The sequence below is a fragment of the Pseudomonas sp. 34 E 7 genome, from assembly GCF_900005715.1.
GTDB lineage: Bacteria > Pseudomonadota > Gammaproteobacteria > Pseudomonadales > Pseudomonadaceae > Aquipseudomonas > Aquipseudomonas orientalis_A.
On the sequence record NZ_CVTX01000121.1, the window covers coordinates 1 to 57,671 of the forward strand.

General features: G+C 56.8%; 48 protein-coding genes and 1 tRNA gene (1 of these 49 running past the window's edge). 23 read left to right on the forward strand and 26 right to left on the reverse strand.

The genetic code is table 11. The features are described 5' to 3' along the window. Window positions 1-93: 93 nt before the first annotated feature. Window positions 94-504: a hydroxyisourate hydrolase gene (gene uraH, locus BFP96_RS09975; RefSeq protein ID WP_065895893.1), complete on the forward strand. Its 411-nt coding sequence runs from the start codon at window positions 94-96 to the stop codon at window positions 502-504. Here the strand turns inward: uraH and BFP96_RS09980 are convergent. Next, on the reverse strand, window positions 499-1,185 hold the full coding sequence (locus BFP96_RS09980) for a Crp/Fnr family transcriptional regulator (RefSeq protein WP_065893834.1): 687 nt from the start codon (window positions 1,183-1,185) through the stop codon (window positions 499-501). The two genes, uraH and BFP96_RS09980, sit on opposite strands and share 6 nt — an antisense overlap. Before the next feature lie 83 nt (window positions 1,186-1,268). Here BFP96_RS09980 and BFP96_RS09985 point away from each other — a divergent pair, with 83 nt between their 5' ends. Next, window positions 1,269-1,796, forward strand: a complete 528-nt coding sequence (locus tag BFP96_RS09985) for an Mpo1 family 2-hydroxy fatty acid dioxygenase (RefSeq protein ID WP_065936122.1) — start codon at window positions 1,269-1,271, stop codon at window positions 1,794-1,796. A 148-nt stretch (window positions 1,797-1,944) separates the two neighbouring features. Here the strand turns inward: BFP96_RS09985 and BFP96_RS09990 are convergent, their stop codons facing one another. The 6 genes from BFP96_RS09990 to dibA form a co-directional block, all read right to left on the reverse strand. Continuing rightward, complete coding sequence (locus tag BFP96_RS09990; protein WP_057725349.1) at window positions 1,945-2,925, reverse strand: sulfate/molybdate ABC transporter ATP-binding protein; 981 nt, start codon at window positions 2,923-2,925, stop codon at window positions 1,945-1,947. Window positions 2,926-2,928: 3 nt separating this feature from the next. Beyond that, complete coding sequence (gene cysW / locus BFP96_RS09995; protein ID WP_065883110.1) at window positions 2,929-3,801, reverse strand: sulfate ABC transporter permease subunit CysW; 873 nt, start codon at window positions 3,799-3,801, stop codon at window positions 2,929-2,931. A gap of 13 nt (window positions 3,802-3,814) precedes the next feature. Continuing rightward, a complete protein-coding gene (gene cysT, locus BFP96_RS10000) occupies window positions 3,815-4,633 on the reverse strand; it encodes a sulfate ABC transporter permease subunit CysT (protein WP_065883112.1) in 819 nt (272 codons plus the stop codon). A gap of 141 nt (window positions 4,634-4,774) precedes the next feature. Next, window positions 4,775-5,785, reverse strand: coding sequence for a sulfate ABC transporter substrate-binding protein (locus BFP96_RS10005; RefSeq protein WP_065893836.1), 1,011 nt, complete (start codon window positions 5,783-5,785; stop codon window positions 4,775-4,777). 65 nt (window positions 5,786-5,850) lie between these two features. Beyond that, window positions 5,851-6,033 carry a sulfur starvation response protein OscA gene (oscA, locus tag BFP96_RS10010; protein WP_003170956.1) on the reverse strand — a complete coding sequence of 61 codons (183 nt, stop codon included), beginning with the start codon at window positions 6,031-6,033 and terminating at the stop codon, window positions 5,851-5,853. A gap of 300 nt (window positions 6,034-6,333) precedes the next feature. Further along, window positions 6,334-8,247 (reverse strand): phosphodiesterase DibA, encoded by a 1,914-nt coding sequence (dibA, locus tag BFP96_RS10015; RefSeq protein WP_065895896.1) that lies wholly within the window; start codon window positions 8,245-8,247, stop codon window positions 6,334-6,336. 165 nt (window positions 8,248-8,412) lie between these two features. Here dibA and desA point away from each other — a divergent pair, with 165 nt between their 5' ends. The 5 genes from desA to BFP96_RS10040 all read left to right on the forward strand — a co-directional run bounded on the left by desA (window position 8,413) and on the right by BFP96_RS10040 (window position 15,221). Next, window positions 8,413-9,597 carry a delta-9 fatty acid desaturase DesA gene (gene desA, locus BFP96_RS10020; protein ID WP_057725344.1) on the forward strand — a complete coding sequence of 395 codons (1,185 nt, stop codon included), beginning with the start codon at window positions 8,413-8,415 and terminating at the stop codon, window positions 9,595-9,597. 188 nt (window positions 9,598-9,785) lie between these two features. Next, the gene (locus BFP96_RS10025) at window positions 9,786-10,787 is read left to right on the forward strand and encodes a sensor domain-containing diguanylate cyclase (RefSeq protein WP_065936123.1); all 1,002 of its coding nucleotides are present in this window, start codon (window positions 9,786-9,788) and stop codon (window positions 10,785-10,787) included. 277 nt (window positions 10,788-11,064) lie between these two features. Further along, window positions 11,065-13,008, forward strand: coding sequence for a flavin monoamine oxidase family protein (locus BFP96_RS10030; RefSeq protein ID WP_065936124.1), 1,944 nt, complete (start codon window positions 11,065-11,067; stop codon window positions 13,006-13,008). A gap of 115 nt (window positions 13,009-13,123) precedes the next feature. Next, window positions 13,124-14,011, forward strand: a complete 888-nt coding sequence (locus tag BFP96_RS10035) for a nitrilase family protein (protein ID WP_065883122.1) — start codon at window positions 13,124-13,126, stop codon at window positions 14,009-14,011. Window positions 14,012-14,024: 13 nt separating this feature from the next. Then, window positions 14,025-15,221: a hypothetical protein gene (locus tag BFP96_RS10040; RefSeq protein WP_065936125.1), complete on the forward strand. Its 1,197-nt coding sequence runs from the start codon at window positions 14,025-14,027 to the stop codon at window positions 15,219-15,221. A 4-nt stretch (window positions 15,222-15,225) separates the two neighbouring features. Here the strand turns inward: BFP96_RS10040 and BFP96_RS10045 are convergent, their stop codons facing one another. From BFP96_RS10045 to gabD, 4 genes are all read right to left on the reverse strand, one after another. After that, window positions 15,226-15,414, reverse strand: a complete 189-nt coding sequence (locus tag BFP96_RS10045) for a hypothetical protein (RefSeq protein WP_065893841.1) — start codon at window positions 15,412-15,414, stop codon at window positions 15,226-15,228. A gap of 16 nt (window positions 15,415-15,430) precedes the next feature. Continuing rightward, entirely contained in the window at window positions 15,431-16,765 is a 1,335-nt protein-coding gene (locus tag BFP96_RS10050; protein ID WP_065936126.1) for an amidase, read from the reverse strand. Window positions 16,766-17,122: 357 nt separating this feature from the next. Next, window positions 17,123-18,400 (reverse strand): 4-aminobutyrate--2-oxoglutarate transaminase, encoded by a 1,278-nt coding sequence (gene gabT / locus BFP96_RS10055; RefSeq protein ID WP_065883128.1) that lies wholly within the window; start codon window positions 18,398-18,400, stop codon window positions 17,123-17,125. A gap of 181 nt (window positions 18,401-18,581) precedes the next feature. Continuing rightward, entirely contained in the window at window positions 18,582-20,024 is a 1,443-nt protein-coding gene (gene gabD, locus BFP96_RS10060; protein ID WP_065893843.1) for an NADP-dependent succinate-semialdehyde dehydrogenase, read from the reverse strand. Between the two features lie 370 nt (window positions 20,025-20,394). On the opposite strand from gabD, the gene BFP96_RS10065 reads away from it, so the two are divergent. From BFP96_RS10065 to BFP96_RS10100, 10 genes are all read left to right on the forward strand, one after another. Next, window positions 20,395-20,471 (forward strand) — tRNA-Arg (locus BFP96_RS10065). Window positions 20,472-20,638: 167 nt separating this feature from the next. Further along, entirely contained in the window at window positions 20,639-21,874 is a 1,236-nt protein-coding gene (locus tag BFP96_RS10070; RefSeq protein ID WP_065936127.1) for a tyrosine-type recombinase/integrase, read from the forward strand. A 490-nt stretch (window positions 21,875-22,364) separates the two neighbouring features. Continuing rightward, entirely contained in the window at window positions 22,365-22,613 is a 249-nt protein-coding gene (locus BFP96_RS29030) for a helix-turn-helix domain-containing protein (RefSeq protein ID WP_083216612.1), read from the forward strand. A gap of 119 nt (window positions 22,614-22,732) precedes the next feature. Next, window positions 22,733-22,966 carry a helix-turn-helix transcriptional regulator gene (locus tag BFP96_RS10075; RefSeq protein WP_065936128.1) on the forward strand — a complete coding sequence of 78 codons (234 nt, stop codon included), beginning with the start codon at window positions 22,733-22,735 and terminating at the stop codon, window positions 22,964-22,966. After that, entirely contained in the window at window positions 22,963-23,268 is a 306-nt protein-coding gene (locus tag BFP96_RS10080; protein ID WP_065936129.1) for a hypothetical protein, read from the forward strand. Before BFP96_RS10075 ends, BFP96_RS10080 begins: the two co-directional genes overlap by 4 nt. A 47-nt stretch (window positions 23,269-23,315) precedes the next feature. Next, window positions 23,316-23,801: a hypothetical protein gene (locus tag BFP96_RS30235; protein ID WP_139113376.1), complete on the forward strand. Its 486-nt coding sequence runs from the start codon at window positions 23,316-23,318 to the stop codon at window positions 23,799-23,801. Then, a complete protein-coding gene (locus tag BFP96_RS10085) occupies window positions 23,798-24,082 on the forward strand; it encodes a hypothetical protein (RefSeq protein WP_058426345.1) in 285 nt (94 codons plus the stop codon). Before BFP96_RS30235 ends, BFP96_RS10085 begins: the two co-directional genes overlap by 4 nt. After that, window positions 24,079-24,351: a DUF3077 domain-containing protein gene (locus BFP96_RS10090; protein WP_017478646.1), complete on the forward strand. Its 273-nt coding sequence runs from the start codon at window positions 24,079-24,081 to the stop codon at window positions 24,349-24,351. Before BFP96_RS10085 ends, BFP96_RS10090 begins: the two co-directional genes overlap by 4 nt. Then, window positions 24,348-27,236 (forward strand): DUF927 domain-containing protein, encoded by a 2,889-nt coding sequence (locus BFP96_RS10095; protein ID WP_065936130.1) that lies wholly within the window; start codon window positions 24,348-24,350, stop codon window positions 27,234-27,236. The genes BFP96_RS10090 and BFP96_RS10095 overlap by 4 nt, the downstream gene beginning before the upstream one ends. Window positions 27,237-27,334: 98 nt before the next feature. Continuing rightward, window positions 27,335-28,177, forward strand: coding sequence for a chromosome segregation protein SMC (locus tag BFP96_RS10100; RefSeq protein ID WP_065936131.1), 843 nt, complete (start codon window positions 27,335-27,337; stop codon window positions 28,175-28,177). 346 nt (window positions 28,178-28,523) lie between these two features. Here BFP96_RS10100 and BFP96_RS10105 read toward each other — a convergent pair whose 3' ends face one another. Genes BFP96_RS10105 through BFP96_RS10115 form a run of 3 tightly spaced genes read right to left on the reverse strand, consistent with a single transcriptional unit; the run spans window position 28,524 to window position 33,517 of the window. Next, window positions 28,524-29,723, reverse strand: a complete 1,200-nt coding sequence (locus BFP96_RS10105; protein ID WP_065936132.1) for a 5'-methylthioadenosine/S-adenosylhomocysteine nucleosidase family protein — start codon at window positions 29,721-29,723, stop codon at window positions 28,524-28,526. Then, the gene (locus BFP96_RS10110) at window positions 29,713-30,201 is read right to left on the reverse strand and encodes a response regulator (RefSeq protein ID WP_083216614.1); all 489 of its coding nucleotides are present in this window, start codon (window positions 30,199-30,201) and stop codon (window positions 29,713-29,715) included. Before BFP96_RS10110 ends, BFP96_RS10105 begins: the two co-directional genes overlap by 11 nt. Further along, window positions 30,182-33,517 (reverse strand): hypothetical protein, encoded by a 3,336-nt coding sequence (locus BFP96_RS10115; protein ID WP_139113377.1) that lies wholly within the window; start codon window positions 33,515-33,517, stop codon window positions 30,182-30,184. The genes BFP96_RS10110 and BFP96_RS10115 overlap by 20 nt, the downstream gene beginning before the upstream one ends. A 1,228-nt stretch (window positions 33,518-34,745) precedes the next feature. Between BFP96_RS10115 and BFP96_RS29035 the strand changes: the two genes are divergently transcribed. The 4 genes from BFP96_RS29035 (at window position 34,746) to BFP96_RS10130 (ending at window position 37,924) form a co-directional block, all read left to right on the forward strand. Continuing rightward, a complete protein-coding gene (locus BFP96_RS29035) occupies window positions 34,746-34,916 on the forward strand; it encodes a KTSC domain-containing protein (RefSeq protein WP_256548924.1) in 171 nt (56 codons plus the stop codon). Between the two features lie 94 nt (window positions 34,917-35,010). Continuing rightward, a complete protein-coding gene (locus BFP96_RS10120) occupies window positions 35,011-35,853 on the forward strand; it encodes a DUF4062 domain-containing protein (protein WP_065936135.1) in 843 nt (280 codons plus the stop codon). A 16-nt stretch (window positions 35,854-35,869) separates the two neighbouring features. Further along, a complete protein-coding gene (locus BFP96_RS10125; protein ID WP_065936136.1) occupies window positions 35,870-36,091 on the forward strand; it encodes a hypothetical protein in 222 nt (73 codons plus the stop codon). A gap of 546 nt (window positions 36,092-36,637) precedes the next feature. After that, window positions 36,638-37,924: a colicin-like pore-forming protein gene (locus BFP96_RS10130; RefSeq protein WP_065936137.1), complete on the forward strand. Its 1,287-nt coding sequence runs from the start codon at window positions 36,638-36,640 to the stop codon at window positions 37,922-37,924. Between the two features lie 18 nt (window positions 37,925-37,942). On the opposite strand, the gene BFP96_RS10135 is transcribed toward BFP96_RS10130, so the two are convergent. The 9 genes from BFP96_RS10135 to BFP96_RS10175 all read right to left on the reverse strand — a co-directional run bounded on the left by BFP96_RS10135 (window position 37,943) and on the right by BFP96_RS10175 (window position 47,424). Beyond that, complete coding sequence (locus BFP96_RS10135) at window positions 37,943-38,281, reverse strand: colicin E1 family microcin immunity protein (protein WP_122463537.1); 339 nt, start codon at window positions 38,279-38,281, stop codon at window positions 37,943-37,945. Window positions 38,282-38,437: 156 nt separating this feature from the next. Then, window positions 38,438-38,989, reverse strand: a complete 552-nt coding sequence (locus BFP96_RS10140; RefSeq protein WP_065936139.1) for a hypothetical protein — start codon at window positions 38,987-38,989, stop codon at window positions 38,438-38,440. Continuing rightward, window positions 38,986-39,558 (reverse strand): RNA polymerase sigma factor, encoded by a 573-nt coding sequence (locus tag BFP96_RS10145; protein WP_065893850.1) that lies wholly within the window; start codon window positions 39,556-39,558, stop codon window positions 38,986-38,988. The genes BFP96_RS10140 and BFP96_RS10145 overlap by 4 nt, the downstream gene beginning before the upstream one ends. Window positions 39,559-39,697: 139 nt before the next feature. Then, the gene (locus tag BFP96_RS10150; protein WP_065936140.1) at window positions 39,698-41,335 is read right to left on the reverse strand and encodes a vWA domain-containing protein; all 1,638 of its coding nucleotides are present in this window, start codon (window positions 41,333-41,335) and stop codon (window positions 39,698-39,700) included. 212 nt (window positions 41,336-41,547) lie between these two features. Next, on the reverse strand, window positions 41,548-42,198 hold the full coding sequence (locus BFP96_RS10155; RefSeq protein WP_057725334.1) for a DUF799 domain-containing protein: 651 nt from the start codon (window positions 42,196-42,198) through the stop codon (window positions 41,548-41,550). Further along, window positions 42,195-42,557: a DUF4810 domain-containing protein gene (locus BFP96_RS10160; protein ID WP_057010471.1), complete on the reverse strand. Its 363-nt coding sequence runs from the start codon at window positions 42,555-42,557 to the stop codon at window positions 42,195-42,197. The genes BFP96_RS10155 and BFP96_RS10160 overlap by 4 nt, the downstream gene beginning before the upstream one ends. 29 nt (window positions 42,558-42,586) lie before the next feature. Further along, complete coding sequence (locus BFP96_RS10165; protein WP_065883139.1) at window positions 42,587-43,267, reverse strand: CsgG/HfaB family protein; 681 nt, start codon at window positions 43,265-43,267, stop codon at window positions 42,587-42,589. A 459-nt stretch (window positions 43,268-43,726) separates the two neighbouring features. Continuing rightward, complete coding sequence (locus tag BFP96_RS10170; RefSeq protein ID WP_065936141.1) at window positions 43,727-46,315, reverse strand: autotransporter family protein; 2,589 nt, start codon at window positions 46,313-46,315, stop codon at window positions 43,727-43,729. Window positions 46,316-46,731: 416 nt separating this feature from the next. Beyond that, complete coding sequence (locus BFP96_RS10175; RefSeq protein WP_065936142.1) at window positions 46,732-47,424, reverse strand: hypothetical protein; 693 nt, start codon at window positions 47,422-47,424, stop codon at window positions 46,732-46,734. Window positions 47,425-47,680: 256 nt separating this feature from the next. Between BFP96_RS10175 and BFP96_RS10180 the strand changes: the two genes are divergently transcribed. Next, the gene (locus tag BFP96_RS10180; RefSeq protein WP_057725484.1) at window positions 47,681-47,938 is read left to right on the forward strand and encodes a hypothetical protein; all 258 of its coding nucleotides are present in this window, start codon (window positions 47,681-47,683) and stop codon (window positions 47,936-47,938) included. A 38-nt stretch (window positions 47,939-47,976) separates the two neighbouring features. On the opposite strand, the gene BFP96_RS30240 is transcribed toward BFP96_RS10180, so the two are convergent. Together BFP96_RS30240 and BFP96_RS10185 are read right to left on the reverse strand one after the other, a co-directional pair. Further along, the gene (locus BFP96_RS30240) at window positions 47,977-48,222 is read right to left on the reverse strand and encodes a hypothetical protein (protein ID WP_139113378.1); all 246 of its coding nucleotides are present in this window, start codon (window positions 48,220-48,222) and stop codon (window positions 47,977-47,979) included. A gap of 252 nt (window positions 48,223-48,474) precedes the next feature. After that, window positions 48,475-49,146 (reverse strand): hypothetical protein, encoded by a 672-nt coding sequence (locus tag BFP96_RS10185; protein WP_256548906.1) that lies wholly within the window; start codon window positions 49,144-49,146, stop codon window positions 48,475-48,477. A 751-nt stretch (window positions 49,147-49,897) separates the two neighbouring features. On the opposite strand from BFP96_RS10185, the gene BFP96_RS30245 reads away from it, so the two are divergent. After that, window positions 49,898-50,257, forward strand: coding sequence for a hypothetical protein (locus BFP96_RS30245; protein ID WP_139113379.1), 360 nt, complete (start codon window positions 49,898-49,900; stop codon window positions 50,255-50,257). Here the strand turns inward: BFP96_RS30245 and BFP96_RS10200 are convergent. Further along, window positions 50,235-57,671, reverse strand: the 3' portion of a protein-coding gene (locus tag BFP96_RS10200) for a two-partner secretion domain-containing protein (protein WP_170875998.1). Its footprint extends 543 nt past the window's final position; only the last 7,437 of its 7,980 coding nucleotides appear in the window; the start codon falls outside the window, past its right edge; its stop codon occupies window positions 50,235-50,237. The two genes, BFP96_RS30245 and BFP96_RS10200, sit on opposite strands and share 23 nt — an antisense overlap.

Sequence of the window (57,671 nt, forward strand, 5' to 3'; positions counted from 1 at the left end):
CGCGCAGGACGAGGCCTGCGCCGTACAGGCCGCCGAGCAACTGGGCCTGAAAATCACCCCTTGATACCACCTCTGTCAAAAAAGGACTTCACGATGAAAACCCTCAGCATGACCCTCGCCGCCCTCAGCCTGAGCGGCCTGTGCACCCTGGCCATGGCCGCCGGCAACCCGCTGAGCGTGCATGTGCTCAACCTGGAAAACGGCCTACCGAGCGCCGGAGTCAACGTCACCTTGGAACAGCATGTGGGCGACCAATGGCAATCGCTGTCCCAGGGCGTGACCAACGAACAGGGACGCATCGCCGAACTGTTTCCCGCTGATCGCAGCATGAAGCCGGGCGAGTACCGCGTGGTGTTCAAGACCGGCGACTATTACAAGAAAGCCAACCGCGAAACCTTCTTCCCCGAAGTGCCGGTGATTTTCCAGGTCAAGCAGGCCGATCAGCACTACCACATCCCGCTGCTGCTCAGCCCTTATGGCTTCTCCACCTATCGCGGTTCATAGGCCGGCAGCCAGCCGCAGGCCATTGAGGTCGAGAATCTCGATGGCCCCGTAGCTCAGGCCGAGCACGCCCTGTTGCTCCAGTGCCCTGAGCAGGCTGTTGGTGGTCTGGCGCGACAGGCCGAGCATCGCCGCCAGGTCCTCCTGGGGCAGTTGCAACACCCGGCGCGCCTGCGTTCGCTCACCGTAGCCCTGAGCAATCATCAGCAGCCGATGGGCCAGCCGCGCCGACGCGGGCATCAGGCTCATCTGTTCGATATTGATCAACGACAGGCGCAGTTTGTGGCTCATCAACAGGGCCACATCGCGCCAATACGCCGGATGCCGCTCGAGCATGCCGAGCATCGCCGCCTGCGGCACCTGCGCCAGCGTGCAAAGGCCCGTGGCGAGTGCATCGTGGGTGCGCGGCAGGTTGTCGAACAGGCAGATCTCGCCGAACCAGTGAGGCGTCTCCACCAGGCTCAGCACCGCTTCCTTGCCCTGGGCATTCACCGCGCTGATGCGCACCGCCCCTTCCAGCACCGCATACAGGCCACACGGCGGATCGCCGCGCTTGAACAGAAACTGCCCCGCCGTCAGCGTGCGCACCCGCGCCGCCGCCAGCAGGCTATGCTGCAAGTCTGCAGGCAGATGGCCAAACCAGTGGCCGCCGGCCAGGTGCGCGTGCCATTTGCCTGTGTCCATGGGAACTCCGAAGATTGTCGCCCAGTTGACAGTTAGGCGCCGACTGACAGGGCATGATCAAACATCCTACAGGAGGAACAACAATGAAAAGCCTCGTCGACCACCTCAGTCAATACGCCGCCTACCACCGCGACCCACGCAATATCGCCAGCCATTTCATCGGCATTCCCTTGATCGTGGTAGCGGTCGCCGTGCTGCTGTCACGCCCCGAATGGACGGTGGGCGCGCTGTGGATTTCCCCGGCGGTGCTGCTGGCGCTGTTTTCGGCGTGGTTTTACCTGCGCCTGGAACTGGCCCTGGGAATCTTGATGACGCTGCTGATGGGCTTGTCGGTTTGGGCCGGCCACGTGCTGGCGGCGCAGAGCACGACGGTGTGGTTGAGCAGCGGTATCGGGATGTTTGTGGTGGGCTGGGTGATTCAGTTTGTCGGGCATTACTACGAAGGCCGGAAGCCGGCGTTCGTGGATGATGTATCCGGGCTGATCGTGGGGCCGCTGTTTGTGGTGGCGGAGTTGGCGTTTGCGCTGGGGTTGCGCCAGGCGCTGAAGCAGCAGATTGAGCAACGCTCAGGCCCGGTGGCACGCCGCGATCTCAAACCCAGCGGGATCTAAATGTGGGAGGGGGCTTGCCCCCGATCTGATCGTTCCCACGCTCTGCGTGGGAATGCAGCCCAGGACGCTCCGCGTCCAAAGCGTGACGCAGAGCGTCACCAGAGGCATTCCCACGCAGAGCGTGGGAACGATCGGTTCCGGGGTGTGCTCAGGCTTTTTGCCAGACCTTGGGTTTGAAGAACAGGGTCTCGCCACGGGTCAGGCCGGTCAGGCTGTCGTGGTCCTTCACCACTTCGGCTTCGATCAGCTCGGGCTGGCCTTCGACCTTCAGGGTCACGCGAGTAGTCGCGCCCAGCGGCCGGATGTCCCGTACCTCAGCTGCATGGTGATCTTCAAGCTCATGCCGTGACAGCGACACCTCGTGCGGGCGGAACAGCAGGTGTTTGTCCTCGCCCAGATGCAAGCGGTTGGAGTCGCCCAGGAAGTGGTACACAAAGTCGCTGGCCGGGTTTTCGTAGACGTCGCCCGGTGAGCCGATCTGCTCGATCACGCCCTTGTTCATCACCACGATACGGTCGGCGACTTCCATGGCCTCTTCCTGGTCGTGGGTCACGAACACCGAGGTCAGGTTGATATCTTCATGCAGGCGCGCCAGCCAGCGGCGCAGCTCTTTGCGCACCTTGGCATCGAGGGCGCCGAAGGGTTCGTCCAGCAGCAGCACCTTGGGCTCCACCGCCAGGGCGCGGGCCAGGGCGATACGCTGGCGCTGGCCGCCGGAGAGTTGTTCCGGGTAACGGTCAGACAGCCAGTCGAGCTGCACCATGTTCAGCAACTCGTGAACCTTGCTCGCGATCTGGCTTTCGGTCGGGCGCTGGTTTTTCGGCTTCATGCGCAGGCCGAAAGCAACGTTGTCGAACACGGTCATGTGGCGGAACAGCGCGTAGTGCTGGAACACAAAGCCCACATTGCGATCACGCACATCGTGACCGGAGACGTCCTCGCCGTGGAACACGATGCTGCCGGCGTCCGGGGTTTCCAGGCCTGCAATGATGCGCAGCAAGGTGGTCTTGCCGCAGCCGGAGGGGCCCAGCAACGCCACCAGCTCGCCACTCTGGATATCCAGGTTGATGCTGTCCAGGGCCTTGAAAGCGTTGAAGTTCTTGCTGACATTACGGACTTCGATCGACATGACTTATTCCTCACCGGCGCTGTTGCGCAGGCGGTTGATTCGGTTCTCGCTCCACTGCTTGAGCAGCAGGATGAAGAGCGCCAGGATCAGCAACAGGCTGGCCACCGCGAAGGCGGCGACGTGGTTGTATTCGTTGTAGAGAATCTCGACATGCAGCGGCAGCGTGTTGGTCACGCCGCGGATATGGCCGGACACCACCGACACCGCGCCGAACTCCCCCATGGCCCGCGCGGTGCAGAGCACCACGCCGTAGATCAGGCCCCACTTGATGTTCGGGACGGTGACATGCCAGAACATCTGCCAGCCATTGGCACCGAGCAGGCGCGCGGCTTCTTCTTCCTGGGTGCCCTGCTCCTGCATCAGCGGGATCAGCTCACGGGCCACGAACGGCACGGTGACGAAGATGGTCGCCAGCACGATGCCGGGCAAGGCGAACACAATCTGGATGTCGTGGTCCTGCAACCAGGGGCCGAAGAAGCCCTGGGCGCCGAACATCAGCACGTAGACCAGGCCAGCGATCACCGGGGACACCGAGAACGGCAGGTCGATCAGCGTCACCAGGATGCTTTTGCCACGGAATGAATATTTGCTCACGCACCACGCGGCGCTGACGCCAAACACCAGGTTGAGCGGCACGGAGATCACCACGGCGATCACCGTGAGTTTCAACGCCGACAGCGCATCCGGTTCAAGGATCGCGGTGAAGAACGCGCCAAGGCCGTTCTTCAGGCCCTGGGACACCACGATCAGCAGCGGCAGCAGCAGGAACAGGGCAAACACCAGCCAGCCAAGGCCGATCAGGACGCGTCGCGAGGTCGCGCTGCCACGCCGGGCGGCGTTGGCCGAGGACGCGGCGGATATAGACGATTGGGACATGTTCCGCGCCTCCTTATGGACGTTCGATGCGCCGCTGCAACAAGTTGATCAGCAGCAGCAGGACAAAGGAAACCACCAGCATCAGCACCCCGATAGAGGTGGCGCCACGGTAGTCGTACTGGTCGAGTTTGACCATGATCAGCAACGGCAGGATTTCGGTTTTCATCGGCATGTTACCGGCGATGAAAATCACCGAGCCGTACTCACCGACGCCCCGGGCGAACGCCAGCGCGAAACCGGTCAGCCAGGCCGGCAACAGGGCCGGTACGAGGATATGGCGGAACACTTGCAATGGCTTGGCGCCCAGGCAGGCGGCGGCTTCTTCGACTTCCCGGGGGATATCGGCCAGTACCGGCTGCACCGTGCGCACCACGAACGGCAAGGTCACGAAGGTCAGGGCCAGGGTGATACCCAGCGGCGTATAAGCGATCTTGAAGCCCAGGTCGGCGGCGAACTGGCCCACCAGGCCGTTGGGCGCATACAGCGCGGTCAGCGCGATACCGGCCACGGCGGTGGGCAAGGCGAACGGCAGGTCGATCATCGCATCGATGACCTTGCGGCCGGGGAAGGTGTAGCGCACCAGCACCCAGGCCAGCAGCGTGCCGATCACGCCGTTGATCAGCGCGGCGTACAAGGCGGTGCTGAAGCTCAATTTCAACGCCGCCAACACGCGGGGCGCGGAGATGATGGCCCAGAACTGATCCCAGGTGAGTTGAGCGGCGTGTACAAACATCGCCGCCAGGGGGATGAGTACGATCAGGCTGAGGTACACCACGGTGTAGCCCAGCGTCAGCCCGAAGCCGGGTATGACGGGGGAAATACGACGCGACATAAGAGTCCTTGGTTAAAGGGTAGAAACCACTGTAGGAGCGAGCTTGCTCGCGAAAGAATCAAGGGCACCGCGCTCATTCAGAATGTACGCGTTATCGTTGACGACCTTCGCGAGCAAGCTCGCTCCTACAGGTACTTTGGTTTATTGCGCCGTGTAGATCTGGTCGAACACGCCACCGTCGTTAAAGAACTTCGGTTGGGCAGTTTTCCAGCCGCCGAAGTCTTTGTCGATGGTAACCAGGTCCAGTTCAGGGAACTGTTGAGCGTATTTGGCGGCGACTTTCGCATCGCGTGGGCGGTAGAAGTTTTTCGCCGCAATCTCCTGGCCCGCCGGGCTGTACAGGTGCTTGAGGTATTCGGTGGCGATCTCGGTATTGCCCTTTTTCTCGGCGTTCTTGTCGACCACGGCCACCGGCGGCTCGGCGAGGATCGACAGGGACGGTACGACGATGTCGAACTTGTCGGCACCGCCGTCTTCCTTGAGCGCCAGGAACGCCTCGTTTTCCCAGGCCAGCAGCACGTCGCCCTGACCGTTGTTGACGAAGGTGATGGTCGAACCGCGTGCGCCGGTGTCGAGGATCGGCACGTGCTTGAACAGCTCTTTAACGTATTCCTGGGCCTTGGCTTCGCTGCCGCCGGTCTTCAGGCCATAAGCCCAGGCGGCGAGGAAGTTCCAGCGGGCACCGCCGGAGGTTTTCGGGTTAGGCGTGATCACCGACACGTCTTTCTTGATCAGGTCGCCCCAGTCCTTGATGCCTTTGGGGTTGCCCTTGCGCACCAGGAACACGATGGTCGAGGTGTACGGGGTGCTGGCGTCCGGCAGGCGGGTTTGCCAGTTTTCCGGCAGGGTCTTGCCCAGCTTGGCGATTTCGTCGATGTCGCCGGCCAGGGCCAGGGTCACCACGTCGGCGCGCAGGCCGTCGATCACCGCGCGGCCTTGCTTGCCCGAACCACCGTGGGATTGCTGGATCTTGACGTTGTCGCCCGGGTGGGACTGTTTCCAGAAGCTGGTGAACTCAGCGTTGTAGTCCTGGTACAGCTCACGGGTGGGGTCGTACGAGACGTTGAGCAACTCGTAGTCCTTGGCAACGGCGGAACCGGCAAACACGGCACTGGCCAGCGCGGCCAGGGCATAACGGCGAATCGACGACATAGAAGCTCCTGAAAATTCTTGAGTGTTGGCTTTTTTTATAATTGCGGGTCTATCGCCGTTGCTGCTCAGCTCGGTTTGTTACCCGGGTTCTGCAGGCGGAATTTTTCCTTGCGTTCGATCTGTACCACTTGAGCGTTATGTACGGTGATTTCCACCGCGCCAAACCGCAGATCGCGCAGGGCGCTCTGGATCTCACGCAAAATGGCTGCTTCGTCCTGGCCGTCGACGCTACGTAGAGATGCGCTCATGGTCTCGCTCCTGAAATGATTAGTGCCTGGCAGTGGCGGCACTGCTTGCGGCGTGAGAGCGATAGTAGATAAGCGGGGATATTCTTAAAAATACTATTTAAGAATGTTTATATAACCAGAAAGAATTTTCTGTTGGGGCGTGGGGTTGCGCGTGGGTTTTGAATCACAGCACTGAAATAAAGCCTTGTGGAGTTCCAATGTGGGAGGGGGCTTGCCCCCGATAGCGGTGTGTCAGGTTAGTCAGTCTTGGCTGACACACTGCCATCGGGGGCAAGCCCCCTCCCACATTTGGACTGCATTTCAATCCCGGATGGCGGGTGCTCGTGCCCAATTGATCTCATCAGCCGGCACCGGCTTTCCAAACCAGTACCCCTGCCCCATGTCGCATTCCTGGTCCAGCAGGAAGCGGGCCTGCTCCACCTGCTCGATCCCTTCGGCATGCACCTGCATGCCCATGCTCTTGGCCAGAGCGATGACCACGCGCACGATGGCGGCGTCGTCTTCATCCCACGGCAGGCCTGCGACAAAGCCCTGATCGATCTTGAGTTTCTGCACCGGCAGGCGCTTGAGGCGCAGCAGCGAGGAATAGCCGGTGCCGAAGTCGTCGATGGCCAGGCGCAATCCCAGCTCGCGCAGGCGGTGCAGCTGTTCAAGGGCCACTTCCGGGTCGTCCATCACCGCGCTTTCGGTGACTTCCAGCTCAAGGAAGGCCGGGTCCAGGCCTGTATCGTGAAGCACCTGGCCCACGTGTTCGTAGAGTTCGCGCCGGGCAAACAGCCGGCTGGACACGTTGATCGCGATAAACCCCAACGGCGCGCCGTCCGCCAGCCACTGGCACATCTGGCGGCAGGCCTGGTTCATCACCCAGGCATCGATGTCGGCGATCAACCCGGTGCGCTCGGCGATAGGGATGAACTCGCCCGGCGGCACCAGGCCGCGTTCCGGGTGCTGCCAACGCACCAGCGCTTCGACGCCAATCAGGCGGCCGTCCTGCAGGCCGTGCACCGGCTGGTAGTAGACGCGCAGTTCCTGCTGGTCGAGGGCGCGACGCAGTTCGCTGGCGATTTCCACCCGGTTCTGCGCGTGAGCGGTCAGTTCCTCGGTGTACAGGGCGTAGCCTTCACGGCCCGCATGCTTGGCCTTGAACAGCGCCGAATCAGCGTTGCGCAGCAATTGCTCGGCGCTCAGCGCATCGCTGGGGAACAGGCTGATGCCGATGCTGGCGCTGATAAACAGCTGGTTGCCGTCGAACACAAACGGCTCCTTCATGGCGTCGAGCATGCGCTGCGCCAGGGCCGCCGCCTGCATCACCTGCGGGCAACTCTCCGCCAATACGGCGAACTCGTCGCCGCCCAGGCGCGCCAGGGTCACCCCAGGCCTGAACAGCCCCTTCAGACGCTCGGCCACCAGCTTGAGCAGTTGATCGCCCACATTGTGGCCCAGGCTGTCATTGATGATCTTGAAATGGTCCAGGTCCAGCAGCAGCAATGCACAGCCGCGTTTGTGCACTTGCGCCGAGGCCAGGGCCTGCTCGGCGCGGTCGGTGAACAGCAGGCGGTTGGGCAGATCGGTCAGCGGGTCGTGATGGGCCAGGTGCGCCAGTTCGTGTTCGGAGTCCTTGATGGCGCTGATGTCCGAGAACACCGCGACATAGTGGCTGATGCGCCCTTGCTCATCGCGGATGACGCGGATGGTTTGCCACTGTGGGTAAATTTCTCCGCTTTGGCGTCGGTTCCAGATTTCGCCGCTCCATTCACCGCTGCGCTCGAGGGTCTGGAACATCTGCCGATAAAAATTCGACGAATGGCGCCCGGACTTGAACAGGCTGGGGGGCTTGCCCATGACGTCTTCGCGCCGGTAGCCGGTGATCTCCATGAACGCCCGATTGACGTGCACGATCAGGCCTCGGGCATCGGTGACCAGCACCCCTTCACGGGTGCAATCAAACACCGCAGCGGCCTGTTGCAGGCGCTCATGGTTTTCTTTCAGGGGTTGTTGCAGCTGGTGGACACGGGCGAAACGCACGCCCATCAGGTAGATAGCCAGCGCGCTCAGGCCCACCCAGACATAGCCGCGCAGTTGCAGCCAATGCGCCAACGCCCGGGGTTCATCGATAAAGTTGATCAATAAGTGGTGGCTGAGCCTGAGCCATACAATGGAAATCAGCAGGTATACCAGCCCCGCACGTAGGGCTCCTCGGTATGTAAACAGCATATGGTCAGTAATCCTTACCAAAAAACAGAATCGCCCTACGAAGGCTGAGGATTATAGAATAAGAAACATCCAGTCACTCCTATCTGAAAGAGCGGCTGGTTTTCTCTGTAGGCTTAGTGATAATGCGTGAGCTGTTCTTTACTTTATCTGAGGGCCATACAGCCTATGTGGTACAACGGTTTTCTTGACCTGTCAGCCTGGCAACTGGTGGCAGTCACGCTGTTGATGACCCACGTGACCATTATTGGGGTCACGGTCTATCTGCACCGTTATTCAGCCCATCGCTCGCTCGAGCTCAATGCCGGCCTGAAACACTTCTTCCGCTTCTGGCTGTGGCTGACCACGGCGCAGAACACCCGCGAGTGGACCGCTATCCACCGCAAGCACCACGCCAAATGCGAAACCGTCGATGACCCCCACAGCCCGGTGATCAAGGGCCTGTCCACCGTGCTGCGCAAAGGTGCCGAGCTGTACCGCGCCGAGGCGGAAAACCCCGAGACCCTGCGCATCTACGGCAAGAACTGCCCGGACGACTGGATCGAACGCAACCTGTACACGCGTTTCCCGCTGCTGGGCGTGGCGCTCATGGGCGTGATCGACCTGCTGCTGTTCGGTACCATCGGCATCACCATCTGGGCGATCCAGATGATGTGGATTCCGTTCTGGGCCGCCGGAGTGATCAACGGCCTGGGCCATGCCGTGGGCTATCGCAACTTCGAATGCCGCGATGCGGCCACCAACCTGGTGCCATGGGGCATCATCGTGGGCGGTGAAGAGCTGCACAACAACCATCACACCTACCCCAACTCGGCCAAGTTGTCGGTCAAGAAATGGGAGTTCGACCTGGGCTGGGCCTGGATCAAGGTGTTCAGCTTCCTGCGCCTGGCCAAGGTGCAGCGCGTCGCACCGATCGCCCACCGCGTCGAAGGCAAGGGCCACCTGGACATGGACACCGCCATGGCGATCCTCAACAACCGCTTCCAGATCATGGCCCAATACCGCAAATTGGTCATTGGCCCGCTGGTCAAGCAGGAGCTGGAGAAAGTCGATCACTCGGTCCGCCACCAGTTCCACCGCGCCAAGCGCCTGTTGTCGCGGGAAACCAGCCTGCTGAGCGATCGCCACCATGTGCGCATCCAAAGCATGCTGGAGCACAGCCAGGCACTGAGCGTGATCTACGAGAAGCGTCTGGCGCTGCAGCAGATCTGGCTCAAGACCAGCACCAACGGCCACGACATGCTCGCGGCGATCAAGGAATGGGTACATGAAGCCGAAGCCAGCGGTATCCAATCCCTGCGCGATTTTGCCCACCAATTGAAGACCTATTCACTGCGCCCTGCAGGGGTCTGACGCGACGGCGGGAGGGCTCGCCCTCCCGCACATTGGCTTTCTGACGCCATTTTCCGGGCGCCGCCAATCGAGCCCGATCACGGAACTTCACCGCAATTCCCCTCTCTCAAAGAACACTTCGCCATCATGGTGACCGCTTGTAGTGACCGCTGTTCCATCCTGCGGCGCGCCCAGAGAGAGTTGTTCCGATGGTTCACGAAAAGCCCTGCACGCCTGATGTGTCCTCTGCCCAGCCACCGCGCCCGGCGGCCGCGTCGACGCTGTTGGCGCTGATGCATGCCCAGGGTGAGGTCGAGCGCCTGAGTGCGCGTGAGCAGCTGCTCAGCTCGCTGCTGGTGAGCGTGAACGCCGTGCTGTGGGCCATCGATTGGGAAACCCGTCGCGTGCTGTACGTCAGCCCCGCCTACGAACGGATATTCGGCCGCAGCGCCGGTTTGCTGCTGGCCGACCATCGGGAATGGCGCAACAGCATCCACCCCGAAGACCTCGACTATGCCGAACACAGCCTGGCCCGTGTATTGGAGCAGGGCGCCGTGGAAGACCGCGAATACCGCATCGTCACGCTCGACGGGCAGATCCGCTGGCTCAGTGACAAGTGCTACATCAACCAGCAGGCCGAGCCGGGCAAGCCGATGATCGTCGTGGGCATCGCCGAGGACATCACCGAAAAAAAGCACTTGGAGCTGGAACTGCATCGCCTGGCCACCACCGATGTGCTGACCCAGAGCAGCAACCGCCGGCACTTCTTCGAACTCGCCAATCAGGCCTTTGACAGCGCCTGTGCGCAGGGCACGCCGCTGGCATTCCTGCTGCTGGACATCGACGATTTCAAAGACATCAACGACACCTACGGCCATCTGGAAGGCGACCAAGTGCTGCGGCGCATCGCTGAAAGCGGGCGTGGCGTGTTGCGCCGTGGCGACCTGTTCGGGCGCATCGGTGGCGAAGAATTCGCCGCCGTACTGCCCGGCTGCGCCCCGGAGATGGCTTTGCAGGTGGCCGAGCGACTGGGCAAGGAAATCCAGGCGCTGAGTTTCAGTGTCGAAGGTCACGCGTTTACCGTGACGGTCAGCCAGGGATTGACCAGCCTGCGCGAAGATGACTCAACCCTGGACAAACTGTTCGGCCGCGCCGATGCGGCGATGTATGAGGCCAAGCGTCAGGGCAAGAACCGCGTGATTGCGGGTTAGGTCGGGGCCAATACGGGGCTTGCCCGCAGCTTTTTTCAAGGTCTCTATTCCACACTGCGCAGCTTGCGCCAAAACGCATTTTGCGCTTGGGCTACAACAATCACTCATAGCATTTTCTCTGTAGGACGACCGTCGAAAGATGGCAGCCCCGCGCTCCAGCCGACTCCCAACCCTCACCACAAAGATCTACCCCCCCGCCACCTCCTCGCGGTACTAAATTCATTCGCCATTGCCGCCGGTCATTCCTCCCGACCGGGCAGACTCTGGAGCATGAACCATGACCATCGGATCCACCTACGACTACCCCGCCCTGGTCGCCAAGCACTTAACAGCCCACGCCCCATCGTCATGGCGAGGCCGGTTCCCAAGTCCTCCGGACTTGTGCTTCAACTATCGCAAATTGGTCGAACAAGATTTTGGCATCGCCCAGGCAACCCAACCCGATTACAAAATCTGCATCGTTGGCGCTGGCATCACCGGATTGACCGCTGCGCGCGAATTACTCCGGTGCGGATTCAACAACGTCACATTGTTGGAACAGTCTCACCGGGTTGGCGGGCGTCACCTATCGATGCTCAATCGCGGCCAATCTCCACTGCTGGGCCAGACCCCCTTCGAGATGGGCGCCATGCGCATGCCCATGTTCAATCAGGCAGGTGAATCGCCTTTAGATGGGCAATCGCTGCTGGCCTACTATTGCAAACTCTTTGAACTGCAGCTGTCCGACTTTCCCAACCCAGGCACATCGCATGTACGCAACACCGGCATTTACCTGCGCGAAGGGTTACTTGAGGGAACGCCACAGCCACAGATGCTTATCTGGAAAAACCCGCAAGGCCACACGCCACCTCCAACAGAAAAATTGCAGGAGGTGTATGCCAAGTGGCGCCGTTTTGCCGATCAGATGACGCACGAAGTCGCCCAGATGTATGGCACGCCACTATGGGAATCCTTATGGGCCGCTATCGTCGCGCGTTACCAGAGCCTGTCCTTTCGTGACTTGGTGGCGTTGGCGAGCGTTACGTGGAGCGCCCGTACTCCTGAGGACTTTGGCGGTCTCGGCATGACCCAGGAAGAGTCCACCCTTTTCTATTCCATCGGTATCGGCGATGGCAGTTGGGGGGCGTTTTATGACGTGTGCTGCCTCTACCCTTTACGTACTGCGATCTTCGGTTTCAGCAGTCAACTCCAACTGGTGCATGGGCGCGTCGGCATTAACGGCAATCCCGCTCCGTCACCGTATCTAGGGGAAACCACCCTCAAAGACTGCAATGACTTACCGTTCGATGCGCCGCGTTACCTGGGGCTAACGGCACTGGACGAGTGCCTGCTTTTTATGGAGGCCAAGTTAGACGGCAAGTCCTTCTATGATCACAGTCGGCAACGCGGGAAGGGCTTTCTTACCGACACCTCAGTGACTCGCTTGACCAAGCTTGAAAACGGCCAAATCCGCTTGACCTATGACTGGCAGGTCAGCAGTCCCACAGCCACATCAGAACGCCATGAAGATTTCGATGCCGTGATCATGACACTGCCATCCTGGATTATCGAAACACACATTCAGCTGGAAAACTTCAGCCAGGCGATGCTGCCGTATTCCGTCACCAATGCTTACAAAACCGCCCACTGGGAAACCAGTTGCAAGGTCTATGCGCCGCTCAAGAAAAGCTTTCTGTCGAAAAACAAAAAAATCCCCCAGATCATGGTCACCGACAGTTTTATCCACGATGTGTACACCTACCGCTACCACAACGCCTATCCCTATGACTGCATCTTGCTCAGTTACACCTGGGAGGATGACGCGACCAAACTGGCTTCTTTCGACGACCAAACCTTGGTCGATAAGTGCGTCACGGAACTGGACCGCATCCTCTTACGCAGCGCCAATATCAAAACGGCGATATCGCCCTACATCGACAAACAAAACGCCATCGTCCAACGCTGGGTGACCGACAAGAACGCACTAGGGTGCGCCAAGCTCTATCGCGCGGGGACCTACTACGACGCAGTCAGCTTGATGCAGTACAACCGGGACTATGCCCATGTCAGCGGCCTTTATCTGGCCGGGGAATCGTTTTCCGTGGATGCGGGCTGGACCGAGCCGTGCCTACGTGGCGCCGTCGACGCAGTGATCAACCTCTGCAGTACCACCCTCGCCAAGTTCAATGGGGGCTTTACCCTGGATGAATATCCCCGGTACCAAGGGCCGCCAAATCGATAGAGCAGCTGCCTACGACCCTAAAGGAAACAGCCTACTGACGCACAAGCAAAAAAGACTTTCTATTAAACGCCCACCTGATCCGGTGGGCTCATAACAATAAAAAGAGGTCTACACGATGAACGATTCCACGAGCCCGGTACGCGTCGCCGTTGTGCAATTTGATCCGCAAGTCGGTACCCACAATCGCGCCTCCAACCTGGAAACCAGCCTCAGCCTTGCCCTGCAAGCGGTGAACAATGGCGCCAATCTGATTGTGCTTCCGGAGTTGGCCAATACCGGTTATCTATTCAACAATCGCCATGATGCCTATCTACATGCCGAACCCGTTCCAGGCGGTCCCAGCCTGCGGGCGTGGATGGACTTCGCCCAGGCTCACCAAATACATCTTGTGGCGGGCCTGGCCGAGCGCGAAGGCATGCAGTTGTTCGACACGGCAGTGCTGCTGGGCCCCGATGGCCTGATTGGCAAATACCGCAAGGCCCACCTCTGGAACAAGGAAAAACTCTGGTTCACCCCTGGCAACCTTGGATTCCCCGTATTTGAAACATCCATAGGCCGCATAGGCTTACTGATCTGCTGGGACATCTGGTTCCCCGAAGTCCCACGCATACTGACCCAGCAAGGCGCCGACATCATTTGCAGCCTGAACAACTGGGTGTGGACCCCGCCGCCCCTGTTCGACGAAGCGGGCAAATGCATGGCCTCTTACCTGACCATGACCGCCGCCCACGCCAACAACGTGTTCATTGCTGCCGCCAACCGCATCGGGGAAGAACAGGATGCGCGTTACCTGGGGTGCTCGCTGATTGCCGGCACCAACGGTTGGCCCATCGGCAAAATCGCCTCATCCGACGAGCAAGCGATCATTTACGCCGACATCGACTTGTCCAGCGCCCGCAGCGCGCCGATCTGGAACAGCCTTAACGACCTGCAACGGGATCGCCGGAGCGACCTGTATGACACGATGCTCGGCTACCACCTTCACCCGTGCCTGCCACGCTGACGGAGGGTCGATCATGGATTACATACCCACAAAAGTGTCATCGGACTCATCTGTTCGCCACCTTGTCATGCTGATCTCGGCCACGCTCATCCTGATCGCGTCACTCACTGCGTTGTCGGTGTCTTACTCCACCTCGGCACCGGTACTCTGGCCAGGTTACAACGACATGATGGACAGCCTGCCCTCGCCAATAGCGTGGTTACGTTGGGTGGTCGGCGATATCAGCGAAGTGGCCTTCTACAAACACGAGTTCGCATCACTCGGTCTGCTGCTCGGTGGTGCTTTCGGTTACTGGGCCAGTCGGTACGCGCAAGCCTGGCAAGGCTTCAGCATCGCCTACGGCACGGGGCTCTGGCCTTGGTTGGTGACCAGTTCATTGCTGGGACTGCTGCTGAGCAACGCGATCTGGGGCTGGACCCTGACAGCGGATTCCTGGCAACCAACGTTCGCTGCATTTGTGTCACTTCCGGCGGCCATGGTGTTGCTGTTTGGCGGGGGATGGAAGGTCACGCTCAACGGCGCCTTGCTCGGCGCGATTCTGGTGACGCCGAGCTGCCTGTTGATGGTCAACTACCTCTGTATTCCCCTGGGTTTGCCAGTGGTGATTGGCAATGTCCTGGGCATGGCGTTAGGTAGCGTGGTCGCATTTTTACTCTGCCGCGCACTTCCGGCGCTGGTCAGCCGTGCAACTGAAACCAAGGCCGGCATCCCTCCCCCCGCCCCGCTGAAAACACCCGACTACGGCATACGCTGGACGTTACGTCGCGTGCTGGCGGACTTCTCCGAAGCCCCATTCTTTGGCAATGAGTGGGCCAGCCTGGGTTTGCTCGCCGGGGTATTGCTGGCCTATGCATTAAATCCAATGAGCCCCGCTTATGGATCTGGATGGTTGCCACACCTGATTGCAGGTCAAGCGCTGACTTCTCTGATCGGCATCATCCTGTGGCGCCGGCAATGGCGCGAGCGTGGTTGGTACCCAACCTATGTACCTCTCGTGTCTGTGGTGCCCGCTGCCGTCTTGACCTATGGCGGAAACGCGACAGTGATTGTAACCAGCGCATTGCTGGGAGCCCTGATCGCCCCGCCGCTGGCCTGCGCAATTGCCGGGCGCCTGCCTGACTACATGCATCCGTATATCGGCAACGTATTGTCCATGGCGATCAGTACGGTGTTGATCGTACCTTTGATCGGTATGGTAATTGCGGATTAACGCATCAGAATGGGCTGGTTTCCTGGTGCGTCACCTGCATCAGCGCCAAGGCAATGGCGTGGATCTGGCCCAGCATCCACAGTGCGTTTAACCAGACCTGCAGAATGCCCTGCGCACCGTAATACACACCTGCAACCTGACCTACGATGGCGGCAGTGATGCCTGCATCGTCGCCCAGGTTCGCAGCCGCCAACCCCGGAGCGCGCAGACTAAACCTGCAGCGCCGCCAGCCACGCCAACAACTTTTCATCCTGGTTCGGGCCAGCAATGATTTGCAACCCGCAGGGCAGACCATCCACGGTGCCAGCGGGGACATTGATGGCGGGTAAACCAAGCAGGTTCCAGACGCTCGTCAAGCCATTGATGGCCTCTCGAATGGGATGTTCAACGCCGTTGACAGTGATGCTCTTGAGACCAAACCGTGGTGGCGTAATCGCGGTGGATGGCATTACCAGCAAATCGGTTGCTTTGAATAGTTCAGCCACTTGGCTCTGCAGCAACTTGCGGCTTCCCAGCGCATTCAGATACTGCCAGGCGCTAATCGCTTTGCCGGGTGCGAGGCGAGTTCTCAGCTCACTGCTGAAATGGCTGCCCTCATCCTCCAGGTACGCACTGTGCACGGCGTAAGCCTCGGCGAGCAGAATGGTTTTAAAAGCACTTTGAACCGCTGGAATCAGCGCTTCGAAATCGGCGGCACGTTGTCCGGTATCAAATATCGCGTGGAATCGTGCACGGCAGCATGCAAGCACGCGCTCGTCCACATCGTGGATCGCCCTGGGGTCCACCCATACCGCCCGAGGTTTGTCGGCAGGTTTCACGCAGCTTATTGGCGAGACGCTAAGTACCTCCAGCAGTATGGCAATGTCTTCTACACATTGAGCCAGTGGACCGACATGGTCCAGGGTGGCGCTGACAGGGTAAACCCCCTCAAGAGAAATGCGCCCGTAACTAGGCTTGAACCCAACCACGCCACAAAAAGACGCTGGAATACGAATGGACCCTGCGGTATCAGTGCCGATCGCGATGGGGACCATGCCCCCGGCAACCGCTGCGGCACTCCCTGCGCTGGACCCACCCGTGACCCTGTTCAGGTCGTGAGGATTGTGAGACGGCCCCTGAAATGAAAATTCGCCCGTTGGGCCGAGCGCAAACTCACTGGTCAGCGTTTTACCAACCACCACCGCCCCGGCTGCCCTGAGCAGGGCGACACAACGCGCATCAGTCGTAGGCCAGTGGTTTTGAAACAGGTGAGAACCATACGTCGTAGGCATGCCCCGAGTATCGATGTTGTCCTTGATTGCGATGGGGATACCGTGCAGCGGCCCGCGATACTGACCCTCGTCGATCTCCCTATCGAGCAATTGTGCGGTGTGGAGTGCCTCAGCCACGTTAAGCGAGACGAAGGCATTGATCGCAGGGTTCTGTTGATGGATAGCGTCCAACGCCGCCTGAGTGAGTTGAACGCAACGTACCTCTTGGTTGCGCACCTGTCGGGAAAGCTCTGCGACAGTTTTGCCCTGGAAGAAGCCATGAGGTTGAGCCATGAGTGAAAAACCTCCTGCACATACGGGTGGATAGCAGGAACTCTGCCTGATCCGCAGGCAGATGTATGTCATCCGCTTCGCTTAATGAGTTGGGATGAGCCCGTCAGATAAAGACACCGGCAGGAAAGCCTCGTGCGATGTTCCATCGGCTTGCCGGCGCCAGGTCGGCCCTGCCCCGTCCTGGATGTGGTAAGAGGTGCAGCAGGCCAGCGGTAATGCCTGCACATCACGCAAGAAGCCGCCCCGTGAACAAAAAAACCGCGTATGCGTTTTTTGCTCAGGGGGCGGCTTCTTTGCGCAGCAAGGTGGGAGCTACTAGCTGCAAGCGTTTATTACTTGCAGCTTGTGGCTTGCCGCTTACAGCTCGGCAAAGCACTCTTCAATGATTGCCAGGCCCTTGTCCAATTGCTCGTCCGGCGAGGTCAACGGCACCAGCACGCGCAACACGTTGCCGTAGGTACCGCAGGACAGCAGGATCAGGCCCTTGTCACGCGCCTTGGCCACCACCGCAGCAACGGCTGCGGCGTTCGGTTTGTGGCTGTCGCCATCTTCGAACAGTTCCACCGCGATCATCGCGCCCAGGGCACGCACTTCGCCGATCACCGGGTATTTGGCCTGGATGGCCTTGAGGCCAGTCACCAGGCGCTCGCCGACGGCCTTGCAGCGGTCCAGCAGGTGCTCTTCTTCGAACACTTCCATCACCGCCAGTGCGGCGGCGCAGGCAATCGGGCTGCCGGCATAGGTGCCGCCCAGGCCGCCCGGGGCGATGGCGTCCATGTATTCGGCCTTGCCGCACACACCGGCCAGCGGGAAGCCGCCGGCGATGGATTTGGCAAAGGTGGTCAGGTCGGCGGCAACGCCCATCTGTTCCATGGCGAAGAAGGTACCGGTACGACCGGCACCGGTTTGCACTTCGTCGGCGATCAGCAGGATGCCGTGCTTGTCGCACAGCTCGCGCAGGCGCTTCATGAACGATTTAGGCGCGACGTAGAACCCGCCCTCACCCTGCACCGGCTCGATGATGATCGCAGCGATATCACGCGGCTCGGCGTCGTTCTTGAAGATGCGCTCGATGCTGGCGATGGCGTCGTCGTCGCTCACACCGTGCAGTTCGTTCGGATACAGCGCACGGAACACACCGCCTGGCATCAGGCCCATGCCGGCCGAGTAAGGCACGACTTTGCCGGTGAGGCCCAGGGTCATCATGGTGCGGCCGTGGTAAGCGCCGGTGAAGGCGATCACCCCAGCACGGCCAGTGGCGGCGCGGGCGATTTTCACGGCGTTTTCCACCGCTTCGGAACCAGTGGTGACCAGCAGGGTTTTCTTGGCGAAATCACCTGGCACCTTGGCCGCGACTTTTTCGCAGACTTCCACGTAGGGCTCGTAGGCCAGTACCTGGAAGCAGGTGTGGGTCAGCTTGTTCAGCTGCGCGGTCACCGCCGCGATGATTTTCGGGTGCACGTGGCCGGTGTTGAGCACGGCGATACCGCCGGCGAAGTCGATGAACTCGCGACCTTCAACGTCGGTCACGGTGGCGTTCTTCGCCGATTCGGCGAAGATCGGGTGAATCTGGCCAACACCGCGCGGTACAGCGGCTTCGCGGCGTTTCATCAGGGATGCGTTGGTCTTGCTCATAAAGTCCTCATTCGCCGCTCATCGGGCGGCGTGGTTCAAGGATAGGTGACGGGGAGGCAACTACGGCAGCATGCGATGATCGACTGCCACAGCTTTCCCGGCCACTGCGAATAACGACGTGAAACACGCAAAGGGACAGCGCTCTCGTGCCCTTTGCGTCTGTTGCAATCTCTTACAGGGCTTAGATGCCCAGGCAGAGGTATTTGATTTCCAGGTAATCCTCGATCCCGTACTTGGAGCCTTCACGGCCCAGGCCCGAAGCCTTGATGCCGCCGAACGGCGCCACTTCGTTGGAGATCAACCCGGTGTTGACGCCGACCATGCCGTATTCCAGGGCTTCAGCCACACGGAACACACGGCCCAGGTCGCGGGCGTAGAAGTACGAGGCCAGGCCGAATTCGGTGTCGTTGGACATCGCGATCACTTCGGCTTCGTCTTTGAAACGGAACAGCGGCGCCAGTGGCCCGAAGGTTTCTTCCTTGGCCACAGCGGCGTTTTTCGGCACGTCGGTGAGGATGGTCGGCTCGAAGAAGTTGCCTTCCATCGCCTTGCCACCGGCCAGCAGCTTGGCGCCTTTGCTCAGGGCATCGGCAATGTGCTCTTTGACCTTGGCCACGGCTTTTTCGTCGATCAGCGGGCCAGTGGTGGTGCCTTCTTCCAGACCGTTGCCGATCTTGAGCTTGGCCACGGCCACTTTGAGTTTTTCGGCAAACGCGTCGTACACCGAATCCTGGATATACAGGCGGTTGGCGCACACGCAGGTCTGACCGTTGTTGCGGTACTTGGAGATGATCGCGCCCTCGACGGCCTTATCCAGGTCAGCGTCGTCGAACACGATGAACGGCGCGTTGCCGCCCAATTCCAGGGAGACCTTCTTGATGTCCTTGGCGCATTCAGCCATCAACTGGCGACCGATTTCGGTGGAGCCGGTGAAGGACAATTTACGCACGATCGGGTTGCTGGTCAGCTCGCCGCCGATGTCGCCGGCGCTGCCGGTGACCACGCTGAGCACGCCTTTGGGGATACCGGCGCGGTGCGCCAGCTCAACCAGGGCCAGGGCCGAAAACGGCGTTTGCGAGGCCGGCTTGATCACCATGGTGCAACCAGCGGCCAGGGCCGGGCCGGCTTTGCGGGTGATCATGGCGGCGGGGAAGTTCCACGGGGTGATGGCTGCGGTCACGCCGATCGGCTGCTTGATCACGATCAGGCGCTTATCGGGCTGGTGGCCGGGGATCACGTCACCGTAGATGCGCTTGGCTTCTTCGGCGAACCACTCGATAAACGAGGCGGCGTAGACGATTTCGCCCTTGGCTTCGGCCAGCGGCTTGCCTTGTTCAAGGGTCATCAGGCGGCCGAGGTCGTCCTGGTTTTCGATCAGCAGTTCGAACCAACGACGCAGCTTGTTGGCGCGCTCCTTGGCGGTGAGTGCACGCCAGGCCGGCAGGGCCTTGTCGGCCGCTTCGATGGCACGGCGGGTTTCCGCGGCGCCCATCTTTGGCACAGTACCGAGAATCTCGCCCGTGGCCGGGTTGCTGACCTTGATGGTCTGACCATTGTCCGCATCGACCCAAGCGCCATCGATGAAGGCTTGCTGGCGGAACAACTGGGTATCTTTGAGCTGCATGTAGGCTTTCCTTAACAGCACCGCGCGCACGCGGAGCGAATTAGAGTTATTGAAAGGCGCCTTGTGGGCTGCCGTCAGGGAAATCAGCCTCGGTGCGCAACATCAATATATAGCGCACGGGAGACAGAGCGTTTGAAATCTCAAACGAATCCTAGGATCAATGGGGGGAAGGGGCAATAGGCTGTTCGAAAAAAAGAACGTAAACGGGGCTTTTGCCGGATTTTTCTGATCAGCGTAACTGGCCCAGATTTCATTGCGTCGTTCAGCGGCGCACAGCGCAGGGCCTCTATACGGCAGATTCCTACACTCAAACGCCCAAAGACCAGCATGGACGCCCAAGGTCGACATGGGTATGATGTCGCCCGCACAAGCATCCGTAGCTCAGCTGGATAGAGTACTGCCCTCCGAAGGCAGGGGTCGTGGGTTCGAATCCCGCCGGGTGCACCATATAGCAGTCTCGGGCTGTCTCAGACAGTCTACGAAACACCCCAAGAAGCCCGCCCTGTGCGGGCTTTCTTGTTTCTGGCTATCCGTCCCTGTCTACCCCTATAACTTCCCGCCGTGTATGCCCACGTGTATGCTTTGAGATTCCTATAACTGGAGGCATACAGGAAGTGAAGCGCACTGAAATCAAACGCCGCCCCTTAGCAGACACCACTCTCGCAGGCCTGGAGCCTGAGCACACGACGTATCGGGAGCAGGACGGGAATGGCCTGTACTTCCGGGTGAAGCCTAACGGACAGAAATCATGGGAGCTGCGCTACAAAAAGCCAGACGGGAAATGGTCTTGGCTGGGTCTCGGCGGCTACCCGGAAATCAGTGGCTCATTGGCGAGACAGAAAGCAGCTCAACTGCGGGAAGACGCATCGACCGGCAAAAATCCATTGGTGAGCAAGCAAGCTCGGAAGGTTGCAGACCAGGTTGCTGCCAACAACACCTTTGAAGCACTAGGCCGCGAGTGGTTTGAGGCCAGACGTACAAGCTGGGAAACAGGTACGTCTCGACGAGTACTTGGCGCACTTGAGCTTCACGTGTTCCCCGTCTTCGGCAAACGCGTGTACACAGAAATATTGCCCCTGGAATGGATGGAGTTTCTACGCGGCATGGAGCAGAAGGGGATCATTGAACAAATGGGCCGAGTTCGTGCCTTTTGCAAAGAGATCTATGACCTGGCCCGAGTAACAGGACGAGCCGTCCACAACCCCCTTGAAGGTCTCAGCAAATTCCTGCAATCACGTAGCGCTGAAAACTATGCACACGTTTCGATTGAAGAACTGCCTGCGCTACTTCGAGCGATCAACTCCTACCCTCACGCAAAGGACGTTCGTATAGGGCTTCGCTTGCTTTCCTTATTAGCATCGCGCCCGAGCGAGATCCGCGAAGCACGCTGGTCAGAAATCGACCTCTCCAAAAAGCTATGGACGATCCCAGCCGAGCGAATGAAACGTCGTCGCGAACATGTGGTGCCTCTCTCTCGACAGGCAATTGAAGCGCTCACTGAGTTACGAACACTGACAGGTGCGTACCCTCTCCTATTTCCAGGCAGGAAAGACAGGACAATCCCCCGTAGCAATACAGTCTTTCTAATGGCGCTCCGCAGACTGGGATATGCCGGTCGGCAAACAGGTCACGGCTTTCGTCACATCGCGAGCACCATACTCAATGAGCAGGGTTTCGATGAGAATCACATTGAGGCCCAGCTCTCTCACGCAAAGGAAGGAATAGCAGGGGTGTACAACAAGGCGGTTTACCTGCCTCAGCGCAGAGTGATGATGCAGTGGTACGCAGATCATCTGGATGAGCTAGTAGATGGCAACATTATTCAGGGACAGTTTGGCAAGGCCGGTTGAATACGCCAATCCCACACCCATCAAGAATCGGTGTTACTGGTGTTACGCATGTTACGCATCCGACCAACCAATTGATTTTATTCAATATTTCTTGCGTAACACGTATTAAAAGAGGTCCGTACACCATGTGTTACGCGTCAAAAGCGTGTTACGCCTAAGGCGCCCAAAACCTCTGGCGGCCATCTCTTATTGGTCGCCCCACGCTGAGGAGGGGCCGCTGTTATCGGACTGCCAGAAGGGGCTCAGGGGAGTACCGTTCGTCGGGAATTAACTGGATTTCATTTCTCACTTTCCGATTTTTAACTGTATAGAAAACCAGTAGGGCAAGGTAGGACAGCCCAGGAAAAAACTGAAACTTTGCTGCGATCTCGCTCGCTTAAACTGTCTTATCCATAAAACCTGCGTCGAAAACTATAAAAATAAAGCTTTTAAAAAATAGAAAATCGTTTACATAGCTGGGGCCTGTACGAACTACGACAGGAAACGCGCTATGCAGCCTCACGACACTTCAGACCACTCCACTACCTCTCTCACCCCTGCTTGTCTGCTCACTACCGACCAAGTCGCTAATGCACTAGGTCTGTCCAGCCGAACGCTTGCCGCCTGGCGAAGTTCTCGCAGCAACTCACTTCCCTATATCAAAACCGGGTCTCGGGTTCGTTATCGCTCCCAAGACGTGGTCGCGTGGCTTGAAACCCAACTGCGCTCACCTGCAAAAACCGCTGGAGACATGACCTGATGAGCGCCCCAAAGCAATCTGCAAAAGTTGTTGGGCTTGCGCCCTCTACTCCACGAAAAAGTCACCAAAAGGCCCCTAGCGGATCCGCATGCTTGCCGATCAGCGCGCCTCATACGGAAATGGGACAGTTCGATCCGGCCGCCACGCTGATACGCATCAATCAAGTCATAGCCCTGACAGGTATCGGCCGCGCAACGGTTTACAAACTTATGAGCCAGCCAGAGAGCGGCTTTCCGCAAGCGGTAAAGCTCACCGACAGCAATGCGCGTGGGGCTCCGGTCGCTTGGGTATTAGCCGAAATTTTGAATTGGACACGGGCGCGTATCGCGGCCCGCGACCGGGCGGCGGCATGACGAATCGTGTCGCTAACAAGGCCATTTTGCAGCCCTTCTCTGTGCTCAGAAAAGTCGGTTTCTCGTCGCGGTGGATGCAACGTTTTGAGCTTCACAGAGCGCAACAAAAACGCCTGAATCGAGTAGTTGTAGTCATGCAATGGGCAGACGGCACTTGGTGTGCACTTTCAGTACCCAGCGAAGCCCCGCGTGCCGTGATCGTGGATGAAGGGCAACAAATCGACGCTTACGAAGACGCACGATCTTGCCTCGACGGCGACATCCTCCCACTGCTCTCCCTTCGCTGGGAAGCCAATGCCTGAAACAAAAACGCCCCCGGCGGCAACCGGAGGCGTTGAGGTAAATCTACATGCCTGAGCAATTTATTCCCCACCGAAAAAATCCGCAAGTGATCCGCACGGTTGCGCTTTCAAAAAACGGACGTTACTCTCTGGGTGTCGCTGCAAATTCAGCGAACGGGCTTGGTAACCCGACGAAATCAAGGCGCAACAGCGCCCCCATTACGATTGCAGGCGCTTTTTTTGTGCCCGCAGTTACGTGTTATGGCGGCTGTGCGTGGGAGGCATTCGTGCCTGCCGGGTTCCTTGATTCCCGGTTTACCAACCTGCGCACAGCTGCCACCCATTCGCTTGGTAACGAACGTGGCAGCTCCTCAAATCAAGGAGCTACACAGATGAAACACGCCCTCAATCCATCCAAAATTCGCGCCGCTGCTCATCGAGCAATGGCTCTCGCCGCTTTACATGCCAACTCCAGCCTCGCTACACGCCTCTCCCGCTACAATGTCCATATGTCCAAAGCGCGAGCTCTGGAAGCTGCGGGGGGTGCCCAATGAGCATGCTCCCAGGCTTTGCACTGCCCGAAGATCTACTCTGCGTAAGCCAAGACGCCGAAGCCGGTCTGCCTATCGACGCCATCACCTGCGCGCTCGACCGTGCCAACTCCGTTCTCATGCTGCTGGAAGACCACTTAGACGGGGATAAACCCCTGCTCTCCAACCGCGTGCTGTCGTCCGTTATTTGGGACGTGCGTGGCACCTTGGGCTTGATCAAAACACTCACCATGTACGGTGATGCCTCCTCTGTGCCGATGGGCCAGAAAGGCGGTGCGCTGTGACCCACTCCAGCACGCGTGGACGCTCCGAGTTCTCCCCTGCCAACGGTAACGGCCAAAACCTGTTTCGGGTGAATGCCGGTATCCCGCTGGAAGACGCACTTGAAGCCGTCTCCCAAATTCTGCACCACGCCAATCAACTGATCCTCGACGCCGCCATCAGCGATGCGGGCGAGCGTTTTAGTTGGCCTGCGTTCTACCTCGGCGAGATGGCCAAAGCGCTGATCGATGACGTGAACGAGGCGTTGCTTGAGTCGAGGACCGCCCCATGACTCAACGCACCGGCAACACCTCAAAACGCCCCAGCTTTGCCGACGTAAAAAGCGCTGCCCTGAAGAGCATCGACCGCGTACTTTCTCGCTGGCTGCCGAACGGCAAACGCGTCGACGGCGGTAAGGAATACACCGCACCGAATCCCACACGCACGGATAAACACGCTGGCTCACTCAAGGTCAATTTGAGCAAAGGCACCTGGGCGGATTTTGCCACTGGCGATAAGGGCGGCGACCTGATCGACCTGGTGCGTTACATCGACGGCGGCACGGACGTTGAGGCATGCAAAAAGCTGGCGGATCTGCTCAGCGTTTCCACAGGATCTGCAACCACCAAAAGCACACCAGCCAAGAGCGCAACGCCGGAGTGGATCGCGATTCAACCGATCCCGGCCGAGGCCATGAACAAGTGCCCTGCCAAACACCGGCAACACGGAGTTCCGTCCAAGGTGTGGATCTATCGTGATGCCCAGGGCCAGCCGGTCATGGCGCTGTATCGCTTCGACCTGGGCCCAGATGAAGACGGCAAACCGCGAAAGGTCTTTGCGCCGCTGACCTGGTGCAAGCGCTCCGATGGGCAAACCACACAATGGCGCTGGCAAGGGTTACCGGAACCTCGGCCTTTGCTGCGCCTGGATGAGCTGGCACAGCGCGCCGATGCGCCCGTGGTGTTGTGTGAGGGAGAGAAAGCAACTGATGCCGCTGCTGAGCTGATGCCGGACTACGTCGCCACCTGCTGGCCGAACGGCTCCAACTCTTGGCACAAGGCCGACCTGACGCCACTCAAAGGGCGCACTGTGATGCTGTGGCCGGATAATGATGCCAGCGGCAAGACCTGCATGGACGCCATCGAGCTCAAGCTGATTGAGCTGGGCGCCACGTCAGTCCAACGAATCTCGCTCGACGTGTTCAAGCTCAAGCCCAGCAGCAAAGGCGGAAAACTCACGCTCATTAAGGGTGGAAAATGGGCAGACGGCGACGATGCAGCGGATGCGATAGCCAAAGGCTGGACCGCTGGCCACGTCGCCGAGCTGGTGGGCAGCGGTGAGTTTTTCGGCAATGCCGCTGATCCAACTGAACCTCAACAACCGAAGGCCGAGGCCCCCGCCAAACGTCCTGCGAAATCAAAAAATGACCTGTTGCCGGGCGGCTTTCGCCTGACGCCTGAGGGGGTGTTTTATTCCGGCGACGATGGTGAGGCACGCCCCGTGTGCTCGCCTCTCGAAATCATCGCTCGCACTCGCGACAACAAGGGCCACAACTGGGGTTTGTTGGTTGAGTTCGATGACCCAGACGGCGCTAAAAAACGTTGGAACATCCCGGCCCGGACCATGACCGGAGACTTCGGCAAAGACGTACTCGGCCCGCTGGTAGACATGGGTCTGCGCCTTGCCGGAAGCCGATCAGGACGCAACGCACGCAATGACCTGCAGAGTTACCTCGGCGGCTTCGACAGCGCCCAGCGCGCACGTTTGGTGACACGCCTGGGTTGGCACGACAACGCCTTCCTTTTGCCCGAACAGCAAATCGGCTCACACGCCGAACACCTGCATTTTTATGAAGCCGGGGCGCAGCTTCCACCAATCAGCGAAGCGGGTTCTCTGGAGCAATGGCAGCAGCAAATCGGCGCGCTGTGCATTGGTAATCACCGCTTGGCGTTTGTCGTCTCTGTGGCCTTTGCGGGGCCTCTGCTGAACCTGCTTGGGCATGAGTCGGGCGGCTTCCACCTTTATGGCGACAGTTCCGGGGGTAAGACTACCCACTTGCAGGTCGCTGCCTCGGTTTATGGCGGGCCGCGCTTGGTGCGTTCGTGGCGCTCGACAGATAACGCCTTGGAGTCCATCGCCGCTGCACACTCAGACGGCCTACTGGTGCTGGATGAAATCGGCATGTGCGACCCACGCATCATTGGGGAAACCGTATACATGCTCGGCAACGGCACCGGTAAGGCCCGGGCGAATGATCGAGGACAAGCGGGCCGACAGGTGCAGGAATGGCGCTTGCTGTTTCTCTCGACCGGCGAGAAGACGTTGGCGCAGCACATGGCAGATGCCAACAAGGAGCTGAAAGCCGGTATGGAGGTGCGCATGCTTGCGGTGCCAGCGGATGCCAGCAAGGGCCTGGGCATGTTCGATGTGCTGAACGGTTTTGAGGATGCAGCCGCCCTCTCCGATGCGCTCAAAGCCCGCGTAGCCAAATACTACGGCACGCCCCTCACCGCCTTCCTGCACGCACTGTGTGCGCCCGGAGAAATGCTCAGGTGGTCAGTGATCGTTCGCCGCACGGTGGAACAGTTCATCACCCAAAATCTGCCAGCCTCGGCAAGCGGTCAGGCCCAGCGTGCCGCCCTTCGCTTTGGCCTCGCAGCAGCGGCCGGGGAGTTAGCCACAGCCTTCGGCGTTACTGGCTGGCCCGATGGCACAGCCACAACCGCAGCACGGGTATGTCTGCATGCGTGGCTAGCCGAACGTGGCGGCGCCGGTAACTTTGAGGGTGATGCGATTTTGGCGCGGCTGCGCCAGGTCATCGAGCGCTTTGGAGAAAGCCGCTTTACCCGTTGGGAATCTGCCGCCGCCAAGATCGATGAGCACGGCCCTCGCACGATTGATCGGTTGGGCTTTCGCAAGACCCTGGAACACGGCATGGGCGACGCCCTGCACACCACCAATACCTACTACGTACTGCCGGAAGCTTGGAGGGCCGAAATCTTCAAGGGCATGAATATCAGTGCGGTGAACAAGGAGCTGCTTCAACGGGGTGTGCTCGAGCCGGGAAGCGACGGAAAGGCGTACAGCTTAATTCGCCTGCCCGGGTTAGGCCCCCAGCGCTGCTATGTGGTGAAGACAGTTCCAGGAACGGATGAAGGCGAGGCCAAGGCCGCCTGACGGCATGCCTGCTGATAGAGGTAGCGCCGGCTCATTCCCGGCCTCGCCAGCCGTACGACAATCATCCCTATCAAACGCAGTACCCAGAGACAATACAGATGAACACTATCCAAGAACTGAAAGGCCGCCGCGACACACTGACCCTCGAAATGGAGAGCATTCAGCGCGACCTGGCGCCCTTTGAAGCGGCACTGGAAAGCCCCGAAGTTATCCAACAGGGCCGTCAACGGGCCGTGCAGGATGAAATCAACGATCATAAAAGACGCATCGACTCGCGAGATCTTGAGATCCGCACCCTGAACCAAAAGATTGATCGTCTTGAGGCACTGGCGAACCGCGAAAGCTTGGCTGCGGGCTACATCAGCGCCATGGCGACCTGGAAAGCCGACGAGATGGAGCTCAACGAAAAGCGCAGCAGCATCGAGACCCGGTTGCAGCAGGTCCGCCAGAGCGATCAGGAAGACATGGCAAAGGCTCGACAAGCTGAAACGGACGCAGCCACCGCTTATGCACAGGCTGTAGCCTGGGGCGATGTAGAGGGCGAGAAAGCCGCTAATGCGGAAGCCCAAAAGGCTGCAAAAAACCTCACGACTGCGGCTGAGCATCACCGCCGCCAACAACTGCTCATCACCGCCCTGGAGCAGGAGCTGGTGACGATTGATCAGCACATCACGGAGGCACAAAAAGAACACGCTAAGATCGAGAACAAAGCGGCTCATCTGGCGAACACAGTTTTAGAAGAAAAGTGGAACGAGGTCGCCAAAGCGCTGCTGGAGACAGGCGGCAAGCTGTGGGCTGCACGCATCCTGATAAATCGAGAACCAGTTGCACTGATGAAGCTGGACATCCCTGAACAGGGCGAAAACTTCGGAAGCTGGACTTGGCAAGAACTCGCAGACCGCTCGAGTCAATACAACTTGATCGACCTATTAGCTGCCTAACCCAAACCCTCTCCGAAGCAGCCTGCGAGACGGGTTGTTTCGGACTTATCAAAGTTTAATCATATTCAAACTAACGTAAGATACTCCTAAAGGGGAAAGATCGTAGGACATTAAAGAATTGAGCGAAGTGCGCAATGCCTAACATAGAAAATGCAAAAGCAACGGGACCAGCGAATGTCAAGATATGTTTAGACAGTACTATTTTGGAAAAAAGACAGCAAGAAACACGCACACTTCAACGGATGCAATACTGACTTCCGTTAAAGTGCGCATTCTAAGCCTCGAAACTCGCAGGCGAGCTAGCAACACTCAAAACCGAGGCTACTCTAATGAAAACAGTAGGCAATCACACTTTAGAAAAATACCTTCTTACCACCTCGAACCCAACTCTTGCGCTGAGCTCACTGCAATAATCTTGAAAATTATCCGCCTTATTTCGATCCGCCAAGTCAGAAACGCACTTGATGCATAATACTTTTGACTGTGGGTCAACAGACATATCCGCAGAAAAATAAACACCAAAGCATTCCATGTCAACAGCAATAGCCTTCCTGTGCTGCCTGATAAAAATGTCATGTTTCGCTGGATCTTCAACCACCGCACTTCCTGAAAGCATAGGACCCACTTTGACTGAGGGGGGTGACTCAGGGCGCTTTTCTTTACCTCTCCAAAAGCTCTCAGCTAATCCTTCAGTTCCCCTCGCAAGAGCTACTAGCTCTGGAGAACCTTCTTTATGATCTGGTGCGGAATCAAATTCCCCGGTATGCAACCACTTCCCGCCTTGCCAATCCCAACTTCTATCTGCAACAATCACGTCCCCCAACTTCACATTCCGAATACCCCCACATATACCGGTCATAATTATGAGCCTGGGGAAGTATTTCTCCCATAAAACCCTAACCATATATGATGCTGCGATCATTCCCATCTGGGTAGAATGAGCACAAACAAATTTCTTCAACTTCCCATCTATTTCTGCCGTTCCCTCTTGAATTAGGACACCATTGCCAAGGGACTGTTCGGGAGTCCAAGAAATCGGTAACTGGAGTACCGCTGCTAGTTCTGGATGCCTTAGCGCTGTCACAAAGCAAACGTCAACCAAGTTCTCCCTCGGCTGTTCCTGAGAGCGCTCGATACGGGAGATTAGCTTTTGAAGCGAGAAACGCCAATCGGGTAGCTCTGGAGTAACCATAAGAATCTGCGTAGTAAATCTTCGAAACTCCTCCTCATGCTGTTCACGGGCTTCGTCATCGGCAGTAGTTCCGACAATATTTTTCGGAGGATGATATTCACCATCTTCCAATATTAACTTTAACAACTCCAACCCCACAGACGCATGAGGCGTATCCCCAAATCTGTTAGGGAGAACCAAATCAAGTAGCAACAAGTCGATAAGACCCGCATTATCCTTTAAAGCACAACGTGTTTCATAAGCATTTTTGGCAATGATTATGTCTGCGATAGAAACACCGTACTCAATCAAAGCATCAGTGAGAAGCTGGGCTTTAAAAGAATTATCTTCTGAAATTAATACTTTAACGCCCATCAAACTCACCATTGATCAAAAATTTTAGTTTATTTCGCCAGTCACTTTTTTGGCTAGCGTAAAATAGCACAGCCAAAAGATTCACTTTAAACCTCTTAAGGAGCTGCTCCGTTATCTGCTCAAGCGTTGAAGCTGAACCATCTACTTCAGTAAACTCATGATATTGTGTTATAACGATCGCCTTGGTTTCATCGGTTTCGCTTTGGATATATCGCAAAACATCAAGGCCGCCCTTTGCTTGAGGCTCGCCGCCCGTCTTATCAGCCTCAAAGTCATATGTTGGAATAGACATATCAACAATACAGAGCGCATAAGTTCCCGACTCCAATGCTCCAATTGCACTAGTCAAGGACCTTGCAACATAAATATTTTCACTTACAACGCCAACATCCTCAGTAAGACAATTCATTATTGCATTTAATTTTGGCGTATCATCTTCAATAACGAGTACGTTCATGCTAGTAATTAAAGACATCATATGCCTCGTCTCTTTTATGCAGAGGAATGAAGGCCACCACAACAAAATTGCGACCTTCCAGCTTTATATCTAGAGGAACAGGACAGATAGAGCGATCCACCCTATGCGAAAGCCTAGCTATTTTGGGAAGACCTGTACCCCCTTCACTCGCCACGCTTTCAAACTCTAAATTGTTCTGAAACTTTTCTCTTATAGCTGCTAAAGCCGCAGGTGTCAGTTGACTAACCCGTACAGAAGAAAGAGGGTTCGATATGGCGAACGAAAGAATACCATTAGACAGCTCAATGTGAGAGACAACGTCAATAGTATAATTCCTATTACCGAATCCAGAATACTTCCAACAATTTTCAAATAACGTGCTCAGTGCTTCGACTATAGCGCCCATGCCTACAGCCGTAAGCTTTACATCAAGACACTCCGACTGTTCCACCTCAATATTTGCGTTAAAACGAGGGTAAATATTTTTCGAGGCTCGTATAGCAATACTTATCACCTCATTTAAGCTGAAAACCCTATTAGTGAGATTGCTATGGGGCTGGAACCACCCACCAGCGACAACACACTTCTGGCACGTCAAATTCTTGATCCTTGTAAGAGCTGTTACCAATCCCCTCGTTCCATCTCCAGAGGCCTCAATATCTGAAATTGCTTGATCAAATAGGTTGTACGTACTTTGCTGGAAATCGTTTGAAAAATAATCATTCAAATTTTTTAACGAGGGTTCTAGCAACTTCCAAAAACAACTGAACACAACCGTTACGAAATTTGAGAAGTCAAGCATCGAACCAACAAGGAAAGCCGTTTTATTGAAAAACGTATCACTATTACCCATGTATATATAACCATTCGGATGCTTTTCACTTTTGATTCGAATTTTATGTAAAAGAGCGTCATTTATCAGATTAACTAAGCTTTTAGAGAGATTGAGCAGGGCCGGTACCACTACACGATCTATATCCTCACTATGAATTTCATGTAGGTACTTCTCGATACTAACATCGAGCCGATCACCAACTGCCAAAAACCCAGCCTCATCAACGGGACCCAGGATAGTGTTTTTTATTGTGCCATGCCTAATCCGAGCACTTAAGTAGCAATGCAACCCATCAAGCGGATCATTTAGAAACTTATTTTCGAGACGACCGATAATCGCTAACAAAATCTTATTATCTTCCGACAGCTCCCCATTCGCAATTTCCGCCATCCGTTCCTCTTGAGATGAGTTGACGAACTTGAAGATCTTTTCGGTAACTTCTTCGACATCTGCTAATGCATAAGCTTTTTTCCATGTCTCAAAATCCTGCCTCAGCTCTTTTTCGGCCCACCTCAAGACGCCGGCTTCATTAACAAAAACTCTCGTCTCATCAACGTGACTCAAGCCCTGCCACTGAGATTCTCGAAGCGTAATATCCATGATTTCTGAGGCATACTCATGCTCGCTATCAGGATCAACCTGGACAAGTAGACGTAAAACGCCGAGGCGTTCGTTCATTGCCTCAAGACTTGTCTTAAGACTCAAAAAAGTAAGATTCTCCTCTTTCCAAACGTTAGAGAACAATGTAACTACTGCTTTCTTATTTTGCGGTAGAAGATCCTCGGTTAAAATTTCTTTTACTTTACGAATTTCATTTATTTTTTTACATGCCATTTTACAGGCATAATGAATTTCTTCATCCTTGCTCTCAAGCGCAGAGTTGGTAAAGTGCGTAACTATTGCTACACGTATCGGATCAAGGTGCTTTAAGTCAGCCCAACTGTTATCAATAAATATATTTGCGAAAGGGTATTCAAAACAGGACGTTTTGCTCTCTTCTAGCTTACTATAGGCAAGCTCTACTGCCTGCTCTAACTCACAAGTCTGACTAAGCAATGCAAGTAATAGTTTAGTCGCCTGTCGATTCCAATAGCGAGATTCTGTATTCAGCCGCTCAATTATCAATGTACATTCTTTCGTTCGACCATGGTCTAACAGCTCATAGCCCAACCATAAAATTGCATTATTAGAGATATCTAAGCGTGTATCCTTAGTAATTACTCCCTCGTATGCATCCTTAAGGTCAGAAGCACTTTGAGAAGCATCAAAATCTGTGAAAGTAGAAATTCGATTAATCGCTATCCACGCGAGTTTTGGAGGCAGAATAAATAAATCTTCGAGAGTCAAACTCCTATTGCACAAGGCGAGCCAAGGCTGCGAAGTTATTCTCTTCCTCTCTTTGCCGAACATATTAGAACTAAAATCTGTTAAACATAAGCCAACAGGAAGAAACCGTAAGCGTAAGCTTTCTTTCTCTAACTGCCTTAACGATTTAATTGCAGACGCGCCATTCTCGTTCAAGTCATGAATAAAGCCTAAAGCTTCAGGTAAACCGTCAGAACTAGAGCTATGTTCGACAAGTGACCTGTAAAACTTTTCTGTATTGGGAATAAACAGTTCATTGTCGCTAAAGGGATCATCTGCAAGCAAAAACTTAATCTTATTAAGTCTAAAATCGCTAACCCCACTTGAAATTAGCAGATCAATTCCCACGCGCATTGAGTCCGTTATAGATTCGGGCTTTGAAAAGATAACTGAAAATATTGCTTCGACTAACGTATTATAGCAATCAAAAATTGAGTTACAGAAGTCCTGACAGATAACCGTCCCCAATGAATCCCCCAGATCCGAGACGCCGAGAGCGTGAAACATATAATAGTTTTGAAGCCTCGGTTTTTTTAGATGTTTTGGTATAACATCGCTCCATCGTGAAAAGAAATTATCTACTGAATATCTGTCATCTGCGCGTTCAGAAAATATAGTTGATGCGAAATTTATGATGCGGTTGTCAGATTGTTCTTTGATTTCCCTTGCCAACTCTCGCACGGCATCTGAACCATGAACCTTACTAAACAAGTAATAGATCGCTTCAAGTATCCAAAATGACCAGCCATTGGCTTTTTGGAACTTTTCCACCTTATCTAACGCTAATGGATAATCCTCTTTTAAAATATTTTCTTGTATTTCAAAAGTTAAAACCACGAACTTATTAAGCTCATCACTATGTAACGCCAACCAGTTCGCCGCAAGCGATATATCTTCACCTAGCGACTTACCTTCCATTGCACAGTCATATCCGAGATCGTTAATATCCTGCTTTCCGGTCCATGACCGCCTTTTAAGTTTCTTACCGACATCATAATAAACTTTAAGAAACGTTGGGTACTGGTCTACATTTAGATTATTTCTAATAACCGAGGCCTGTCCTATAAACGTCGTATAGTCCCTGACTGCTGCCTTAGTCAACGTTTTAAATATGGATCTTTCCAGAGCTCTAGACAATTTGATCCCTCATAGTCTCGCGATATTAGGTAGCTCAGATTGCTCCATACTAGCAAATCGCCAACCCGACGTGGGAGTGACAGGGATAGCCCCCCTTGGGAGCCTCCAAGCAGGCGCCAGCCCGATCAGGCCGCCAGGTTTAAATGTAGAAAGACGCACAAAGCAGGGCATTTCTGTTGCACCCAGGGCTACACACATTTTGCTCCCAGCGGGGTGGTCGCTCAGTTAATCCTTCGAAATCCGACTCGAGGATGAAACGCTGCACCTCACGGACCATAACTGTAGGCTTCCTCCCGTATGGCCCTGTAGCCCGATTCCGCCCAAGGCAATGACCATGACAAACGAAAATAATGAGCACGCCAGAGAGCTGTCGGTACTGATCGTCGTAATGAATACGGCAGTGTCTAGGGTCTTCCCAGGCATCGATCTGATCGGACTATGTCAACGTTACCAGTTTATCGCTCGTGGCCTTTCTCGAAGGCCTTTACGTCCGATCTAATAGTGGAAGCCAAGGCATGGCTAGGCAGCGCGTGGCGGCAATCTCCAACAGTGGGCCGAAGAAATGGTTACGGCCCCGTCAACAGACAGCAATCGATGTAACACATTCTCGCGATGTAACACATCTACTTGATAACATCACTTGTACGTGTAACCGTAGATATATCCTTTACTTTCAACAAGTTACGCTCTACCGTAACACGCGTAACACACGTAACATATTTTATTAGAGGTGTGTCCCCCTGCCCCTCGAAAAGGCCCCCTCCAGCGTCAAAACCTATCGAGCCAGTGACTTGAATATATGGACACCTTGGACGGTCCGGACAGACCCGGGGCAAGAACCCACCGCGTTCGTGTAAGCAGCTGGATCTTTTAAGTTGGTTGACAGGTTGGACCTGGTTGACACCCATCACCATGGCTGACGTCATGCAGGTGTTCACTATCAGGAAAAGATAAAAGCACCTTTACCGAAGCTGTAACGATGGGCCTTTTTCTTCAAGATTCTTTCAATTTCAACGATTGAAATTTCAGTAACTTCCCTCGCCTCCCACTAACCTGATCGCGCGGGTTTCATGCCCCGTACCCTCAAGATAGCTCCAGGGGCCCCGGCACTTTTGGGAGAGAAGGCTCCAGACGAGAGAAGCTCAGCTAGTATCAGACGGGTTGGCCTACTGAAGGGCCGCACGTTTGGGAAAATTCTATGGACATGATTGCCGTGCGCTCTGGTGCAATGACCGCCGTAGGCTACGATCCGGACACGCGGAAAATGTGTATCCGCTTTCAACAGGGTCACTCCTATGACTTCTGCAATGTCCCGCCAGCGATACACCAAGGCCTGATGTTAGCGGGATCAAAAGGCTCCTATTACAACCAGTTCATTCGTGATCGATACCGTTGCTGATTGAAGCCTTAACGTGATCCGAAAGCAAAGTTAATAGCCTCCAATGCTTCAGGCCATTTACCTACAGATCGATCTCCAACACAGAGGATGTGCAATGAGCTATACAGCTGAAACTTTCAACGTGATGATCGCCTCACCAGGTGATGTTGCCTCCGAGCGCACCATCGTTCGTGACGTCATCTATGAGTGGAACGCGGTCAATTCAAACGCTCGGAAGATCGTCTTGCTACCCATTGGGTGGGAGTCCCACTCATCTCCAGAAATGGGGGCTTCCCCCCAAGCCATCATCAACAACCAAATCCTAGGAAAATGCGATCTTCTTATAGGGGTATTTTGGACACGGATTGGTACCCCTACCGATGAATACGCAAGCGGCACCGTTGAAGAGCTCGAAAAGCATATTCAGTCGGGCAAACCGGCAATGCTCTATTTCTCATCTCAACCCGTTGCCATGGACACTGTCGATCTAGATCAGGCTGCGGCGGTTAAGAAATTCAAGACCGACTGCCAAAGTCGTGGACTATATGAGAGCTATGACAGCCTCAGCGACTTCCGTACGAATCTCTATCGGCACCTTCAGTTGAAGGTCAACGAACATCCCCTGTTCAAGAATGCGGAAAACAGCGGCGTGGGTGAAATATTAGAGTCCAATACATCGATCCCAAAACTATCAGGTGAGGCTAGGACCCTGCTGAAAGAGGCGAGCTTGGATCCCCACGGAACAATTATTCACGTCGATTACATGGAAGGAACAGACGTGCAAACAAACGGTAAAAATCTCATCGATGAAAAGAGTGATCGGAGAGAAGTCGCAAAATGGGAGCAGGCTATTGCCGAGCTGACCCACGAAGGCCTCATCGTCGGCCAAGGTTACAAAGGTGAGATCTATCAGGTCACAAATCTTGGGTATCAGATCGCAGACATGATCGTCCTATAGACCGTGGAGAACGCTCATGCAAGACGTATCGCTGCTCGCATCAATGCTCAAGCGCATGAATGAAAACCAGCTCGCATTGGGGGCTGCTATTGAGGAGTTGTCGAACTGGGTTGAGCAACGAGGATCTACAGAGGTGGCACAGAACATCCGAGGCGCACTGGACACACTTGATGAGAATTCAGGATTTATTACTCTCGCCCTCGCCTCCATGGCGGCAGAAGGTCGAACAGAAAAATGAATATTCGCCCTTGATAGGAGCCTACCACTGACCATTTGATGGAGCTTTACCAAGCGGGAATGAAAAGAAAATACTCCCCAGAAACGTCCGGCATGTATGCCCACGTGTATGCCTAACTGACACACCACCACTAGTACCCTTATAAAACGGGCATCCTATGGCTCAGTTCAAACGACGCCGGGCACCAGATATGAAATGAAAAAGCCCCAGGTCGAGAGATCTGGGGCTTTTTTGTTCTTCAGCTTTTGATCGTTCCCTCGCTCCGCGTGGGAATGCATCCGGTGACGCTCCGCGTCACCGTTGCACAAGTGCCGGACTTTTCGCTGAGAGCAGAACGCGGAGCGTCCCGGGCGGCGTTCCCACGCAGAGCGTGGGAACGATCACGTTGCCCCACAAATATGCACAAATGCATATTTTCTCTTGGCATCAACACTGTGTTTATGTACAGTATCGATGTGCTGGCTTCTGCCTCACGCCGTTTGCCCTCCCCTGCACTCGTCAGCAAGGTGGGCATTCTCAAGGAAGCTAAATATCAAGGAGATATTCATGACTGACATTACTCTACCGCCAATTATCGTAACGCCTGAGCCGCCACTGCCCCTTCCTCCTGGGCCGCTGCCAGGGGGAGGTTTTATTGCCAAGCCGTTGCCGTGGGATGGGAAAATCGTTGATTTTTCAGACATCGATGCGCTCATGCGAAAGATGAACTTCAGTCATCCTGACAGTACGATGACGAAGGTGGCGCTGGCGGTCAGGGCGCAAAAGCAGATTGCAGATTCTTACGCTGCCGACTTGCCTAACCTGCTGGCCGAGATCGACTCGGAGGTTGCCGCAGCCGTTGGGGCCGATGCTCTTCCGGTACTGGAAAAATCCAGGAAAGAAAAAGCCGTCGTTGATGCTCTAATCAATGCCTCACAGGCTGACCTTACTGCCAGTCTTGCGGCGGCTAACGCTTACTTCGGTAGGGATCCTCTACTGAAAGACATACCGCACAATGCGGTAGATTTCGTCAATCTTGAATATAAAGATCGGTTGGGCTTCAAACACGCGTATCAGGCGCTTGCCGACTCCTATAGCGCGGCCTACAAAAGCAGATACCTGTCTGAAAAGATTCGATTGTTGACTGAAAAATCTAACGCTTTGACGGGTTTGATCGCTACTGCTCAAGCGGAGGAAGATGCACGTCTTGCGGCGCAGGCAGAGGCAGAACGCCTGGCTGCCGAGGCCGCAGCAAAAGCTGAAGCAGAGCGTCTTGCCGAAGAGCAGGCAAAGGCCGATGCGGAAATCAAAGATGCCATTAAATTCACTGCTGATTTTTACAAGGAGATCGGAGAGAAATTTGGCCAGCAAATGTCAACGCTCTCAGCAGAATTGGCCGACAGTGCGAAGGGCAAAAAGCTTCGCAGCGCACAAGAGGCCCTGAATGCCTTTGAGCAATACAAAGGCGCGCTGGATAAGAAATTCAGTGCGGCTGACCGCGCGGCCATCGTCAATGCCCTGGACTCGCTTGATAGCGCGGAGTTGGGAAAAAACCTGAACAGGTTTGCCAAAGGCTTTGGTTATGTAGGCAAAGCCATTGATGCCTATGACTTGCATAATGAAGTAAGTAAAAGCTACGCGACAGGCGATTGGAATAACACGGCACTGAAAGTGGAAACACTGTTTGCAGGTGCTGCGGCAACAGGTTTGATTGCTTTTGCGTTCGGTGTGACTGTTTCGTCACCCGTGGGGATTGTGGCGTTTGCGCTGATCATGGCATTTGTCAGTGCATTTATTGACGATAAACGTGTTAAGCAATTCAACGATGCACTCGACGCGGTGCTTCCTTTCTAAAAAAACGAAGTGGCCTTTTTAGGCCACTTTTTTTAGTGCTGAATAGAATAGGTACCCAAGCACGGCAGGAATGGCAAAAACGATGCACACCATATAAAAAATCACATACAACCCGTTTTTCCCAGGCGACTCCGTCAGTAAGCCGGTCGTCCAGAATTCACGACGCGTAAATCGAAGCGCAGTCTGCTCGATTATAAATCGAGAGAACGGAAACAAGAAAATACTGCCTGCTCCTAAAATCATAACAGTGAAGCTAATATCCTCCACAAAAGTGCTCGCTCCAAAAATGTCGGTAAAGAAGAGAACAAATATGAAAATGGATATCATAAAATTCTCAATTAAATATTTTTTACTCATATCAACTCGTACTTTAAATTCACTTTAAACTTCTGGCTGCCCTGCTCAATTAAATGATAGCAAATAGCATCCATGGCATTGGGCTATTGCGTAATAGGTTCAGTGCAAGATGAGTGAACAGGGGCGATGGTATCCCGCGATTCCATCGCCACAGCGTCAGTGAGGCTGCAATGCCTTAAGCCGCTCCTCAAGATTTTGCGCAGGGAAACGTTTTTGCAATTCGGCCAGTTTCGCCGTCGCGGCACCCTCATCGCCGACTGCGCGCAGGCGCAATACTTCCTGCAAGCCCTGCTCCAGCGGGTCAGGCACTGCGCGCTTGGCCAGCTTGCCTTGGGGCAAGGCGTCACTGTTCATTTCGGCGCTGAACGACTCGGCACGCGACGGCGCGCTCATGGGCGCAGGCGCGGAGAAAGCTGCCGGGGCAGCGAGGCGGGTGTTTTGCACCGGGGCAAGCTCGGGGGTGCGCGTCATCACGCCCGCCAGCAACGCCACACCGGCCACGCTGGCGAACGCCATCTGCCAACGCGGTTGCCGGCACAGCCGCAGCCAGCGTTGCCACAGGCTGGGCTTGGGGGCAGGCGCTTCGCGGCGGGCGGCGTTGAGAATGAATGTGTCCAGGAATGCGGGCGGTTCGCCGGCGCTGTTCTGGCGATAGTGCTGAATCAGCGCTTCGTCGCGCGGATCGTTCGGGTCTCGGGCGTCAGTCATACAGTTACCTCGTCGGCCAGCAGGCGCCGCAATTTCTGCAGGGCATAGCGCAAGCGGCTTTTAACGGTTTCCAGCGGGGCACCGGTGAGGGTGGCGATTTGCGGGACTTCGAGGTCGCCGTGCAGGCGCAGCAGGAAGACTTCGCGCTGGTCTTCGGGCAAGGCTTGCACGGCGGCGTCGAGGCGCGCCTGGTCGCGGTTCAGGCTCAGTTGCTGTTCGGGGCCGGCGCTGTCGTCGGGCTGGGCGTGCAGCAACTCGTCGTAGCTGTCGTGCAGCGGGTTGTGCAGGCCGTGCTTGCGCCAGTGGTCGATCAGGCGGTTGCGCGCAATCTGGAACAACCAGGTGCGAAAACTCGCCCGGCCTTGTGGCTGGGTGGTGCTGCGGATCAGGCTGAGCCAGGTGTCCTGGTAGATTTCTTCGGCCAGTTCGGGTTTGTTGCACAGGGATACGAGGAAGCGGTACAGGCCCTGGCGGTGCCGGGCGTACAAGGCTTCGAACGCAGCAGCGTCGCCGGTGCGGTAGCGGGCCAGCAGCGATTCGTCGCTGGGTGGATCGTCTGGAACGGCCATGTAGTGGGCAGACTCCTTTTTATAAGCCGAAGCGGGTTCAAGTGTGGGAGGGGGCTTGCTCCCGATGGCGGTGGGTCAGTCAGCACATTTGGTAATGATAGGCCGCTATCGGGGGCAAGCCCCCTCCCACATTTGATCTTCATTGTGCTCGGGATAAGGGTTTTAGGCTTTGGGCCAGTTCCACCAGTTGCACGAATTCGTTGCGCAGGCCGAACGGGTCGTCGCCTCGGGCCGAGCGGGCCAGGGCGGCGGTGTCCTGCCAGCTCATGTTGCCAGTGTAGCGGCCATCGCCCTTGAGCTGTTGGGCGAAGGCGGCCACGGCGGCGCTGAAGCGTAGGTCGCTGCTGGGCTTGGTAGTCGTTTTGTCGACGGCGCGTTCGATCAACTGGCTGTCACCGCCCGCAGCCGGTTTGTAGCGTACGCGCACCGTCGCCAGTTCGGCCGAGGTGTTTTCAGCCGCAGGCGCTCTGGCATAGCGCAACGGCTCCAGCCAGCCCTTCGCGCCCTTCGGCACGATTTCATACAACGCGGTCACCGTGTGCCCTGCGCCAATTTCGCCGGCATCGACTTTGTCGTTGTTGAAATCCTCACGCTTCAGGGCGCGGTTTTCATAGCCGAGCAGGCGGTATTCGCTGACCTGTGCCGGGTTGAATTCCACCTGCAATTTCACATCCCGCGCCACCACCGCCAGGGTCGAGCTGAGCTGGTCCACCAGCACCTTGCGTGCCTCACGTAAATTGTCGATGTAGGCGTAGTTGCCGTCACCGGCGTCGGCCAGTTGTTCCATCAGGTGTTCGTTGTAGTTGTCTACGCCAAAGCCGAGGGTGGTCAGCGATACGCCGCTTTTGCGCTGGTCCGCCGCCATGTGCTTGAGGCTGTCGAAGTCGCTGATGCCCACGTTGAAGTCACCGTCGGTGGCCAGCAGGATGCGGTTGATACCCTGGTCGATAAAGCCTTCGCGGGCCATCTGGTAGGCCAGTTCGATACCGGACGCACCAGCGGTGGCGCCACCGGCGCTGAGTTGGTCGATGGCGTTGCGGATCGTGGTTTTGTCACGCCCGGAGGTGGGCTTGAGCACCACGCGCGATTCACCGGCGTATGCCACCAGTGACACGCGGTCCTGGTCACGCAGTTGATCCACCAATAATTTCAGCGTGCTTTTGACCAGCGGCAGGCCTTCGCGACGGTCCATGGAGCCGGACACATCCACCAGAAATACCAGGTTGGCCGGGGCCAGTTCTGCCACGGTTTTGTCGGACGCCTTGATACCGATGCGCAAGAGTTTCGTGCGTGGGTTCCACGGCGTGGCGGCGACTTCAGTGGTGACGCCAAAGGGTGAGCCATCGGTAGGCAGCGCATAGTCGTAAGGGAAGTAGTTGACCATTTCCTCCAATCGCACCGCGCCTTCGGGCGGCAGGCGGCCCTGGTTGAGGAAGCGTCTTACGTTGGCATAGCTGCCGGTGTCGACATCCACGCTGAAGGTGGAGACCGGTGCTTCGGCGACGCGATGCACCGGGTTGTCGGGCAGGTTGGCGTATTGCTCGCGCGGTTCGCTGCGCTCATCCCGGGTCGCCATCTCCCGCATCATCATCGGCGCCGGCATGGCCATGCGTTTGACCAACGCGCCCTGGGCCGGGGCGCTTTGAAGCGCTGCGACGGGTTCCGCCGGTTTTGCCAGGTCGGGGGACGACGACAGCCCGCATCCGGCCAGCGCCACCAGCAGGGTAACGGTGAAGCCTTGGGCAGCAGGACGCTGGGAGAGCAGAGCGTGGGACATGGGCTGGGCCTCGTGAATGAATGAGCCGTTCACAAGGTCAGACGCGAGGTGGGTGGGGTTCGGGTTAAACCCCAATTGACCTCACAGCAAAAAAACAATGTGGGAGGGGGCTTGCCCCCGATAGCGGTGGGTCAGCCACTGCAGTAGTGACTGATACACCGTCATCGGGGGCAAGCCCCCTCCCACAGTTGATCTTCAGTGTTTGAAGAACGTCAGTCCGTGCCGTATTTCGGGTTACGCGGGCCGTACAGGATGCCGGTGCGTTGACCTGCCGACAGCAGGCGCGCACTGGTGATACCGGCAATCGGGTGCGCGGCATCGGTGGAACTGTTAATCACCTGCTTGACCGCCGCCGTGATCAGCATGCCCACCAGGCCGCCACCGTTGTTGTTGCCTTCCTCGCTGGATGCACGCGCTGCGCCGGTCCACAGGGTGGTGCCGGTGCGCAGGTCCACCAGCTTGGCCGAGGCCGTCACTGAGGTGTCGCTGGAGATCAACATGTACTTGGTGCCGTATTCACTGACCGTGATGTACAACGCCGCGTCCGCACCAAAGATGTCATGCAGCTTGGTCGGCGGCACACCCTGGATGTCGTTGGCGGTGGTCAGGCCGTTCTGGCGGAAGGTTTCGTCCACCAGGGCAATCGGCAACACGTAGTAGCCGGCTTCGGCCAACGGGTAGGTGACTTGCGACACCAGGCTGTAGGACGCCTGCACTTCCGGCGATTCATTGATCGGCGGCAATACCAGGATCGACTTGGGCCGCGCCTGTTTGTACGCCGAATAATCAACCGTCTTGGGCGCCGCGCAACCGCCGAGCAACGCCAGGGCCAGCAAGGCGCCGGTGAGTTTTAACAGGCTCATTTGGTGGCGACTCCGGTCTTGGCGTTTTTCAGCAGAAAGTCCATGTACGCAGCGGACTCGGGGAACAGGGCCTTCTCGGTGCGAAACTCCTGCACCATCTGATCATCCTTGCCCATGTTCATGTACAGCATGCCCAGGTGCGCATGGTAACCCGGCGGCGCCTTGCGGCCACTGGCGTTGATCTTCTGCAGATCGCGTTCCAGTGCTTCCACCTGCGCTTCCTTGGGCTCGCCCTTGAAGTATTCGTAAACCTGCGGCTGGTAGCTCTCCCATTGATACAGGGGCTGGGGCGCCGTCTGGCACCCGGCTACCGTCGCGATTGCTGTCAGCATCAGCGCCAACTTCACTGCCTTGCTCATCCGTGTACTGCTCCTTGTGGTGTGGCTGATCAGTTACGCGGGTTCCAGGCGCCGGCGTTGATGCCGTCGACCAGGCGGTTGATCGCTTCGCGCATGGCCAGGTCGAGCACCTTGCCATTGAGGGTGGAGTCGTAGCTGGCGGTGCCGCCGAAACCGACCACTTCACGGTTGGACAGCGCGTATTCACCGGCGCCCTGGGTGGAATACACCACTTCGGAGGTGTTGATGTTGACGATGTTCAACGCGACTTTGGCGTAGGCCACTTGGGTCTTGCCACGGCCGAGGATGCCGAACAGCTGGCGGTCGCCGGTTTCCTTGCGGCCGAACTCGGTCACATCGCCGGTCACCACGTAGTCAGCGCCCTTGAGCTTCTGCACGGTGCCTTTGATCTTGGCTTCCTGGGAGGTTTCGCCCATGTTGTCGCGGTCCAGCACGCTGAAGCGGTTGGTCTGCTGCAAGTGGGTGATCAGGATGGTCTTGGCCTGGCCGCCGAGACGGTCAACGCCATCGGAGAAGATGCCGCGCATGTAGCTGGAGCGGTTATCGAACTTGCCCACGGCAATCGGCACACGCACGCCGGAATAGGCGACGTGGGCGCTGGCGACTTGCTCCACCGGCATCGCGCGGTTGCTCTCGGTGGCACAACCGGCCACGGTCAACAGCGCCGCGGCGGTGAGGCCCGACAGCAGGATTTTGGAGAGTGTCTTCACAGGGTGCTCCTTGGGTGAGGAAATCAGCGTTGCTGGGTTTTCCAAGGAGTTAGGCAGCCTGGACACTATGCTGGCCTGAGTTCTTCCCTGAAAGACTGTGATGCAACGGCTGCGGCATTTTACGGGGTTAAGAGCGGTTCTCAAGGTGTTTCGGCCCGAGTAGTGAAATCCAACACAAACCTCTGGAATGTGGAGATCCAATGTGGTCAGTCAACCCATTACTGACTGGTCTACCGCTATCGGGGGCAAGCCCCCTCCCACATTTGGTTTGCGTGAATCCGGAGCAGCGGGGCCGGGGCAGCTTGCGCTGTCTCAACCTGCTTACGTAGAGCGTGATGCCTCTGATATCAGTGTGGGAGGGGGCTTGCCCCCGATGGCGGTGAGCCAGCCAACACATCATTGACTGACCCTCCGCAATCGGGAGCAAGCCCCCTCCCACACTTTGTTTTGCGGTGTTGCTTAGAAGGCGTAGCGGGCCTTGAGCATTACGCCGTCGGCGTCAAAACCACTGCGCGCCTGGCGGGTGTAGCTGGCGCCGACGGTGAAGTCCGACACTTGGTAGTTCACGCCCACGCTGGCCTCGTAGCTGTCACGCGCCACCGATGCGCCGGTCACGGTAAACGCCGAACCACCGGCGACGAAGCTGGAGGTTTGCGCCACGCGATCGCCCATCAGGTCGTGGTAGGCCATCAAGGTCGCTTCCGGTTGCAGGCTGCCCGCGCCCATCGGCAAGTTGCCCGCCAACCGCACACCGGCACCCAGTTCGCCCACTTCATAACGTTGCGAAGACGTGCTCAAGGCCGCCGACGAACCTTTCTCGGTGTAGCCATCCATGCGCACGTTGGCATAGCGCGCAGCCACACGCGGCTCGATCACCACCGCCTGGGACGGCTTGAAGCTGTAGCCGCCGATCACGCTGGCCGACAATACATTGCTGTCGTAACTGCCCTTGGCCGTGGTGCCCGCGACGTGGCGCTTGCTGTCATTGTCGTTATGGCCGTAGCTGAGGCTGCCATCCACAAACCAGTTTTGCAGCGCCCAGTTGCCGTACAGCGACAGCGCGTGGCCCTCGACGTCGGTCTTGTTGCCCAGGTCCGAATGGATGTTGGAATTGAGGTAGCTGTAGGCCACGCCCAAAGTGGTGGTGTCGTTCACACGACCGTCCACGCCCACTGCCATGCCGCTGCTGTTGGCCGAGTAACCGTTGTTGCCGCCACGGCCGTCCTGGTCCATGTTGCTGCTCAGGCCCTGCACCCACACGCCGCCGACCTGGTGGCTTTCACGCTGGTCGGTGAGGCGATTGAAGATCGCGCCGTTGACCACGGTTTGCCCCGACAAAGCCACGTCGAGGGCGCCACGGTTGACGTCCGGCGTGAGTTGATCGGCGAGCTGCGCCAGTTGCTGCGCAGTCCCGGCGTTGGCCAGGCTCTGGAACACTGGATCGTTCTGGTTGAGCCCGCCGAGCACATCGTTTTTCAGCACATTGACGGCGGTCGCGGCCGACGCACCCGCGCTGACACCCGCCAGTTCCTGCTGAACTTGCTGGTCGCTTTTCACCGCCACCACGGCCTTGACCGTCTGCGCGTCGGCCGAGTAGCTGAGCACGTCGAGCAACGACGAAGCGCTGGCGACCGCTACGCCGTTGTTCTGCACGTTGGTGGCTTGCAGCAAGGTGTATTGCGTGCCGGCTTTAGGCGCCGCGAAGTCGCCCGGGTTGGCGCTGACCGTCAGCTTGGAAGCTTGAGCCAGATTGGCCGTGCCGTTGACGGTGAGGTACGGCGTGGTCGGCACCACGCTGTCGGCCAGGTGCATATCGATGCCCGCACCGCTGGCCACATTGAGGTCGCCGGTGATTGCAGTGCCGGGCGCCGAGAGGTTCAGCGAACCTGAATTGACCGACACCGGCGCGATGATACGGCTACCGCTGAAACCCGCCTGACCGCCGATGTTGACGGCGCTGAGGTTGAGCAGGTCGCCGGTGATTTTGCCGCCGGTCCAGTTCAGGCTGGCGAGGTTGTTGGCGTCGACGGCGATGCCGCTGTTGCTGCGGATTTCGCCGGCTTGCTGGTTGATTTCAAACGCCGCGACCTGCCTGGCCGCATCCACCTGGATCGCCGTGCCGTCCGCCGCGATGAGCCCACGGTTGACGATACCCCGTGCGCCCGTGGCACTGTTCTGCGCAAAGCTGGCGCCGGACAGATCGAAGGCATTGGCCGACGCGCCCTTGGCTTCAATGGTGCCGGTGTTGAGAATGTAATCGACGGTGCCGGAGAAAAAGCTCAGCCCCCTCGCCTCATTGCCAGTGGCGGAAATCAGGCCGCTGTTTTCAATACGCAGGGGGTTGGTGTCGGTTTCCACTTCCATGCCCCAGGCGCCTTCACCGGTGGCGATAATCGAACCCGAGTTCAACAGCTTGCCGCCGATGGTGGTCGGCGTGTCGCCGCTGACGTCAAGGATCAAGCCAATCGCATCCGGACCGGCCATGTCGATCACACCGGTGTTGGAAACGTCGCCCGCAATGGTGGTGCCGTGCAGGTAAATGCCTTCGCCACCGCCCAGATAGCCTGGAAACGGCTCGGCGCTCACTGGTGGTGTGGAACGGATGGTGCCGGAGTTGATAACGCTGCCACCAATGGTGGTGGCACCGATTTCAAGCCCTTCGTAGGCGCCATGGTTCATCAGGATATTGCCCGCCTGAACCACATCCCCGGTGATGGTGCCGGGAGTCAGATTGGAAGGGCCAGACCAGAACATCGGGTCGATGGCGATCGCGCGAATGGTTTTGCCCTGTGAGTCCAGCGTGATGTCTGCGCGGTTGATCAGCGAGCCTTGAATGTTGGTGTTCACAAAGCCGAGACCGGCGGGGTCAGTGGTGTTGGAATCGACCACCCGGGAAAACTTGCCGTTAATGGTGACCGGCTCGTTGAACGTCTCATTGGCCCAAATATTCTTGCCCTGACCCAGGTCGAACTCGACTGCCAGCACCTGCGTGCTGATTGCGCCGACCATGATTGCCAACAGACTTTTCTGGAACTGCTTGCGCTTCATTTCAAACTCCATGAACTACAGTCAAAGCCGCCAATAGCCCGGCAGCAGTAGGTGTGCTGTACGAAAGGATCAATCGATCCGAATGAGGCTCTCCCGGCGTCCCTGGGAATCGCAGGCGCGAGCCGGTGCACCGCAGGCGGTGGCAGACAGGAGGCCGTAATAGGGAGAGGTTCACATCAATCCTTAATGTCATTTGAAAACGCTGCAGTCCATGCAGCCCGACCGGTTGCGGGTGGGCGGGGTAAAGACATCGAGATAAACAAAATGTTCAAAACCATGCGACACGCCCCCAATCCCGTAGGAGCGAGCTTGCTCGCGAAGATCCCCAACGATAACGCGAGCAACCAGAAACACACGGTGCCTGAGCGTTCACCATCACGCCCGCACCAACCAACCGCGTTACCTCACCATCAGACTTACTTGAGCTCCTTCACCAGATACTGCGCAGAAATCTGCGTAATCCCGGTCAACGCCCGACGCAAGGCTTCAGGGTCGGTGCGATAGGTGAGCGGCGTGTAGCCATAAACGTTCTGGCCATTGAATGGCGTCACCGTTTCAAAGGTGCGCCAGATCATTTCATCGCCGCGATTCATCTGCGCCACCACGCTGAGGGTGGGGTAAATCACGCTGCTGAAACCCTGGGTCAGGCGAAAGCCCCACTCGGACACGGTCAACTGGATCTGCGCATCGGCCGGTTCATCGTCGCCGACCACCTTGAGCGTCGAAGTCTTGCCCAGCGCATCGACAAAGCCCTGCTTGAGCAACACGCCTACATCGAGTTTTTCCGCCTCCATCACCGCCAGAATGGCCACCGGCGTCGGCATCTCGGCCAACTGCCCGAGCTTCATGCCGGCGGCAAACCCTGCACCGCTCAACGCCGCAGTGCCCACCTTGGACGCCCCGCTGGCCATGCCGGCACCCGCGCCCAGCCCAGCACCCAGGGCAGCGCCCCAAGCCTGCTCGCGGCCGAAGTACACCATGTTCTTTTCCCACTTCACGGGCAGGACGTTGACGGTCTTGATCTGCGCGCGGTTTTCGGGAGTGAGGGGGTGGCTGACGCAACCGCCCAGGATGAGGGTGGTGAGGAGGATCAGGAGGAGGTTTTTCACATTGGTCCTTTAATGTTTGGGGTGGGGCTTGTGGATTGGCGTATTAGTGATGCGTTCGCTCGTCGGCAGTATGTCGGCAATGAGTGGGAAGACATTAGGGATCGTGGTGGCACTCTTCGACGGGGCGGCATTTTGATGCCTTGCGTGGGTTTGGTGGTGCGGCTTATAGTCCGGCGGTCGCTCAAAAGGCGACCGGGTTTGGCGACCCGAAGAACGAGCCCTCAATAATCCAGAGAGCTTAATGATGAATCGATACATGCCCCTAACCGGCCACGACTGCACCATCCCAGCGCTGATCATCGACACCCAGGCACCTCTCGACGTCCTTCACGACGCCGCCGTGCACCGCATTCGGGCCGTCACCCAACTGCTGGAAAACCTGGCCTTTCGCGAACAACTCAGCAGCGATGCCGTAGTGCTTTCAGACTTCGCCCATTTGCTGGCCATTCCGCTGCGCGATGGGTGCGATTTGCTGGATGTCATCAGTCGCAGGCTTAATGCCGATCCGTCGTGAGTGAAAATCGGGCGGCCTTGGCGTCGCCCGCTTTGTGCTCAATTCCCTTGGCCACTATCTTTATCGTTAGACTCACGCTCTTTACGATTTTTCAACCAGGACTGTATCCAAACTCCTACCCCAGTAGGTATTGCGTAGGCATAAACACCGGGCAACATATCTACGACGTCAGCCCAACTGAAATCCCATACACCAATCTTTGAATAATTAATCAGCGCCCCCATGAATTTTGCGATAACCCCCAACAACAAAAACAATAAAAACACATAAATCAACAATAACAAAAACGCCTGTAACCTTGATCTAGGCCAAATCACTTTTCCTTCTCACTTCCTTCCCAACGGCAACAAAAGTTGACAGTTTTATCTAATAAGATTTTCAACTCTAATTTAAATAAATCTGTCCTTTTTTCTATCCCCTTTTTCTCCGCTTACTTCCTCTCAGCCCCTTATTCAGCACGCTTCCATTGCACGGCTCTAGACCTCACACTTTAAATAAAATCTTTCTCAGCATGACCTGCCTCTCAGCCTGGATACCTACATCGCTGTGAAACACTGCTCACAAGCAACAATCTTCAAAACACCACCCAAATCTTCCACGGAAAAACAGTCGACATTCATCAACTCTTTTTCGTCCACGCCTAATGAGTTAAGCAGAGACTTACTAACCCACATTGGCGAACCAACAGCTTCTATATAACCTTTCCGCAAAACCCAGCGCCCAGGATTATTTGATATATCTACAACCTCTTGGGTAAGCGGAAAAGGTAATCCATTGCTTTTTTTAGGCAGTTGGGAGTGCTCAACATTGGCCACTTCGAAAAGTGTGATATTCTCGGCATTTTGCCACCGATCATATTCAGCATCGTAAACTCGAGCCTGAACGAAAGCTGGCTCATCTGTTAATGCAGCAATCAACGAGTGCGCCATCTCAAGAGAATTTGCGAGATTCTTTATATCTAATCGGCACAGTTCTTTATCCGCCACAAGCGAAAATTCTACAGAGCCACCAGCTAACTCAACAAAAAAACTCTTGCTCTTATTCTGTTTCAAGTAGTGCGAAACTTTGGCAAGCAACATTTTTTCACCGGTGAATCCATCGTTCACCTCGGAGCCTTTAAAGTCATTGAGCTGTTGCTCTAAACGCGCCCATACATCTGGAGAGCTATCGTACAAGCCCTCACTAAAAAAAATTTCAACCTCAAACATATGATTAGCTGCCAAATTCTTTAATGATGACAGCAATATTCCATTGCTTACCATACTCTATAATTTTACTCGATTCAGACAACCCGCCAGGCTGAACTCGGATATCCAGAATCTTCCTCGCTACGATACCATCCACAGTAATTTTCGAGCTTTGCAACAGAAAAGCGTACAAATTTATTAATAGGCTTTTCACTGCTATCTCAAATTAAAATGCCCCCTCTCTCGCCCGCTCTTCTCAAGTAATTTTCTATGAAGATGAAAAGGTAGCAAAATTACTGGCTAGCATTCAACGGAACCGCTCAATCAAATCCGCCTCGATCTGACCGAGCAAGTTATCCTTATCTTCACCATTTTCCACAACTAAATAATTCCCTATCTGACATCGTGATAAACAGTTAACGCGACCCCATTACATATCAATACCCAACGTCGAGAATAAATATTATCAGCAAATTGAACTGGGCTTGCCTGCCAATATTTTTTTAAATATTTTACAATCGAGTCAAAACCATCCCAATCAGAATAAAAGCCTAAATGACACTCGACTTTTCCTTCAGAGTTAATTCTTCTAGTTACAGTTGTCAACGACTCATCCATTCATTCAACCCCAAGACATTTATTACCACTCTAGTTATTTTTTATTTTAGGGAGGCACCAGTAAGCAGCAGCCCAAGTAGAGATTCCGCCTAACAAAAAACTCAAAAACACGGGAAACATATTTCTCATCACATGATAATTTTCAACCTCACTTATGAAGAAAAAAACCACACCAAACATCCATGCAGTAGAAACAACTGCGCCGACAACTGAAATCATTAGGTACACTTTAAAACTGCCCACAGGCTTTACAAAAACCAACATTAGAGAAAAAACTAATGCAGGAAGAAAAAAAATCAACTGCGCCATTAAGGGAATGGTAATAAATAACGAAAAAACCTCACCCCCTCTCACCTCCCCAATTAATGATGAATTCTTAAACACCGTTATCAATATCGAAATCAACATTAAGGGCACAGCGGCTACCCCCGAAAAAAAGGGGCACAACATGAATGCGAAAAAAACTTTTATTCGGGGATATGTATTCAACGTCATGGTTTACACCCTTGACTGACACCATAGCCTAGTAACTTACAACCAAACTCAACCCTAGACTTATAATCCAAGACATCTACACCACCACTAATACTGGGCACGTCAAGTGGCAATTTTTTTGCACCTTTGTCAGAATCTGTCATGTATTTTGAGACCCCTAAAAATGTATCATATCCGCTTAGGTATTTTTCATGAATAGGTTGTAAAGTTCTCTGTTCAGCTTTCAATTGATTAATGTCCCAGGCCACTGGGTCGGTCGCTTTCCCATTATATAGCGCCTTGAAGTTTTCATACCCTCCAGCCATAAGAGCATCTCCTGCCGCCTTCCGCCAATCATAAACAGGCGCTAACACCCACCCAGCACCAAAGGTGATATATGAGGCATTCCCGTCCGCCCCCAACCCGGTAAAAGGTGCACGCGAAACAGTATCTGCGCCCCCAAACCATTTTGCACCAATGCCCAATTGATGTTCATAGGTATCACTGGCACTAAAAAAGTTTGCTCGATTATCAATTGTATTGAAGTAGGATACAAAGGAGTCTTTTCCTTCTTCAGTATTGTATAAATAATCGAAAGTGTTTTTTGATGAGCGCTCAACGTCTCCGTGCATCACATTCCACGCATCTTTAATAGCCGTATACTTTATAGCAGAGCTCACCGCCGTCCGGCAGCTATCGCTACCGGGGTTTTTGGAGCATATATCGTTCATTTCGTCGTCCAAAAACTTACTTAGTCTTTCGGCTTCTGTTTTCGCAGCAATTTTTTCAGCGTCTGTCGAACAGGTCCTACCCGATATGCAATCTCTAACTTCATCGAATTTTTGATGGGTTAAGTAGTTAAACGTAGTCGCCTTTTGTGCTACCTGTGCGCCCTTTTCCAGGTCGCCATCTACCGCAGCCGCCGCCACCAAACCGGTCAGTTGTGAAAGCATCAACATGATGTCTTTATTATCTTGGGCTGCCCAAGCTAACTGATTAATTAACGCTTCGTTCAACCCCGCAGCCGCAGCCCCAGTTTTGAAATCACTGCCCGTCGCTTCCGCCAGCAATCCGCCCATCAAAGCATGCGCAATAATCTTCTGAGGACTCCCATTAGGGAACGTGACGTAATCACCCACCCAATTAAACCCGGTAGCCATCGCAACGTTGCCAGCCTCTCCCAGCAAGGCAGCATTGAAATTGTCGCCGAAACTTCCACCTTGGACGGCCGTTGAAATCCCACTAGAGATTACCGCCCGGCCTCCGGTACGCAGCGCGATATCACCCGCTGACGTCCAGGTGAAAATATCTTTGGAAGAGTTAGTAACCGCCAAGGTTGAGCCCGTACTTGGGGTAACACCTTGGACGGTGGTTGTGCCTGCACCTGCGCCGTCAGCACCAGCGAACCAATTGGTGTCGGCATACTCAAGGGCTCCCGCCGTAAACCCGGCGACTGCTGCGCTTTTCAGGCTATTGGCGCTGACCGTTTCCTTAAGCGCTGCGCCCAAATTGCCTTTGTTATTGATGGTGCTGGTGACTGCCGTCGTACTCAGGCTGGTGCTCACCGCAAGGGTGGCTCCCTGCAACCCGAATCCTACCGGCCCCATAATCGCCGCCATCATGATTGCTATCGCAATCTTGGCACCGGCGCCCAACCCTGAGTTGTCGTACTTGAAGCTCTCGTGAATCTCCTTCACCTGGCGCCAATCAATGTCGCCACGCGCCTCAGCCTGTTTCAGCCAAGCCAGGTTAGGATCAGCCTTGACCATCGCATCGACGGTTTGACTTACGGTCTGCTGATCAACCTGTTTAACATCGATGCGTATCCCTTCGGCGGCTTTAATAACAAGCTGCCCTTGAGCAACCAGCTCGCTCTGGCGCAGGGTTTCATCCGTGTTGCCTTTACCTTTGGCGCTGAACCACGATAGGTCGCTTTTGCTCTTGGTATGGCTCTCATCGTGCAGGTCCTTGACCCCTTCAAAGACGATCGCACCGCCACTGTCGAGGATGATGTCCTTGCCGCTGTTGAGCTTGGCGACTTGATACAGCTGGTCGCCTTCACTTTTCAGTGTCAGGTTGCCGCCAGTCTTGATTTCGGTGCCTACCTGGGTCGTGCGGGTGACTTCATCCGTCTGCGCCTTTTTAGCGCCCCAACTGCCCTTCTCCTTCATGTCATACAACGTATGCGTACTGTTCTCAGCCGCCAACAAACTCAACTTATCCCCGCTATACAGATAAGCCTCATTCCCCGCACTGATCCTGCTCGCCACAATCGTGGTGTCACGCCCAGCCTGGCTGACAAAATCCCCACCCGCCGTCAGCACGCTTGCCACTTGGGTGGTCTGGTCGTCCGAGGTCTTGATGCGTTTTTTGCCGTGCTTTTCCTTGCCTTCGACGTTGTGCATGTCGCTGACCGAGGCGACGTTGAGGTCGCGGCCGGCAGCGATGTTGAGGTCTTTGCCGGCGGTGGCGGTGCTGCCGATGATGTTGACGTCTTGCCCGGCCTGCAGGTTGAGGTTGCCGCCCGCCGTGACGCTGGCGGCGAGGTTTTTGACGTCGGTGGTGATGCTGGATTTCTCGCCGTCGTCGCGGGTCTCGTGTTTGACGCTGGTGTCGCTGGCGGCGATGAGGTTGAGGTCGCGGCCGGCGGTAAGGTTGGCGTCGTTGCCCGCTACCAGCGCGCCTCGGTTGGTGAGGTCGCGGCCGGCGTCGATGGCGAGGTTTTCGCGGGCGACGATGGTGCCGGCGCTGGTGTCGGTGAGGGTGCGCATGCCGACGCCGTCACGCACCTGGATGGCGGTGGTGTCGTTGGTGACGTCGCCTTTGAGGGCCGTGAGGCTGACTTGTTTGCCGCGAATTTCGCCGGCCATGGCATTACGGATGCTGTCCTGGGCCAGCAGGCTCAGGTTGTTGCCGGCCTCGACCAGGCCGCCGGTGTAGATACTGCCGCTGCTGATGGCGGTAAGGTTGTTGCTGGCGCGCAGGGTGCCCACGTTGATCAGGTCGCCGCCGGTGACGAGGTTGAGGTCGCGGCCCTGGATCAGGCTGTTGCCGCGCACGTTGCGCGAGTCGGCCTGGGCCAGGTAGAGCACGGGCACGAGGACGGTCTGGCCATCGATGACGCGGTTTTCCATCCACACGATATCGTGGGTCAGGGCGCCGACTTGCTGGCCGGTGAGGGCCACGCCGAGGCTCAGGCGCAGGGCGTCTTTGCTGGCCAGCGCGTTGTCCATCAGGTAGCGGAACTGGTCGGCGTCGCTGTACAGCCCGCCGGCGAGGAAGCGTTGGCCGGTTTGCGCGAGGACGGCGTCGCGGATCAGGCGGGTTTCGTACTGGCCGTCACCGAGGCGGCGCCAGGCGTTGTCGGCGTTGAAGCCGAGTTTGCCGAGCATGTAGTCGGAGCTGAAGAAACCGGACACCGAGGTGAACTCGGGGTTGGTCTCGATCAGGTAATGGCTGGTGGGGTCGGCGTTTTTGACGAACAGGCCGTACTCGCCCTTGGGCAGTTGGAAGGTGGGCGAGGTGGTGGGGTCGACCGGGGCGAAGGCGGTGCCGGTGTAGTCCACCGGTACGAAGCCGCCGCCGGGGGCCACGCCTACGACGGGCAAGACGCTGCCGGGGGCCTGGGCGCTCGGGTCGTTGGCGTGTTTGCTCAGGTTGATGTTGATGCCGCCGACGGGGATGCCGGTCTGGTCGTCGCCGAGGGTGCCGGTCAACTGGGCCAGGGTGTTGTTGTGCAGCGTGCCGTTTTGCAGGGTGCGGGCGACGTTGAGGTTGACCGTGCCGCCCGCCTGCAGGGTGGCGTCGTAGCCGGGGCCGCCGTTGCTGGTCCAGGTGGTGACGTCGCTTGAGTGGACGAAAGGCCGGCTATTGGGCGAACGGTTTTTCAGTTCTTCGAAGCGCGCCTTATCGAAATTGCCCGCCGCCGTGGCCGCATTGAACGCGGGAACGTCGACATAGCGCATGCGTTCAAACAAATCGTCGGGAACGTGCCCCGGCGTGTTGACGACAATCTTGCGCTGCCCCGTGCGCGTGGCGGCGCCCTGGTTGAGCAGGTCACCGGCGGTGATGCTCAGGTCGCCATTGGCGGCCATCAGGCTGTAGCGGTTCTGCACATTGTCGCCTTGCAGCAGCATGTTTTTGCCGGCCACCAGGCGCGCCGATACTGAATCCTTGGTCGCCGCCTCAAGGTACGTTTCGTAGATGGTGATCTCGCCACGTTCCCAGTCGTCTTTCTCGCCGCAGTGTTGCGAACAAACCCAATACAGGCTGCCGGTGGTGAGCGTCTGCCCGAGTTCGAATTCGTCCTTGGCGTTTTCGATAAAGCCTGCATTGATGCCGATGGAGCCTTCGCTTTCCACGGTGCCGGAGCGGTTGCTGAACAGCACGGCACGCCCGCCATCCCGTGCGGCGAAGCTCAAGTTGCCTTTGCTGTAGACGTCGCCATAGCTGTTGCTGAAGCCATTGCTGCGCAAGGTCATATCGCCGCCGCTGAACAGCAGCGAATCGGCGGCATTGGTGATGCCGTTGACCGCCGTGAGGTTCACCGCGCCCTGGGCACCGAGGGTGCCACGGTTGTTGATTTGCGCGGCGGCGATATCCAGTTGCTGGCGGGCAGTGAGGAAGCCGAGGTTGTCCAGGGTGCCGCCCAGGGTCAGGCGGGTATTGGTGGCGGCCAGGCGGCCGCCGTTCTGGCTGAGGTTGTTGGCGGCGACGGTGAGTGTTTGCAGGGCCGAGACGCGGCCGCTGTTGCTCATATCGCCGGTGGTGATGCTGATGTCACCGTCGCTGAGCAGTTCGCCGCCGTTGTCCAGGCTGGCCACGTTGAGGATCAAGCCCTTGGCGCTGGCCATGCGGTCGCCGGCCTTGAGGGCCAGCGCCTGGTCGCTCTTGTAGGTGAGCACGTCGTTGAGTTGCACGCGGCCCAGGCCGTCGACGTTGCCGAACGCCCAGTCGGCGCTGCCCATGCCCTGGATATTGCCCTGGCTGCCGAAGAGGCTGGCGGTGTTGAGGTGGAACAGGCCGGTGCCGGCGTGTTGCAGCATGCCGCTCTGGTTGTTGAGGCTGGCGGCGTCAAGGCTGAAGGCCTGGCTGCCGAATTCGAGCGTGCCGTTCTGGTTGTTCAACGCACCGCTGAGGTTGACGCTGCTGCTGGCGCCGCCCAGCGCACGCAGTTGCCCGCTGGCGCTGTTATCCAGGTTGCCGCCGGTAAGGGTCAGGCCCTGGATGGCTTCGATCAGGCCGCCCTGATTGGTGAGGGTGTCACGTGAGGTCAGGCTGATCTGATTGCCGCTGACCTGGCCGCCCGCGCTGTTGTCGAGGGTCGCGCCGCTGACGGTCACGTGTTCTTTGCCGAACAGTTTGCCGCCACGGTTGGCCAGGGCTTCGACGGTCAATTGCAGGTTGCCGACCAGGCTTGCCATCAGGCCGCCGCTGCCGTTATCGACGCTGTTGGCGGTGACGTTCAGGCTGTCGCCCTGCACGGTGCCGCCCTGGTTGTGCAGGCTGGCAGTGGTGAGCACGGTGGGGGCGCCGCTGCTGAGGATCAGGCCCTTGCGGTTGCTCAGGTCCTGGCCGCTGTAGGTCACGCCTTCGGCACCGGCCAGCAGTTGGCCGTTGTCGTTGTTCAACTGCTGCGCGGCGATGTCCAGGCGCTTGCCGCGCAGGGTGCCGCCGTCGTTGTTGAGGGTGGTGAGTTGCTTGACCAGCACGCTGCGTTCGCCCGCGTCGATCTGGCCGCCGACGTTGGTGAGCAGGTCGCTGACCTTGAGCACCACGTCGCCGCCATCGCTGACCAGCGCGCCTTTGTTGCTGTTGGTGAAGGTCTGCGCGGTGACGTCGACGGTCTGGCCCAGCAGGATGCCGGCGCTGTTGTCGAAGCGCTCGCCCTGCAGTTGCAGCAGGCCCTCGCTCTGGATGCGGCCCTGGGCATTGAGCAACTGGCCCGGCCCTTTGAGCAGCAGGCTTACGCCCTGGGCGCCACCGGCGAGCAGGCCGGCATTGCGGTTGTCGAGGCCGGAAGCGCGTACGTCGAGGCGGTCGCCCAACATGCGCCCGGCGCGGTTGTCGATGTCGCCGCCAGCCACATCGAGCAGCAGTTGCTTGCCGACGATCACGCCGCCCTGGTTATCCAGGTTGGCGGCGTGCAGTTCGATATCGCCCTGCCCGGCCTGCAGGCGGCCCTGGGCGTTGTTGAGCTGTTGCGCGGCGGTCAGCGTGAGCTTGCCGGTGTCGGCGCTCAGTACGCCGCCTGCGTTGCTGCCGAGGGTGCCGGCTGTAACGTTTAGATCGGTGCTGGCCTGGGCGAAACCCTGGTTGTTGTTGAAGGTGTTGGCGACGGTCAGGTTGAGCGCGCCGCCGTCAGCCTGGATCAGGCCCTTGAGGCTGTTGTCGAGGTCGCTGGCATTGACGGTCGCGGTTTTGGCTACCAGTACGCCATTCTGGTTGTTCAGGTTGCCGGCGTTGACGCTCAGGTCGTTGGCGATGACTTGCCCGCCGCTGTTGTTCAGGTCGGCGCTGGTCAGCGCGAGGCTGCCGCCGGCCATTTCGATACGGCCCTGGCGGTTGTCCAGGGAGGCGCTGTTGAGCGTGGCGGCCTGGCCTTCGCCGAAGCGGATCAGGCCACCGAGGTTGACGATGGCCGGTGAGCTGATCACCAGGCTCTGCTCGCCGAACAGGCGCGCGGTGGCGCCCTGGTTGGTGAGCTTGGCGCTGCTGACCTCGATGTTCTTGGCCTGGATGATCGCGCCCTGGTTGGTCAGCGCTTGCGCGGCGGTAATCGCCAGGCCTCGGCTGGCCAGCAGGTTGCCGCTGGTGGTGACGGTTTGCGCGCTCACCACCAGGTCGCCGGTGGTGTTGCGGGTGTTATCGGCGGCGACGCCGGCTTCGATGATGCCGGGGTTGTTCACGCTGGCCGCATTGATCTCGATGCGCTGGCCTGCGGCAATGCTCTTGCGGTTGACCAGGTCCTGGGCGCTGCTCAGTCGCACGTTGCCGTTGGCGTAGACCTTGTCGGTGAGGTCAACGGTCTGTGCGCTGACCTTGACGTTACCGGTGGCCGCCGCCTGCGCCATGCTCAGGCGGCCGTTGGCGTCGAGCTGGATATCGCCACCACTGGCGGCGAGCGTACCGTCAAGCTTCACGCCCACACCGGCCTCGGTGCCTACCAATTTGATGGCGCCGGCGTACATGCCGCCCAGGGCCGACGAGTCGATCGCCAGCTCGGGTTTGGCGCTGCCGTCATCGGCGCGCACGGTGGTTTTCAGGCTTTGCGCATCGACGTCGTTACGCCCGGCGATCACGTTGAGTTCGCGGGCGTTGATCTGAGCGTTGATTTTGGCGGAGCGGGTGATGATATCGAAGCGCTCGACATTGCTGGCGTTCAAGCCTTCGCCGTCGATGGTCACGGCACCGCCATCGACCTGGTAGCTTTTCAGCTGGCCGGTCGGGTCGAT

Bases quoted from the DNA above. Each gene is read 5' to 3' on its own strand.
- uraH (WP_065895893.1), top strand. From the start codon at position 94: ATGAAAACCCTCAGCATGACCCTCGCCGCCCTCAGCCTGAGCGGCCTG.
- BFP96_RS09980 (WP_065893834.1), bottom strand. From the start codon at position 1,185: ATGGACACAGGCAAATGGCACGCGCACCTGGCCGGCGGCCACTGGTTT.
- BFP96_RS09985 (WP_065936122.1), top strand. From the start codon at position 1,269: ATGAAAAGCCTCGTCGACCACCTCAGTCAATACGCCGCCTACCACCGC.
- BFP96_RS09990 (WP_057725349.1), bottom strand. From the start codon at position 2,925: ATGTCGATCGAAGTCCGTAATGTCAGCAAGAACTTCAACGCTTTCAAG.
- cysW (WP_065883110.1), bottom strand. From the start codon at position 3,801: ATGTCCCAATCGTCTATATCCGCCGCGTCCTCGGCCAACGCCGCCCGG.
- cysT (WP_065883112.1), bottom strand. From the start codon at position 4,633: ATGTCGCGTCGTATTTCCCCCGTCATACCCGGCTTCGGGCTGACGCTG.
- BFP96_RS10005 (WP_065893836.1), bottom strand. From the start codon at position 5,785: ATGTCGTCGATTCGCCGTTATGCCCTGGCCGCGCTGGCCAGTGCCGTG.
- oscA (WP_003170956.1), bottom strand. From the start codon at position 6,033: ATGAGCGCATCTCTACGTAGCGTCGACGGCCAGGACGAAGCAGCCATT.
- dibA (WP_065895896.1), bottom strand. From the start codon at position 8,247: ATGCTGTTTACATACCGAGGAGCCCTACGTGCGGGGCTGGTATACCTG.
- desA (WP_057725344.1), top strand. From the start codon at position 8,413: ATGTGGTACAACGGTTTTCTTGACCTGTCAGCCTGGCAACTGGTGGCA.
- BFP96_RS10025 (WP_065936123.1), top strand. From the start codon at position 9,786: ATGGTTCACGAAAAGCCCTGCACGCCTGATGTGTCCTCTGCCCAGCCA.
- BFP96_RS10030 (WP_065936124.1), top strand. From the start codon at position 11,065: ATGACCATCGGATCCACCTACGACTACCCCGCCCTGGTCGCCAAGCAC.
- BFP96_RS10035 (WP_065883122.1), top strand. From the start codon at position 13,124: ATGAACGATTCCACGAGCCCGGTACGCGTCGCCGTTGTGCAATTTGAT.
- BFP96_RS10040 (WP_065936125.1), top strand. From the start codon at position 14,025: ATGGATTACATACCCACAAAAGTGTCATCGGACTCATCTGTTCGCCAC.
- BFP96_RS10050 (WP_065936126.1), bottom strand. From the start codon at position 16,765: ATGGCTCAACCTCATGGCTTCTTCCAGGGCAAAACTGTCGCAGAGCTT.
- gabT (WP_065883128.1), bottom strand. From the start codon at position 18,400: ATGAGCAAGACCAACGCATCCCTGATGAAACGCCGCGAAGCCGCTGTA.
- gabD (WP_065893843.1), bottom strand. From the start codon at position 20,024: ATGCAGCTCAAAGATACCCAGTTGTTCCGCCAGCAAGCCTTCATCGAT.
- BFP96_RS29030 (WP_083216612.1), top strand. From the start codon at position 22,365: ATGCAGCCTCACGACACTTCAGACCACTCCACTACCTCTCTCACCCCT.
- BFP96_RS10075 (WP_065936128.1), top strand. From the start codon at position 22,733: ATGGGACAGTTCGATCCGGCCGCCACGCTGATACGCATCAATCAAGTC.
- BFP96_RS10080 (WP_065936129.1), top strand. From the start codon at position 22,963: ATGACGAATCGTGTCGCTAACAAGGCCATTTTGCAGCCCTTCTCTGTG.
- BFP96_RS30235 (WP_139113376.1), top strand. From the start codon at position 23,316: ATGCCTGAGCAATTTATTCCCCACCGAAAAAATCCGCAAGTGATCCGC.
- BFP96_RS10085 (WP_058426345.1), top strand. From the start codon at position 23,798: ATGAGCATGCTCCCAGGCTTTGCACTGCCCGAAGATCTACTCTGCGTA.
- BFP96_RS10095 (WP_065936130.1), top strand. From the start codon at position 24,348: ATGACTCAACGCACCGGCAACACCTCAAAACGCCCCAGCTTTGCCGAC.
- BFP96_RS10100 (WP_065936131.1), top strand. From the start codon at position 27,335: ATGAACACTATCCAAGAACTGAAAGGCCGCCGCGACACACTGACCCTC.
- BFP96_RS10105 (WP_065936132.1), bottom strand. From the start codon at position 29,723: ATGGGCGTTAAAGTATTAATTTCAGAAGATAATTCTTTTAAAGCCCAG.
- BFP96_RS10110 (WP_083216614.1), bottom strand. From the start codon at position 30,201: ATGATGTCTTTAATTACTAGCATGAACGTACTCGTTATTGAAGATGAT.
- BFP96_RS29035 (WP_256548924.1), top strand. From the start codon at position 34,746: ATGACCGCCGTAGGCTACGATCCGGACACGCGGAAAATGTGTATCCGC.
- BFP96_RS10120 (WP_065936135.1), top strand. From the start codon at position 35,011: ATGAGCTATACAGCTGAAACTTTCAACGTGATGATCGCCTCACCAGGT.
- BFP96_RS10125 (WP_065936136.1), top strand. From the start codon at position 35,870: ATGCAAGACGTATCGCTGCTCGCATCAATGCTCAAGCGCATGAATGAA.
- BFP96_RS10130 (WP_065936137.1), top strand. From the start codon at position 36,638: ATGACTGACATTACTCTACCGCCAATTATCGTAACGCCTGAGCCGCCA.
- BFP96_RS10135 (WP_122463537.1), bottom strand. From the start codon at position 38,281: ATGAGTAAAAAATATTTAATTGAGAATTTTATGATATCCATTTTCATA.
- BFP96_RS10140 (WP_065936139.1), bottom strand. From the start codon at position 38,989: ATGACTGACGCCCGAGACCCGAACGATCCGCGCGACGAAGCGCTGATT.
- BFP96_RS10145 (WP_065893850.1), bottom strand. From the start codon at position 39,558: ATGGCCGTTCCAGACGATCCACCCAGCGACGAATCGCTGCTGGCCCGC.
- BFP96_RS10150 (WP_065936140.1), bottom strand. From the start codon at position 41,335: ATGTCCCACGCTCTGCTCTCCCAGCGTCCTGCTGCCCAAGGCTTCACC.
- BFP96_RS10155 (WP_057725334.1), bottom strand. From the start codon at position 42,198: ATGAGCCTGTTAAAACTCACCGGCGCCTTGCTGGCCCTGGCGTTGCTC.
- BFP96_RS10160 (WP_057010471.1), bottom strand. From the start codon at position 42,557: ATGAGCAAGGCAGTGAAGTTGGCGCTGATGCTGACAGCAATCGCGACG.
- BFP96_RS10170 (WP_065936141.1), bottom strand. From the start codon at position 46,315: ATGAAGCGCAAGCAGTTCCAGAAAAGTCTGTTGGCAATCATGGTCGGC.
- BFP96_RS10180 (WP_057725484.1), top strand. From the start codon at position 47,681: ATGCCCCTAACCGGCCACGACTGCACCATCCCAGCGCTGATCATCGAC.
- BFP96_RS10185 (WP_256548906.1), bottom strand. From the start codon at position 49,146: ATGTTTGAGGTTGAAATTTTTTTTAGTGAGGGCTTGTACGATAGCTCT.
- BFP96_RS30245 (WP_139113379.1), top strand. From the start codon at position 49,898: ATGAAGAAAAAAACCACACCAAACATCCATGCAGTAGAAACAACTGCG.